This window comes from Streptomyces sp. NPDC030143 (assembly GCF_055573695.1).
On record NZ_JBVIAY010000022.1, the window covers coordinates 1 to 57,671 of the forward strand.

General features: G+C 71.5%; 40 protein-coding genes and 1 pseudogene (1 of these 41 running past the window's edge). 14 read left to right on the top strand and 27 right to left on the bottom strand.

Annotated features, from left to right (window positions below; genetic code table 11):
• Nucleotides 1–91: 91 nt before the first annotated feature.
• Entirely contained in the window at nt 92–1,165 is a 1,074-nt protein-coding gene (locus ACZ4YY_RS29875; protein ID WP_468297212.1) for a CobW family GTP-binding protein, read from the bottom strand.
• A gap of 317 nt (nt 1,166–1,482) precedes the next feature.
• Here ACZ4YY_RS29875 and ACZ4YY_RS29880 point away from each other — a divergent pair, with 317 nt between their 5' ends.
• From ACZ4YY_RS29880 to ACZ4YY_RS29900, 5 genes are all read left to right on the top strand, one after another.
• Nucleotides 1,483–2,040, top strand: a complete 558-nt coding sequence (locus tag ACZ4YY_RS29880) for a DUF6082 family protein (RefSeq protein WP_468297215.1) — start codon at nt 1,483–1,485, stop codon at nt 2,038–2,040.
• Nucleotides 2,041–2,248: 208 nt separating this feature from the next.
• A complete protein-coding gene (locus ACZ4YY_RS29885) occupies nt 2,249–2,488 on the top strand; it encodes a hypothetical protein (RefSeq protein ID WP_468297218.1) in 240 nt (79 codons plus the stop codon).
• Between the two features lie 694 nt (nt 2,489–3,182).
• Nucleotides 3,183–4,124, top strand: coding sequence for a sucrase ferredoxin (locus ACZ4YY_RS29890; RefSeq protein WP_468297221.1), 942 nt, complete (start codon nt 3,183–3,185; stop codon nt 4,122–4,124).
• A gap of 116 nt (nt 4,125–4,240) precedes the next feature.
• Nucleotides 4,241–5,911 (top strand): ATP-binding protein, encoded by a 1,671-nt coding sequence (locus ACZ4YY_RS29895; protein WP_468297225.1) that lies wholly within the window; start codon nt 4,241–4,243, stop codon nt 5,909–5,911.
• Nucleotides 5,908–6,588, top strand: coding sequence for a response regulator (locus ACZ4YY_RS29900; RefSeq protein WP_468297228.1), 681 nt, complete (start codon nt 5,908–5,910; stop codon nt 6,586–6,588). Before ACZ4YY_RS29895 ends, ACZ4YY_RS29900 begins: the two co-directional genes overlap by 4 nt.
• Nucleotides 6,589–6,719: 131 nt before the next feature.
• Here the strand turns inward: ACZ4YY_RS29900 and ACZ4YY_RS29905 are convergent, their stop codons facing one another.
• The 4 genes and pseudogenes from ACZ4YY_RS29905 to ACZ4YY_RS29920 form a co-directional block, all read right to left on the bottom strand.
• A complete protein-coding gene (locus ACZ4YY_RS29905) occupies nt 6,720–8,312 on the bottom strand; it encodes a solute symporter family protein (protein WP_468297230.1) in 1,593 nt (530 codons plus the stop codon).
• Nucleotides 8,309–8,869, bottom strand: a complete 561-nt coding sequence (locus tag ACZ4YY_RS29910; protein ID WP_468297233.1) for a DUF485 domain-containing protein — start codon at nt 8,867–8,869, stop codon at nt 8,309–8,311. Before ACZ4YY_RS29910 ends, ACZ4YY_RS29905 begins: the two co-directional genes overlap by 4 nt.
• 169 nt (nt 8,870–9,038) lie before the next feature.
• Nucleotides 9,039–9,500 (bottom strand): annotated as a pseudogene (locus ACZ4YY_RS29915) (sensor histidine kinase); the annotation flags it as partial.
• A gap of 413 nt (nt 9,501–9,913) precedes the next feature.
• Nucleotides 9,914–12,037, bottom strand: a complete 2,124-nt coding sequence (locus ACZ4YY_RS29920; RefSeq protein ID WP_468297237.1) for a DNA gyrase/topoisomerase IV subunit B — start codon at nt 12,035–12,037, stop codon at nt 9,914–9,916.
• A gap of 443 nt (nt 12,038–12,480) precedes the next feature.
• On the opposite strand from ACZ4YY_RS29920, the gene ACZ4YY_RS29925 reads away from it, so the two are divergent.
• Complete coding sequence (locus ACZ4YY_RS29925; RefSeq protein WP_404194436.1) at nt 12,481–12,711, top strand: DUF7455 domain-containing protein; 231 nt, start codon at nt 12,481–12,483, stop codon at nt 12,709–12,711.
• Nucleotides 12,712–12,856: 145 nt separating this feature from the next.
• Here ACZ4YY_RS29925 and ACZ4YY_RS29930 read toward each other — a convergent pair whose 3' ends face one another.
• The 7 genes from ACZ4YY_RS29930 to ACZ4YY_RS29960 all read right to left on the bottom strand — a co-directional run bounded on the left by ACZ4YY_RS29930 (nt 12,857) and on the right by ACZ4YY_RS29960 (nt 25,284).
• On the bottom strand, nt 12,857–13,708 hold the full coding sequence (locus tag ACZ4YY_RS29930; RefSeq protein ID WP_468297244.1) for a serine protease: 852 nt from the start codon (nt 13,706–13,708) through the stop codon (nt 12,857–12,859).
• 149 nt (nt 13,709–13,857) lie between these two features.
• Nucleotides 13,858–15,402 (bottom strand): RNA polymerase sigma factor, encoded by a 1,545-nt coding sequence (locus ACZ4YY_RS29935; RefSeq protein ID WP_468297249.1) that lies wholly within the window; start codon nt 15,400–15,402, stop codon nt 13,858–13,860.
• Nucleotides 15,403–15,970: 568 nt separating this feature from the next.
• On the bottom strand, nt 15,971–16,858 hold the full coding sequence (locus ACZ4YY_RS29940; protein ID WP_468297252.1) for a FadR/GntR family transcriptional regulator: 888 nt from the start codon (nt 16,856–16,858) through the stop codon (nt 15,971–15,973).
• Nucleotides 16,859–17,021: 163 nt separating this feature from the next.
• Nucleotides 17,022–19,382: an ABC transporter ATP-binding protein gene (locus ACZ4YY_RS29945; RefSeq protein ID WP_468297255.1), complete on the bottom strand. Its 2,361-nt coding sequence runs from the start codon at nt 19,380–19,382 to the stop codon at nt 17,022–17,024.
• A 386-nt stretch (nt 19,383–19,768) separates the two neighbouring features.
• Entirely contained in the window at nt 19,769–20,527 is a 759-nt protein-coding gene (locus tag ACZ4YY_RS29950) for an NUDIX hydrolase (protein ID WP_468297258.1), read from the bottom strand.
• A gap of 130 nt (nt 20,528–20,657) precedes the next feature.
• Entirely contained in the window at nt 20,658–22,577 is a 1,920-nt protein-coding gene (locus tag ACZ4YY_RS29955) for a glycogen debranching N-terminal domain-containing protein (protein ID WP_468297451.1), read from the bottom strand.
• A gap of 772 nt (nt 22,578–23,349) precedes the next feature.
• Nucleotides 23,350–25,284, bottom strand: coding sequence for a DUF4192 domain-containing protein (locus tag ACZ4YY_RS29960; protein ID WP_468297261.1), 1,935 nt, complete (start codon nt 25,282–25,284; stop codon nt 23,350–23,352).
• Between the two features lie 141 nt (nt 25,285–25,425).
• Between ACZ4YY_RS29960 and ACZ4YY_RS29965 the strand changes: the two genes are divergently transcribed.
• Both ACZ4YY_RS29965 and ACZ4YY_RS29970 read left to right on the top strand, forming a co-directional pair.
• The gene (locus ACZ4YY_RS29965; RefSeq protein WP_468297264.1) at nt 25,426–27,591 is read left to right on the top strand and encodes a RecQ family ATP-dependent DNA helicase; all 2,166 of its coding nucleotides are present in this window, start codon (nt 25,426–25,428) and stop codon (nt 27,589–27,591) included.
• 368 nt (nt 27,592–27,959) lie between these two features.
• Nucleotides 27,960–28,580 (top strand): hypothetical protein, encoded by a 621-nt coding sequence (locus ACZ4YY_RS29970; RefSeq protein WP_468297267.1) that lies wholly within the window; start codon nt 27,960–27,962, stop codon nt 28,578–28,580.
• Nucleotides 28,581–28,867: 287 nt separating this feature from the next.
• Here the strand turns inward: ACZ4YY_RS29970 and ACZ4YY_RS29975 are convergent, their stop codons facing one another.
• Entirely contained in the window at nt 28,868–29,953 is a 1,086-nt protein-coding gene (locus tag ACZ4YY_RS29975; protein WP_468297270.1) for a DUF5937 family protein, read from the bottom strand.
• A gap of 100 nt (nt 29,954–30,053) precedes the next feature.
• Between ACZ4YY_RS29975 and ACZ4YY_RS29980 the strand changes: the two genes are divergently transcribed.
• On the top strand, nt 30,054–31,238 hold the full coding sequence (locus ACZ4YY_RS29980; protein WP_468297274.1) for an MFS transporter: 1,185 nt from the start codon (nt 30,054–30,056) through the stop codon (nt 31,236–31,238).
• Nucleotides 31,239–31,718: 480 nt separating this feature from the next.
• On the opposite strand, the gene ACZ4YY_RS29985 is transcribed toward ACZ4YY_RS29980, so the two are convergent.
• The 3 genes from ACZ4YY_RS29985 to ACZ4YY_RS29995 form a co-directional block, all read right to left on the bottom strand.
• The gene (locus ACZ4YY_RS29985; protein WP_468297277.1) at nt 31,719–32,357 is read right to left on the bottom strand and encodes a hypothetical protein; all 639 of its coding nucleotides are present in this window, start codon (nt 32,355–32,357) and stop codon (nt 31,719–31,721) included.
• 68 nt (nt 32,358–32,425) lie between these two features.
• Nucleotides 32,426–33,127, bottom strand: coding sequence for a ribonuclease HII (locus tag ACZ4YY_RS29990; RefSeq protein ID WP_468297280.1), 702 nt, complete (start codon nt 33,125–33,127; stop codon nt 32,426–32,428).
• A 93-nt stretch (nt 33,128–33,220) separates the two neighbouring features.
• Nucleotides 33,221–33,844, bottom strand: a complete 624-nt coding sequence (locus ACZ4YY_RS29995) for a TetR/AcrR family transcriptional regulator (protein WP_468297283.1) — start codon at nt 33,842–33,844, stop codon at nt 33,221–33,223.
• Nucleotides 33,845–34,038: 194 nt separating this feature from the next.
• Between ACZ4YY_RS29995 and ACZ4YY_RS30000 the strand changes: the two genes are divergently transcribed.
• Entirely contained in the window at nt 34,039–35,586 is a 1,548-nt protein-coding gene (locus ACZ4YY_RS30000; RefSeq protein ID WP_468297285.1) for an MFS transporter, read from the top strand.
• Nucleotides 35,587–35,936: 350 nt separating this feature from the next.
• Here the strand turns inward: ACZ4YY_RS30000 and ACZ4YY_RS30005 are convergent, their stop codons facing one another.
• From ACZ4YY_RS30005 to ACZ4YY_RS30015, 3 genes are all read right to left on the bottom strand, one after another.
• The gene (locus tag ACZ4YY_RS30005) at nt 35,937–36,842 is read right to left on the bottom strand and encodes an ADP-ribosylglycohydrolase family protein (protein ID WP_468297287.1); all 906 of its coding nucleotides are present in this window, start codon (nt 36,840–36,842) and stop codon (nt 35,937–35,939) included.
• Nucleotides 36,843–36,854: 12 nt separating this feature from the next.
• Nucleotides 36,855–37,514, bottom strand: coding sequence for a histidine phosphatase family protein (locus ACZ4YY_RS30010; protein WP_468297290.1), 660 nt, complete (start codon nt 37,512–37,514; stop codon nt 36,855–36,857).
• A 117-nt stretch (nt 37,515–37,631) separates the two neighbouring features.
• The gene (locus tag ACZ4YY_RS30015; RefSeq protein WP_468297292.1) at nt 37,632–38,237 is read right to left on the bottom strand and encodes a YdbC family protein; all 606 of its coding nucleotides are present in this window, start codon (nt 38,235–38,237) and stop codon (nt 37,632–37,634) included.
• A gap of 153 nt (nt 38,238–38,390) precedes the next feature.
• Here ACZ4YY_RS30015 and ACZ4YY_RS30020 point away from each other — a divergent pair, with 153 nt between their 5' ends.
• Nucleotides 38,391–38,924, top strand: coding sequence for a TerD family protein (locus ACZ4YY_RS30020; RefSeq protein WP_468297295.1), 534 nt, complete (start codon nt 38,391–38,393; stop codon nt 38,922–38,924).
• A gap of 274 nt (nt 38,925–39,198) precedes the next feature.
• Here the strand turns inward: ACZ4YY_RS30020 and ACZ4YY_RS30025 are convergent, their stop codons facing one another.
• Nucleotides 39,199–42,093, bottom strand: a complete 2,895-nt coding sequence (locus ACZ4YY_RS30025) for a vitamin B12-dependent ribonucleotide reductase (RefSeq protein WP_468297298.1) — start codon at nt 42,091–42,093, stop codon at nt 39,199–39,201.
• A gap of 163 nt (nt 42,094–42,256) precedes the next feature.
• The gene (gene nrdR / locus ACZ4YY_RS30030; RefSeq protein WP_468297303.1) at nt 42,257–42,835 is read right to left on the bottom strand and encodes a transcriptional regulator NrdR; all 579 of its coding nucleotides are present in this window, start codon (nt 42,833–42,835) and stop codon (nt 42,257–42,259) included.
• 671 nt (nt 42,836–43,506) lie between these two features.
• On the opposite strand from nrdR, the gene lexA reads away from it, so the two are divergent.
• Nucleotides 43,507–44,286, top strand: coding sequence for a transcriptional repressor LexA (gene lexA, locus ACZ4YY_RS30035; RefSeq protein ID WP_468297306.1), 780 nt, complete (start codon nt 43,507–43,509; stop codon nt 44,284–44,286).
• Nucleotides 44,287–44,542: 256 nt separating this feature from the next.
• On the opposite strand, the gene ACZ4YY_RS30040 is transcribed toward lexA, so the two are convergent.
• The 4 genes from ACZ4YY_RS30040 to ACZ4YY_RS30055 form a co-directional block, all read right to left on the bottom strand.
• Complete coding sequence (locus ACZ4YY_RS30040) at nt 44,543–46,519, bottom strand: ATP-dependent DNA helicase (protein ID WP_468297309.1); 1,977 nt, start codon at nt 46,517–46,519, stop codon at nt 44,543–44,545.
• Between the two features lie 238 nt (nt 46,520–46,757).
• Nucleotides 46,758–47,399 carry a GNAT family N-acetyltransferase gene (locus tag ACZ4YY_RS30045; RefSeq protein ID WP_468297313.1) on the bottom strand — a complete coding sequence of 214 codons (642 nt, stop codon included), beginning with the start codon at nt 47,397–47,399 and terminating at the stop codon, nt 46,758–46,760.
• Nucleotides 47,400–47,471: 72 nt separating this feature from the next.
• Nucleotides 47,472–49,427, bottom strand: coding sequence for an IucA/IucC family protein (locus tag ACZ4YY_RS30050; protein WP_468297454.1), 1,956 nt, complete (start codon nt 49,425–49,427; stop codon nt 47,472–47,474).
• Between the two features lie 209 nt (nt 49,428–49,636).
• The gene (locus tag ACZ4YY_RS30055; RefSeq protein ID WP_468297457.1) at nt 49,637–51,259 is read right to left on the bottom strand and encodes a diaminobutyrate--2-oxoglutarate transaminase family protein; all 1,623 of its coding nucleotides are present in this window, start codon (nt 51,257–51,259) and stop codon (nt 49,637–49,639) included.
• A 569-nt stretch (nt 51,260–51,828) separates the two neighbouring features.
• Between ACZ4YY_RS30055 and ACZ4YY_RS30060 the strand changes: the two genes are divergently transcribed.
• Both ACZ4YY_RS30060 and ACZ4YY_RS30065 read left to right on the top strand, forming a co-directional pair.
• On the top strand, nt 51,829–53,052 hold the full coding sequence (locus ACZ4YY_RS30060) for a trypsin-like serine peptidase (protein ID WP_468297315.1): 1,224 nt from the start codon (nt 51,829–51,831) through the stop codon (nt 53,050–53,052).
• 178 nt (nt 53,053–53,230) lie between these two features.
• Entirely contained in the window at nt 53,231–54,439 is a 1,209-nt protein-coding gene (locus ACZ4YY_RS30065) for a trypsin-like serine peptidase (protein WP_468297318.1), read from the top strand.
• A gap of 205 nt (nt 54,440–54,644) precedes the next feature.
• On the opposite strand, the gene hflX is transcribed toward ACZ4YY_RS30065, so the two are convergent.
• The gene (gene hflX, locus ACZ4YY_RS30070; RefSeq protein WP_468297321.1) at nt 54,645–56,138 is read right to left on the bottom strand and encodes a GTPase HflX; all 1,494 of its coding nucleotides are present in this window, start codon (nt 56,136–56,138) and stop codon (nt 54,645–54,647) included.
• A 134-nt stretch (nt 56,139–56,272) separates the two neighbouring features.
• On the bottom strand, nt 56,273–57,671 hold the 3' portion of the coding sequence (locus tag ACZ4YY_RS30075; protein ID WP_468297324.1) for a M1 family metallopeptidase. The gene runs 200 nt beyond the window's last position; the window shows 1,399 of its 1,599 coding nt (coding positions 201–1,599); the start codon falls outside the window, past its right edge — the gene reads right to left on this strand; it ends in the stop codon at nt 56,273–56,275.

The following is a 57,671-nucleotide window of genomic DNA, read 5'->3' on the forward strand; positions in this document are numbered from 1 at the left end:
AGGTGCTGGACCGGTACCTGCACCACCTGCGGACGCCCCCTGCCCAGACCTCGGAGCAGCCGCAGACAGCCCACAACCTAACGAAGCACTACTAGGCCGGCTCCGGATCGCCGACGGCCTCGTCCGGGTCCCGCACGTAGCGCAACACGCCCCACATGCCGTGCTCGTCGGCGTGTGGGGCGTCGCTCCTGCACGCCTCCAGCTCCTTGGCGAGGGCGGGTGCGTCGATGCCGGAGCCGATGAGGACGAGCTGCGTGAGGCGCTGCTCCTCGGCGGGCCCCCACGGTTCGGGGTAGAAGCGGAGGAACCGCCCGACGGCGTGCACCGAGTACCGGTTGACGGGGTCGTGCGGACCGAAGTGGACGTACCCCTTGATCCGGTACAGGCCTTCGGGCCGGCTGTCGAGGAACGCGATCAGACGACGCGGGTCGAGCGGCTCCGCGGAGGTGAAGGACAGGCTGTCGTAGGCGGTGTGCAGATGGCCGCCGTGATCGTCCGCGCCGTCGTCCCGGCGGTGCAGGTCGTCGAACGAGAGCTGCCCGATCCGCTCCTCGCTCGGCCGGCGGTCGAAGAAGAACTCGGGGTCGATCCGGCCGTAGGTGGCGGGGACGACGGCGGCACCCCGGTCGGTGAGGGAGCGGACGAGCCCCAGGACGCGGTCGGCGTCGGGCGCCCGGTCGAGCTTGTTGACCACGACGAGGTCGGCGAGGGCGAGGTGCCGGTCGATCTCGGGGTGCCGTGCACGGGTCTCGTCGAACTCGGCGGCGTCGACGACCTCGACGAGCCCGCCGTACACGATCGCGGGATGCTCGCTGGCCAGCACCATGCGGACCAGCTCCTGCGGCTCCGCGAGCCCGCTGGCCTCGATGACGACGAGGTCGACGCCGACGGCGGGCCGGGCGAGCCGTTCGAGGTACACGTCGAGCTCACCGGCGTCCACGGCACAGCACAGGCAGCCGTTGCCGAGGGAGACGGTGGAGTCGCCGAGCGCGCCCGCCACCGCCATGGCGTCGATCTCTATCGAACCGAAGTCGTTCACGATCGCGCCGATCCGGGTTCCTCCGCTGCGGTGGAGGAGATGGTTGAGCAGGGTGGTCTTGCCGGAGCCGAGGAATCCGGCGAGAACGACGACCGGGATCTGCTGCGAAGTGCGGCTCTGCGTCACGTGCGACCTCTCTGGCACCTGCGCGCGCACCGGCTCACGGCCCGGCGCACGCCCGGGAACGGAATGCCGGGCCAGGATACGAGCCGGAGGAAACCCCGCGAAGTGAACGATTGTTAGCAGCACTTGCTGGGCAGACGTTGGGCAAGGCGCCGTGGCGTGCGACCCTCACTTCCCTCCGTGCGCCTCTTCTCCGCCTCCCCGCCGATCAGAGCCGCTCGGCACTCTGGGAGACGGCAAGCGCCGCCCACCGCCGACCGGTCCCCGTCACCCACCCGCACCCGACGACCGGCAGACGGTCGCCTGATTCGGGGGTTGACATGGCCACACAGAAATTTCGGGTACGCGGGCTGGGTCCCGTCGCCGCGGCGGGCCTCGGCCTGGCGACGGGAGCCCTCGCCGCCCTCGCCGCCCAGCGGCACGTGATGAACTCGCTGTGTGCCCGACTCGACCACCTGGAGTCCGTCGCCCACAGCCAGCGCCACACCAACCTGGCCAACCAGCAGCGACTGCACTGGGAGCTGCTGAGCAAGGCCCTCGACGATCCCGACCTGGCCGAGGTGCTCGACATCTTCGAGGTGCCGACCTCGGCCCAGAGGCGCCGGCAGTACCTGTTCGCCAACGCGCTCTACACGAACGCCCTGTTCTACTACCGCATCGGCAACATCAGCCGGGACGAGTTCTTCGGCTACGTCCGAGGCCTGCTGCAGAACCCCGTCGTGCGGGAGTACTGGTACGCGACGCAGGGCCAGCGGGCGACGCTCGCCGCGGGGTCGGACGAGGCGGAGCTCGGCCGTCTGGTCGACGGCCTCCTGCGGCAACTGGAGGAGGCGGACGGGGACGAGTGGTGGGTGGTCGGAGAGCCCCCGGGCGCGTGATCGGGAATCACACCCTCGGCCCATAACGAACAGGTGAAGTCGTCAGTTGTGACAGACGCCACGGGGTTGACTCGCGCTTGATCGCGCAGAGCGGCTCCACCTGACCGTCGCTCACGCCGCCGGATGACGAGCGCGCCCCACAGGGTTGCCTCCGCTGTGCAGTCGTTGTGCGCGAGCTCTTCGCACGTGAGACCAGAGGAAACCAACAGTGAGTCAGATCATCCGTCGGATCGGTGCATCCCCACGCGCTCGCGGAAGCCTGGGCGGCGGCAACTGCCCCGACATCTTCGAGTTGGCCGACGGGAACTTCGCCGTGATCGGCACGGACGCGACGCAGACGCTCGATCCGGAGCTGCCGTCGGACGCGTCCCGTGCCGACTACGAGCGCATCGTCGTCATCACCCGGGAGACGCTGCTGCGCGCCAAGGCGGACATTCCCGACGCCTGAGGGTGCGCGGGGACCGGTCCGGGACCGTGGAGCTGGTCGGCGTCCGGACGTCGGTCGGCACACGGGTACGGCGTGGTCTCCTGATGCCGACGTGGCCGCTGCGGGGCGGACGTCGCTGCGGCGAGGCAGCCGTTCTGCGGGGGCCGGTCCTGGAGGGCGGCCCACGTCCAGGAGGAGCCGCCGCCGTCGCGTCCCCGTGGCCGGCGCCACGCGGACGGGGCCGGCATCGCATCCGCGGGGCCGGCGTCGCTTGGACGCGTGGGACCAGCGTCGCTTGGGCACGTGGGGCCGGCGTCGCTTGGACGGGTGAGGTCGGCGTCGCTTGGGCGCGTGAGACCGGCGTCGCTCGGACAGGTAGGGTCGGCGTCCCTGCCGCGAGGCCGCGGTCACGAACCTGCCGGGTCCGGCACCTCATCGGTGCCGGACCTTCCGTGTTCCCACCCCGGTCCCGCGCAGGGAGGAGTACGCGGAACGCCCCCTGCGTATGCGTCCGAGCGGACTCTACGTGGACCCAAAACCGCCCCCGCCGCTGCCGAAGCAGCCCGGAACGAGCCGCCCGGCCCTTCTGGCCAGGGACAACGCGACGAGCGGCGAATGCCGGGGCACTCCGGGCCACACCCGTGCCCGGGCGAAGCGGCCGGACACGAGCGGGCCGGGAAGCCACCCCGCGTCAAGTCAGGTTAGGCTCACCTCTGTGAGTACGTGCACGGACGTCTCGCGGGACCTGGACGAGCCCATGTCCGGGACCGCGCCCACGGCGAGGACCTGGCTCCTGGTGGAGCAGCCCGGCCCCTGGGGGGCCAATGCGCTCGTCTCGAGCCGCCTGGACCCCGTACTCGGCCGCGCGCTCGAGGCGGCCGCCCAGGGCACCGGTGTCCGCGTGGCACTCATCCGGCGGCCGGGACGCCACGCGGACTTCGGCCCGCCGCCCCTGCGCCGGGTGTTCGCGGCCCACACCGTTCCCGGCCGGGTGTGGCTGCGCAGCGCCACGACCAGTGACCCGGGCCGGCTGCTGGACCTCGACTTCGCCGCACTCGGCCGCGGCGACCACCATACGTTCGACGCCGCGCTCCGGGGCGGCCCCCACACCGGTGCCCCACTCGCCCTCGTCTGCACCAACGGCAGGCGCGACCGCTGCTGCGCGCTCCTCGGCCGCCCCCTCGCCGCCGAACTCGCCGCCGCGGACGTGGACGGCGTCTGGGAGGTCACCCACCTGGGCGGCCACCGCTTCTCCCCCACCGTGCTCGTCCTGCCGTACGGCTACGCGTACGGCCGCGCGGAGGCGCGCACCGTCAGGGAGGCGCTGCACGGCGTCGAGGAGGGGCGGATCGTGACGCAGGGGTGCCGGGGGAACTCCGCCTGGGGGCGGCCGGGCCAGGCGGCGGAACTGGCGGTGCGCGCGGCGACCGGCGAGGACGCGGCTCAGGCGCTCAGCGTCGTGCGCACGGACGGCGGCGCACCGCGCTGGGAGGTCACCGTGGCGCACATGGACGGACGTCACTGGCGGGTCGTCGTGGCCCAGGGCGCGTCCCAGCCGCCCCGCCCGGAGAGCTGCGGGGCGTCGGTCCTGGGTTCCCCCGCGCGGATGGACGTGGTCTCGGTGCGTGAACTGGCGACGGCCGCCCTGGTGGGTTGACGCGCTCCGAACCGGCTCGCTCATGCTGATCAGGGTCGAGTGCTCTCGGGTCGATCGGGAGATCCACACCACACACCCCTACGGATGGACCGGCCCGCCCACGTACCGTCTCGGGTATGAGCCCCACTCCCCCCGTCCGCCGCCTGCGCCTCGGGATGCCCCGGCGCGTGTTCTCGCAGGTTCTGCTGATGCAGCTGGCGATCGCCGCGGGGGTCGTGGTGCTGGCGACCGGGCTGTTCCTCGCTCCGCTCAGCGCTCAGCTGGACGACCAGGCGATGCGCCGGGCGCTCGCCATCGCACAGACCACCGCGGCGGTGCCACAGATCGCCGAGGACCTCCAGAACACTCGGCCGACGGTCGACGGGCCGGTGCAGCGGGAGGCGGAGCGGATCCGCGCGGCGAGCGGCGCCGAGTACGTCGTCGTGATGGATCTGCACGGCGTGCGCTGGTCGCACCCCGACCACCGGGAGGTCGGCGGCCATGTCTCGACGGATCCCAGTGAGGCGCTGGCCGGACGGGACGTCATGGAGATCGACAGCGGCACCCTCGGCCGCTCGGCCCGCGGCAAGGTGCCTTTGCGCGACGACGACGGCCGCATCATCGGCGCGGTCTCGGTCGGCATCGAGTACGACAGCGTGCGCGCCCGGCTGATCCACGCGATCCCGGGGCTCTTCGCGTACGCGGGCGGCGCGCTCGCCGTGGGGGCGCTGGCCGCCTGGCTGATCTCCAGGCGGGTCCAGCGGCAGACCCGCGACCTCGCCTTCTCGGACATCTCGGCGCTGCTCGCGGAGCGCGAGGCGATGCTGCACGGCATCCGGGAGGGCGTCGTCGCCCTGGACCGCGCCGGGCGTGTCCGCCTGCTCAACGACGAGGCACAGCGTCTGCTGGGCATCGGGGACGAGGCGGTGGGCCGCTCCCCCGACGAGGCGCTCGGCGAGGGCCGAACGGCCGACGTCCTGGCCGGCCGGGTGACCGGCACGGATCTGCTCACCGTGCGCGGCCAGCGCGTCCTGGTCGCCAACCGCATGCCCACCGACGACGGCGGCGCCGTGGCCACCCTGCGCGACCGCACCGAACTGGAGCAGCTCGGCCGCGAACTCGACTCCACTCACGGGCTGATCGACGCCCTGCGCGCCCAGGACCACGAACACGCCAACCGCATGCACACGCTCCTCGGACTGCTCGAACTGGAGATGTACGACGACGCCGTGGAGTTCGTCGGCGAGGTCGTGGGCGACCACCGGGCGACCGCCGAGCAGGTGACCGAGCGGATCGAGGACCCGCTGCTCGCCGCCCTGCTCATGGGCAAGGCGACCGTCGCCGCCGAGCGCGGGGTGACGCTGTGGGTCTCGGACCGCACCCGCCTCCCCGACCGGCTGGTCGATCCGCGCGGGCTGGTGACCGTCGTGGGCAACCTGGTGGACAACGCGCTCGACGCCGTGGCGGGCACCCCGCACGCGCGCGTGGAGGTCGAACTGCGCGCCGAGGGTCGTACCGCCGTCCTGCGGGTACGGGACACCGGACCCGGTGTCCCGGCCGAGCAGCGCGAGGCGGTCTTCACCGAGGGCTGGTCCACGAAGAAGCCGCCGGCCCACGGCAAGCGCGGCATCGGGCTCTCCCTGGTGCGCCGGCTCGCCGAACGTCAGGGCGGCAGCGCGTCGGTCGGCGAGGCGCACGGCGGCGGCGCCGAGTTCACCGTCGTCCTGCCCGAGGCGCTCGCCGTGCCCGACCTCGAACCGGCCCCGGCCGCAACCGCTCAGACCACAGCCGAGGAGGAGTCCCGATGATCGAGGTCCTGGTCGTGGACGACGACACCAGGGTCGCCCAGGTCAACGCCGCCTACGTCGAGAAGGTGCCGGGCTTCCACGTCGCCGGGGAGGCGCACAGCGCGGCCGAGGCGTTGAGTCAGCTGGAACTCCTGCCCCGTCTGGACCTGGTCCTCCTGGACCACTACCTGCCCGACGAGACCGGCCTGGAGGTCGTCCAGGAGATGCGCCGACGCGGCCACCAGACGGACGTGATCATGGTGACGGCCGCCCGGGACGTCTCCACCGTGCAGGCGGCGATGCGCCAGGGCGCCCTGCAGTACCTGGTCAAGCCGTTCGCCTTCGCGGGCCTGCGCGCCAAGCTCGAGGCGTACGCGGAGCTGCGCCGCACGCTCGACGGCGGCGGCGAGGCCGAACAGGCGGACGTGGACCGCATCTTCGGCGCGCTGTCCACGCCGTCGGAGCCGGGGCTGCCCAAGGGGCACTCCCCGACCACCGCGGAACTCGTCCGCCAGTCCCTGATGAGCGCCGAGGGCCCGCTGTCGGCCCAGGAGATCGCCGACCGGACCGGGGTGAGCCGCCAGACCGCCCAACGCTACCTGAAGCTCCTGGAGCGCACCGGCAGGGCCCGGCTGACCCTCAAGTACGGCGACGCGGGCCGCCCGGAACACCGTTACGTGTGGGCGACCCGCGCCTGAGGCACGGCCCGAGGGCGGGGGGAAGGACCGTGCCCCCTGGAATACGTACGTGACCCGCACCTTGCTCGACGCGGTCCTCGCCGCCGGCCGCGGTCGAGCGTGCTGTGCGTCTCTTCCGGTCCGGCGGGTGCTCAGACGGCGCCCGCCCCCGTCAGCGCCCGCACCTCGGCCTCCGCGTGCTTGGCCTCGTCCGCGACCTCCGCCGAGGTGACGGTACCGAGCCAGCCCGCGAGGAAGCCCAGCGGGATCGAGACCAGACCGGGATTCTGCAGGGGGAAGAACCGGAAGTCCACGCCGGGGAAGAGCGACTGCGGGCTGCCCGACACCACCGGCGACAGCAGGACCAGCACCACGGCCGGGACCAGCCCGCCGTACACCGACCAGACGGCCCCCCGCGTGGTGAACTTCCGCCAGAACAGCGAGTACAGCAGCACCGGCAGGTTGGCGGACGCGGCGACGGCGAAGGCGAGACCCACCAGGAACGCGACATTGAGGTCACGGGCCAGCAGGCCGAGTCCGATCGCCGCCACACCGATGCCGACGGCTGCGGTCCGCGCCACCGCCACCTCGCTGCGCGGCTTGCCGTGCCGACGCCGCAGCGAGGCGTACAGGTCGTGGGCCACGGACGCCGAGGAGGCGAGCGTGATCCCGGCGACCACGGCCAGGATCGTGGCGAACGCGACGGCCGCCACCACCGCGAACAGCACCGTTCCCCCCGTGGATCCGGCACCGCCGCCCAGGTCGAGGGCGAGCAGCGGAACCGCAGTGTTGCCCGCCGCGTTCGACGCGCGCACGGCGTCCGGGCCGACGATCGCCGCCGCACCGAAGCCGAGCACGATCGTCATCAGGTAGAAACCGCCGATCAGACCGATGGACCAGACGACGGACCGTCGGGCGGCCCGCGCGGTCGGCACGGTGTAGAAGCGGGACAGGATGTGCGGCAGCCCCGCGGTGCCCAGCACCAGGGCGAGCCCGAGGCTCATGAAGTCGAAACGGGCGGTCCAGTCCCCGCCGTACTTCAGCCCCGGTGCCAGGAACGCCGCGCCGTGGCCGCTGCGCTCGGCCGCCGTGAGCAGCAGGCGGTCGAAGTCACCGTGGAAGCGCACGAGGACGAGCACGGTGAGCACGACGGTCCCGCCGAGCAACAGCACCGCCTTGACGATCTGGATCCAGGTGGTGGCCCGCATCCCTCCCAGCGACACGTAGATCACCATGAGTGCACCGACCCCGATGACGGTCCACGCCTGTGCCGCCTCGCCGGTTTTGCCGAGGAGCAGCGCGACCAGGCTGCCCGCACCGACCATCTGCGCCACGAGATAGAGAACGGACACGGCGACCGACGAGGTTCCCGCCGCGATCCGCACGGGCCGCTCCCGCATCCGTGCGGCCACCACGTCGGCGAGTGTGAACCGGCCGCAGTTGCGCACCAGTTCGGCGACGAGGAACAGCACCACGAGCCAGGCGACCAGGAAGCCCACCGAGTACAACAGCCCGTCGTAGCCGAAGAGCGCGATGAGGCCGGAGATACCGAGGAAGGAGGCGGCCGACATGTAGTCGCCCGCGATGGCAAAACCATTCTCCATCGGAGAGAACAGCCGCCCCCCGGCGTAGAACTCCTCGGCCGACCCGTGCCGGTTGCGGCTCACCCACGTCGTGATCCCCAGCGTGGCCGCGATGAAGGCACTGAACAGCAACAACGCGAGCGTCTGATGGTTGCCGGTCACGACACACCGCCTCGGGCCTCACGCGCCAGTTCCTGGGTGTCCCAGCGCAGTTCGAGCGCCGGCCGGTCCCGGCGCAGCCGTGCGTGCCGGGAGTAGGCCCAGGTCAACAGGAACGTGCTGAGGAACTGGGCGAGTCCCGCGACCAACGCCACGTTCACGGCACCCACCACGGGCCGGGCCATGAGTCCGGGAGCCGTCGTCGCGGTCACCACGTATCCCACGTACCAGAGGAAGAAGCCGGCGACCGCGGGGACGACGAAGCGCCGGTAGCGGCGGCGCACTTCCTGGAAGGCCTCGCTGCGCTGCACCTCGAGGTAGACCCGGGCCGCCGCCACTGCCTGGGGTTCCCGCTCCCCGCGCGCCCCCGGCACCTCCGCCGCGGGCGTGTACGGACCGCCTGGCTCGCCCCATCCCGAGGCGAGCGCGTCGTACCACGGATCGTCGTACCGCACGTTCACGGACGCCTCGGCGAACGTCGCTCCGTGACCCTGCCGATGATCGTCCGGATTTTCGGAACCGGCCCCGCTGCCGCAGGTACGGCCGTTGCTTGGCTGCATGCCCAAGTGTGGACAGAACGGAAAGATCCCCGGATCTTCTTCCCCCTGCTCTTCACCCCATCAGGTGACCACGGGCCCCCTCACGCCACCGGCGGGCGCACCAGCCCCCTTTCGGAACGCGTAGCGCACCGCCTGTGCCCGGTCCTTCGACCCGGTCTTGGCGAACATTGGCCGACTCCGCCTCCGCCGCCCGGGCCGCCCTTTCCTGGGCGAGCAGTCGCTGGGCGCTGCCGCGGGACTCGGCGTCCAGGCGCAGGGTGTAACCGGCGAGGGTCATGCCCCCCGCGGTGACAGCCGTGGTCAGCCACGCGTCATCGTGGACCACGGCGAACGAGGCGAACCCCACCGACGCGAGCGGCAGTGCTGCGACCAGCGGCAGCCTCTCCAACGCCGCGATGGCGCACCCGCACCACAGCACGGTGGCGGGAGAACGGAAGCCCCCGCTCTGGGCGACGACCGCCAGTCCCAGCAGCAGGACCATCGGCACCAGTGACGGGCAGAGTCGGTGCTCGAGCGTGGTTCGGAGGAAGGCCCAGGCCGGCCCGCCGGCCACCAGTGCCCCGCCGACCCCGGCGAGCGCGACCCGGCCGTGGGCCCCGCTGTCGTGGAAGGCGCTCCCGGCACCGCAGATCGGAGCTGGGGTGGATCATGGGTGGATCTCCGGACACCCGGCTCTCCACCCACCTGGGCACCCTCACGGCATGGCTGGTCACGCGATGTGCGATGCGGCACCTGAGACCCGGGGGGCGAGGCCCGGGATCCGCGATCGCACAGCCGGGGCCGGGGGCGTCGGCGCGCTGCCCCCTCCTCAAGACCAGCACCGATCGCGGCACCGACACCAGCCCCGCCCCGTGCGTCAGCACCCACATCGGCACCGTGGGCCGGGAATACCGCACGCACCGCACGCACCGCACGCACCGGCGCAGGCGACCGCTCACGCCGCCGAAAACGCAACGGCCGAGGCCGACGCCGACCGACCATCGACTCCGGCCGCCGAACACACCGCGGGCCAGCCGCCCCGCGCGCCCCGCCCGCGCGCAGCGCCTAGGCGTCGATCCGTGACCGGTCCAGCGTCGCCGCAGAACTGGAGATGAACTCCTTGCGCGGCGCCACGTCGTTGCCCATGAGCAGGTCGAACACCTGCTCCGCCGCTTCGAGGTCGGAGAGGTTGATGCGGCGCAGCGTGCGGTGGCGCGGGTCCATCGTCGTCTCGGCCAGCTGGTCGGCGTCCATCTCGCCGAGGCCCTTGTAGCGCTGGATGGAGTCCTTGTACCGGATGCCCTTGCTCTGGAATTCCATGAGCTTGTCGCGCAGCTCGCGGTCCGAGTACGTGTAGACGTACTTGTCCTGGCCCTTCTTGGGCTGGATGAGCTCGATGCGGTGCAGGGGCGGTACGGCGGCGAAGACACGGCCGGCCTCGACCATGGGACGCATGTAGCGCTGGAAGAGGGTCAGCAGCAGGCACCGGATGTGGGAGCCGTCCACATCGGCGTCGGTCATCATGATGATCTTGCCGTAGCGGGCCGCGTCGATGTCGAAGGTCCGTCCCGAGCCCGCCCCTATGACCTGGATGATCGCGCCGCACTCGGCGTTCTTGAGCATGTCGGTCACGGACGACTTCTGGACGTTGAGGATCTTGCCCCGGATCGGCAGCAGCGCCTGGAACTCCGAGTTCCGGGCAAGCTTCGCGGTACCGAGCGCCGAGTCTCCCTCGACGATGAACAGCTCGCTGCGGTCGACGTCGTCACTGCGGCAGTCGGCCAGCTTGGCGGGCAGCGACGAGGACTCCAGAGCCGTCTTCCGGCGCTGCGCGTCCTTGTGCTGCCGGGCGGCGATGCGCGTGCGTGCCGCGGCGACCGCCTTCTCCATGACGACGCGCGCCTGGGCGGCGGCGTCCCGCTTCGTGGAGGTCAGGAACGCCTTGAGCTCCTTGGAGACCACGGTGCTCACGATCCGGCGGGCCGCCGAGGTGCCCAGCACCTCCTTGGTCTGGCCCTCGAACTGCGGCTCGGCAAGGCGGACCGTGACGACGGCGGTCAGGCCCTCGAGCGCGTCGTCCTTCACGATGTCGTCCTCGGCGACACGCAGCAGCTTCTTGGCGCGCAGCACCTCGTTCATCGTCCTGGCGACGGCCTGCTCGAAGCCGGCCACATGGGTTCCGCCCTTGGGCGTGGCGATGATGTTGACGAACGAGCGGAGCGTGGTGTCGTAGCCGGTTCCCCAGCGCAGCGCCACGTCGACGCCCAGTTCGCGGGTGACCTCCGTCGGGGTCATCTGGCCGTGCTCGTCCAGGACCGGGACGGTCTCCTTGAAGGTGCCCTGCCCTGAGAAGCGGAGGACGTCGCAGACGGGCTTGTCAGTGGCCAGGTACTCGCAGAACTCGCTGATGCCGCCGTCGAAGCGGAAGGACTCCTCACCCTTGCTGCCGCCCTCGCCGAGGCCGTATTCGTCGCGGACGACGATCGTCAGGCCGGGCACCAGGAACGCGGTCTGGCGGGCACGCTGGTGGAGGTTCTCCAGCGAGAGCTTGGCGTCCTTCAGGAAGATCTGGCGGTCGGCCCAGTACCGCACGCGCGTGCCGGTGCGGGCCCTGGCGATCTTCCTGGTCTTGCGCAGGCCGCCCTTGGCCTCGAATCCGGCGTCCGGCCCGTCCGCCGCGAAGGCTCCGGGGACACCGCGGCGGAAGCTGATCGCGTGCGTGTGCCCGCTGCGGTCGACCTCGACGTCCAGGCGGGCGGACAGGGCGTTCACCACGGAGGCGCCGACGCCGTGCAGACCGCCGGAGGCGGCGTACGAGCCGCCGCCGAACTTTCCGCCGGCGTGCAGCTTGGTCATGACCACCTCGACACCGGACAGGCCGGTCTTGGGCTCGACGTCGACGGGGATGCCCCGGCCGTTGTCGCGCACCTCCACCGAGGCGTCGTCGTGGAGGATCACCTCGATGTGGTCGCAGTAGCCGCCGAGTGCTTCGTCGACGGAGTTGTCGATGATCTCCCACAGGCAGTGCATCAGGCCACGGCTGTCGGTCGATCCGATGTACATACCCGGGCGCTTGCGCACGGCCTCGAGGCCCTCGAGGACGAGCAGGTGCCGCGCGGTGTAGTTGGAACCGTCCCGGTCTGCTCCTGCCAGCAGCGCTGTGGACGGCACGGACGTCTCGGCGGTCACGCGGTTCGCTCCTCGCTGAATTTCAGGGTGGGCCCTTCTGGGTAAGGGCGCGGCTTCGTTCGCCGCCATGAGGGTACCGAGGCCTGGTAGAGCCGTTGTAACGCCACCCTCGTCTGAACTCACAGTAGTCCAGGGTCGCATGCGTGTTCGATCCCTCGATGGAGTGAAGTACATATCACGTTCCCTTCGAGGCATGAACCATTTAGGCTCCGGGCACGTCCTCATGAACAAACCGGCAATCCAGCCGGGAGGACGCAGCCATGACCGACAGCGCGAACCCGTACGACACAACAGACCTGTAATACGGCACATTCGCCGCCAAACCGGCAGCAGACGGCCGCCTCGAAGATTTTTTTCGAGGACAAGCCACGAGCGGGAACGTTTTGGGGCTGGTTGGATGTTGACCCTGGTACGACAGCTCGTCGAGCTAGAGAAGAGGCGACGTGACTACTGTTCTGACCCCCGCGAGCCCGATGACGGCCGCTGACCGCTGCGACCGCTGCGGCGCACAGGCGTACGTGCGCGTCGTCCTGCTCAGCGGCGGAGAACTGCTCTTCTGCGCCCACCACGGCCGCAAGTTCGAGCCGGAACTCAAGAAGATCGCCGCTGAGATACAGGACGAGACGGAGCGGCTGACGACCGTTCCCGCATCCGCCTCCGAAGAAGAGCGCTGACCGTTCGCGTTCACGACGAGCCAGAGCCGGCTAGGCCGGTCTGCGGGCGGCCGCCCCTGTGACCAAGGGTGGCCGCCCGCACTCGTGGGGCGACAGGGCTCCTCCCGGGCCGGCCAGTCCCTGTCAGGCCCTGTTCATCCCCGCGTCAGGCGGGGCCCCGAGCCGCTTTCGCGGTCGTGTCCCAGCCCAGCACTCGCACCACCTCCGACACACGCGTGTAGACGCCCGGGCTCCCAGGCCGCCCGCAGCCGCTGCCCCAGGAGACGAGCCCGACCAGTCGGCCCCCTGCGACCAGCGGGCCGCCACTGTCCCCCTGGCAGGCGTCGCGGCCGCCTCGCGCCTCTCCGGCGCACATCATCGTCCGCGCCGAGTAGGTGCCGTGGGACGAGCCCGGGTATGCGATCTTGCACACACTGTCGGACAGCACGTGGACTCGTGCGGCCCGCAACGTGTGGGCGTACGCGCCGAACCCGCTCGTGTCGCCCCAGCCGTAGACCACGGCCTCCGTCCCGGGCCGGTAAGCCGCGTCACCCGCCGCGGCCATGCTGATGAGCGCGGCCCTGGGAAGGGACTCGGCGAGTTTGAGCACGGCGAAGTCCCCGGAGTTGCTTGCGCTGTCGTAGGCGGGATTCACCCAGGCCTCCCGTACGGCGATCTCCCGTCCCTCGTCCGTGAAAAGGTCCGTGCGGCCGGCGATGACCTTCAGGTCACGCACCGGCAGTGGTCCGAGCACTTCCTCGCTCAGGCAGTGGGCGGCGGTGAGCACGGTCGTCGGACCGACCGCCACGCCCCCGCAGAAATGGCCCGCCCGCGTACCTCCGAACCGGTCACGGCTGGACAGTCCGACGGTCCAGGGGCTCTGGGAGACGTCGACCGGGAAGCCACCCACGACCACACCGTCGGAGGCCGCCGGGGCGGCGGACACCAGCGGTATGGCGACCGCTGCGGCGGCCAGAACGAGCGGCCGGGTCAAGGCCCGGACAAAGGGACGAAGCATGCACGCTCCTCACTCTGGAGTGACCGGTGGACACTCAGGGTGAGCCAGTGTGCTCCGGCGCGCACCCGCGCACACGCCCGAAGGCCCGGCTCCCCGAGGGGAACCGGGCCTTCGACGTCGTTGGAACGACCTGGCCGCGCGGGCCTTGCCTAGTCGAGGTAGTCGCGCAGTACCTGCGAACGCGACGGGTGACGCAGCTTCGACATGGTCTTGGACTCGATCTGGCGGATGCGCTCACGCGTGACGCCGTACACCTTGCCGATCTCGTCGAGGGTCTTCGGCTGACCGTCGGTGAGACCGAACCGCATGGAGACGACGCCCGCCTCGCGCTCGGAGAGCGTGTCGAGGACGGAGTGCAGCTGCTCCTGCAGGAGCGTGAAGCTGACGGCGTCGGCCGGGACGACGGCCTCGGAGTCCTCGATGAGGTCACCGAACTCACTGTCGCCGTCCTCACCCAGCGGGGTGTGCAGCGAGATGGGCTCGCGGCCGTACTTCTGGACCTCGATGACCTTCTCCGGGGTCATGTCGAGCTCCTTGGCCAGCTCCTCCGGGGTGGGCTCACGGCCCAGGTCCTGGAGCATCTGGCGCTGCACGCGCGCGAGCTTGTTGATGACCTCGACCATGTGCACCGGGATACGGATGGTGCGGGCCTGGTCGGCCATCGCGCGGGTGATCGCCTGACGGATCCACCAGGTGGCGTACGTGGAGAACTTGTAGCCCTTGGTGTAGTCGAACTTCTCGACCGCGCGGATCAGACCGAGGTTGCCCTCCTGGATGAGGTCCAGGAAGAGCATGCCGCGGCCGGTGTAGCGCTTGGCCAGGGAGACCACCAGACGGAGGTTGGCCTCCAGGAGGTGGTTCTTGGCGCGGCGGCCGTCCTCGGCGATGATCTCCAGCTCGCGCTTGAGCTTGGGGGCGAGCTTGTCGGCGTTGGCCAGCTTGTCCTCGGCGAACAGACCGGCCTCGATGCGCTTGGCGAGCTCGACCTCCTGCTCGGCGTTGAGCAGCGGGACCTTGCCGATCTGCTTGAGGTAGTCCTTGACCGGGTCGGCGGTGGCGCCGGCGGCCGCCACCTGCTGCGCGGGCGCGTCGTCCTCGTCCTCGTCGGAGAGGACGAAGCCGGCGCTCTCGGTGCCCTCAGGCTCGTCGCCCGTCTTGGGCGCCTCCTCCAGGACCTCTTCCTCGAGGAGTTCGACGTCGTCCTTCTTGGCGGTGGTCTTCTTGGCCGCCGTCTTCTTGGCAGGGGCGGCCTTCTTCGCGACCGCCTTCTTGGCGGGGGCGGTCTTCTTGGCAGCCGCCTTCTTGGCGGAGGCGGCTTCCTCGGCGGGGTCGTCGACAGCGGGCGCGGCCGGGGCGGGCGCGGGGGCGGCGGTGGCCTTCCTGGTGGTCACCGTCTTCGCCGCGACCGTCTTGGTGGCGGTGCGCTTGGCCGGACTCTTCGCTGCGACGCTCTTTCGGGTGCGCTTGGGCTCCGCGGCACTGACCATCAGCGTCACACCCTCTTCCTCGAGGATCTGGTTGAGGCTGCGCAGTACGTTCTTCCACTGAGTGGCCGGAATCTGGTCAGCTTCGAAGGCCCGACGCACATCGTCGCCGGCGATCTGCCCCTCAGCCTTTCCCCGCTCAATGAGCGCCATGACAGAGACGGACTCGGCGATCTCCGGCGGGAGCGTACGGGATGTGCTGGCCGACACGAACAACCTCTCGGAACGTTGGAAAACGGCTTCCGGCCCCGTCCTACTGCGGACAGGAGCCGACCACCGGCCTGGGGGTGGGCCGACGGCGCGGGCGGGGGCCGGGAAGAGGCACAGCGCCTTGTATGGCGTCCGTATTCCCTCCGCGGCTGTCACCTCTTAGGTCATCGCGTTGTTTCCACGAGCGTTACGCCCAATCTTCGTGGCCCGAGTCACACCGCGTAAGTGTTCAAAAACAGTCAGACACGGGCATAGAAGGTCACTCGGAGCGGCTACCCAGGGCCGCCAGGGCCTAATCACCTCGGTCTGCCGCCGGACCCCGCAGACCCGGGTCGGGTCATGCGGGGTCCGAGGGGAGGGCGGGGGTACCGGTCGGGAGATGGCACGGGAGGAGGAGTTCGCCCGGGGGCGTGGCCCCGCCCGCGCGATGACGTCGGTGCCTGCGCGATGTCGTCAGCGCTCGCGCGGTGTGATCGGCGCTCGCACGGGGCCGGACCTGATCAAGGCGCGCACGGCCCGGGGCGGGGGCGGGGGCGGGGGCGGGGGTCGAGCGTCGCGGACCGGGCGGTCAGTGCTCGCGCGGCGCCGGGACGACGCGCTCCACCTCGGGGTGGACGGTGAGCAGCTGCCGCATGGCCGCTTCGGCCCCACCGCCGTCACCCGCGGCGAGCGCGTCGACGATCCTGCCGTGGTGGACGAGCGACGCCTCGGTCGGCCGGTCACAACCCGTGACCGGGCCGCCGGACACCTGGAGGGCCGCCGACACGATCCCGGAGAGGTGCTCCAGCATGCGGTTGCCCGCGATCTGGATGAGCAGCGAGTGGAACTCGGCGTCGGCCCGGGAGTAGGTCAGCGCATCCCCCTGCCCCATGGCATGTCCCATGATCTCCACCATGTCACCGAGGCGCTGCTGGATGTCCTCGCGCCCGTGGCCCGCGGCGAGCCGGGCGGCGAGCGGCTCGATCGTCCAGCGCAGCTCGCTCAGCTCGCGCCGCTGGTCGTCGCGCTGCGGACCGAAGGCCCGCCACTCGATGATGTCCGGGTCGAGGAGGTTCCAGTCGCTCACGGGACGCACGCGCGTGCCCACGTTCGGTCGGGCGCTGACCAGACCCTTGGCCTCCAGGACGCGGAGCGACTCGCGGACGACGGTGCGGGAGACCTCGAAGCGCTGTCCGATCTCCTCCGGCACGAGCGGACGGTCGGCGCCCAGATCACCCGAGACGATCATCTGGCCCAGCTGCTGGACGAGTTGGCCGTGCAGCCCGCGCCCACGGCTGCCCCCCGCGCGTCGGCCCACACGGCCCAGCTCGGGGTCCGCGCCCTCCCAGACGGGAGCGCCGACGCGGTCGGCGGCAGGGGCCTCGGCGTAGGGGTAGCGGTCGAGGTCGCCCGGGCCGGCCAGACCGGAGTCGGCGGAGCGGGCGGCGGTCATCATGGAGTGCGCAAGGGTAGTCACGCATCCTTTGTCGGCGTCGCCTCCAACTCCCTTGAGGGCTTTGGTGAAAAGCACACGAAAGGGTGATCGCTCACCCCGTCGCAATTGACGCCTTATCGGAAAGAAATGGGCTTTCTCCGGGGAGTTGTGTACATGTCGGTGCGCGAGGAGCGCCCGACGGTTGTCATCGCACCCTGCTCCGCAGGGTCGTGACCACGTACGCGCACATCAGGACGGTGAGCGACAACGCCATCGCTCCGCCGACGGGTTGCACGATCACGCGTACCACGCCCGAGAGATAGCGCTCTCCCCCGAAGGGCCACTGCACCAGGACCGTCTCACGCAACCGCATCGAGAATCCGGCCGCCGACCGTACGGATGCGCTCTCCACGACCTTCTGTACGAGGGGCACGACGGCGACGGGCACGGCGACCACCGCCGCAAGGCCGGCCGTGGTGGAGCGGAAGACGCCCGCCGCCAGGACACCCGCCCAGGCACAGCCGACCATCAGTCCGACCCAACTCGCACTCAACGGGAGCCAGTCCGCGGGCACCTTGGCGAACTCCCGACCGTAGACGAGATAGAGCACTTCGGCGTCGCAGCCCACGGTGAGGAAGGCCAGCATCAGCGCGGTGAGCGTGGCGACGAGGAGCTTGGCGGTGAGCAGGCCCAGCCTCCGGGGCACGGTCCCGCGGTCCACGGCCAGAGCGGGGTGGCGGAACTCGTCACCGAAGGCGAGCGCCCCGAGCAGCCCCGCTCCGAGGGCCGCGGGCGGAAGCGGCAGCTCCGCGGGCCACGCCGCCAGCAGTCGCGCATGCGGGGTGTGCCCGATGCGGGCCAGGAGGAGAGCGGTGACGGCGGAGATCAGCAGGACGGCGATGCCGGTGAGCGTGCCGGTGCTGATGCCGGTGGCACGGCGGAGTTCGTAACGGAGGGGACGGAGGGGGCTGGGGGCGGGGCGGACGGAGATGGGCGGCGGAAGGGCGGAGAGCGTGTCGAGGACGCTGGGGGCGGGGAGCCGCGTGTCCTCGGCGGGGTGATGAGCGACCTGGACGGAATCGGCGTCCTCTGACGGATCGGGCGCGTCCCCGGGGACGACGACACCCCCGGCCGGGTCAGCCCCCTCCACAGGGACGGCGGTGGACGGGGCGGGCTCTGGGGCCGGCGGGGGCTGGACGGCGGCTGCCGGGTGCGCCTCGTCGGCGACGGGGCGAGCGGCGTGAGGGATGAGGGGGGTCGGCGGGGCGACGGGACTGCCGTCCGGGGACCGATCACCTCCGGGCGTGGCGGGGTCCGCGTGCTCCTCGTCCTGCGCGGCCTCGGCCGGCGCCTGCCCCTCGGGCAAGGGTTCCCGTGTACCTCCGGCGGTGTGCGGCTCGTCGGCGGGGGCGGTCGCACGAGTGGCGGGCCCAGAGGTCGTGCTCTCGTGAGCGGTCGCGCTCGCCGTGTGGGGGCCGCTTGGGTGGTGCATGCTCACGGAGGCCGGTGCGCCGGGGCCCTGTGCGTGTGCGGCTCTCTGCCCTGAGTGAGCCTGGGCTCGGGCGGTGCGTGCTTCCTCGGGGGGTTGCGAGGCCGCGGACAGCAGTGCACGGGCGGCCCGCTGCTCGTCGTCCAGACGGCCGGCACCCTTCTCGTCGAGTGTCCAGTCCACGCCCCCCTCGTCGGCCCCTGGACCCATGTCACCCACCTCATCGGCGAGTTGGTGGACGAGGATGCCGTTCCGGAACGCCGTCTCGCCGACCTGGGCGCAGGTAGTGCCGTACACCGAGAGCCGGTTGCCGCCCTCCTGGACGACCTCGACGGAACGCCGCGTCGTGCGGGCCTCCTTGGCCAGCAGAGCGGCGAGCCGGGCGGCGTGCGGGCTGCGGACGGCGACCCGGGGGCGCAGGCGGGTGCGGGCGAACTGACCGGCATCCTGGTCGGCCACGAGTCTGCCCCGCTCCAGGGTGACGACCCGGTCGGCGGTGCGGGCTGCCTCCTTGGGGTCGGCCGTGGTCGACAGGACCGTGCCGCCCTGTGCCGCGTGCGCACGCAGCATGCTGTGCAGCCAACGGCCCTCTCGGACGGAGACTCCGTCGGCCGGGTCGTCGAGCACGAGGGTGTGCGGGTCGGCGAGGAGGGCGCAGGCCAGGCCGAGGCGACGGTCCATCCCACGGGAGAGCGTGCCGAGGCGCTCCTCGCCCAGGCTGATCAGGCCCACCACCTCGAGGACCTCGTCGGCCCTGCGGACCGGGACACCGGCGGCCGCGCAGAGCATGCGCAGGTGCCCGCGGACGGTACGGGCCGGATGCCCCGGCACGTCGCCGAGGAGGACACCCACTTCACGAGAGGGATGAGCGATGCGATGCAGGGGTCGCCCCCTGAAGTAGGTGATGCCACGGCCCTGTTGGAGTTCGAGCATCAGTCGCAGAGCCGTGGTCTTGCCCGCGCCGGCCGCTCCCAGCAGAACGGTGACGTGACCCGCTCGCGCCTCGAAGGTGACGTCGTCGAGGGCGGGCGGAAACCCCTTGCGGGAGTGGCTGGTCAGTCCGAATGCCTGGATCACCCGTAGCAAGATAGCGCGCTATGTCCGGTTTTCTGCGGATAGCGCGGCTGGCTGCCCGGTCCTGATCGAGGCCGCGGCGGACAGATGAATTCCAGTGGGACCCGAACGACTCCGACGCTGCCGTCAGTGCGACTCGTGACGCCGGCGCCGGAGCGACGCACGACAGCGGCAGGCGGCAGGCGGCAGGCGGCAGGCGGCAGGGGTGCTGTGCCGGTCATGTCAGCGCAGCGGCGGCCGGGTTGCCGCTCCGGGCCCGCCGCAGGGCTGAATGAGCCGGAGGGACCCGCGGGCGCGTGATCAGCAGGTGCCCCGTGGCAGCCACTGCCGCCGCAGCGTCGACGTCGGCATGCCCGCGCCCCACCCCACGTCTCCGGCCGCGCCCCTCCTCACACCTCCGGCCGCAGCATCGGCGGGTTGAGCAGGGTCGCGCCGCCGGCGCGGAAGAGCTGCGCAGGCCGTCCGCCCTGCCGTGTCGTGGTGCCGCCCGTGGGCACCAGGAAGCCGGGGGTGCCGGTCACCTTGCGGTGGAAGTTGCGCGGGTCCAGTGCCACCCCCCACACCGCCTCGTAGACGCGACGCAGCTCCCCGACAGTGAACTCCGTCGGGCAGAACGCGGTCGCCAGAGACGAGTACTCGATCTTGGAACGGGCCCGCTCCACGCCGTCCGCGAGGATCTGGGCGTGATCGAAGGCGAGTGGCGCGACCGGCTCGTCGTCCCTGCCGTACCCGCCCTGCGCCAGAAGTTCCTCGACCGGCGCCCAACGGGCGTTGCTGGCGTCGCCACCGGCGCGCGGCGCGGGCAGATCCGGGGCGAGCGCGAGGTGGGCGACGCTGACGACGCGCATTCTCGGGTCACGGTCGGGGTTGCCGTACGTCGCGAGTTGTTCCAGGTGGGCGCCATTGTCCTGCGCCGGGGCGGAGGGGTCGTGGGCCGTCAGGCCGGTCTCCTCGGCAAGCTCGCGCGCCGCGGCCTGCGACAGATCCTCGTCGTCCCTCACGAACCCGCCCGGGAGCGCCCACCGCCCCTGGAAAGGCGGCTCACCCCTGCGCACCGCCAGCGCGCACAGGGCATGACGGCGCACGGTCAGCACGACCAGGTCCACGGTGACGGCGAAGGGCGGAAAGGCTGACGGGTCGTAGGGCATGCGGCGATCATAGTCGTCTTCCTGACGATAAACACTCTCTTCGTCCACCGCCGCACTGCTGATCCACTTCGGTTCGGCCCTGCTGTCACCGTTCGTCCTCCGGTGCCGGTCGTTCCCTTGTCCGTCGAGGTCACGCTCGCAATTGCAGGCCGTCGGCCGCTTCCTCGACCATGGCGAGTCCGAGGCGGCTGACCCGTACGGCAAAGGGGGTGCCCGCGACTCTCAGTCCGGTCAGACCGATCTCGCCCAGGGGGGCGCTGCGAAGGGGGCGCAGCGTGACGGTGCCGGCCGGGACGTCGGGGCGGATGCCCGCCAGGGTGGTCAGCAGGAGGATTCCGGCGCCGGCCGCGGTGGCTGCCGGTCGGCAGGCGGCCGGATGAGGAACGGGGGCACTCCCCTCGGTGCGCTGCTCGCCGGCGTACATCTCGGGCAGGCGGTGTCCGAAGGCCTCTGCCGCCGCGAGCACCCCCCTCAGCAGCGAACCCGCCTCCTTCTCGTAGCCTGCTGCGGCCAGGCCCGCGGTCGCCACCGCCGTCTCCTGGACGCGCACGGCGCCGCTGCGATGGCCGAACGGGTTGTAGCCCGCCTCCTTCGCGCCCAGCCCGCGCAGTCCCCAGCCGGAGTCCATGACCGGGCTGCCGAGGAGCCGGGCGAGTTGTTCGGTCTGCACTTGGTCGAGCAGACCGGGGGCGTGCTCGCCGCCGCCCAGCAGACCGGGGTCGAGGAGGTGGGCCGCGGCCGCGCCGAGGCACGGCACCGGTCGTCCGTCGGGGGTGCGGGCCGCGGCGGGCCGACCGCCGCCCGGATCGTCGATCCAGAAGTCCTGCCGGAAGGCGAACCGCGCCGTCCGCGCCCACTCCCGCAACTCGTCTCCGTTCGGTCTGCCGAAGGCGTCGAGGAGATCCGCGCCGAGGAGTGCCGCACGGTGGGCGTGGGCCTGGGTCTCACAGCGGACAGGCCCTCCGGGCCGGGGGTCGGGCAGGTAGGGACCCTCCCCCACGGCGGTCCGCAGCCAGGCCAGGCAGCGCTCGGCCGTGGGCAGCAGTTCCTCCGTCTCGTGTTCGGGCAGCCCCCATCTGCGGGCCTCGGCGAGCAGAACGGGGAAGAGGAGTGTCGCTTCCGTGCCGGTGCAGCCCGGGGGGAGGTGCGTGCCCGCGTCCCGCCGCGGACCGGGGATCATGCCGGCCCGTGGGCCTCCGACCGCGACCTGGGTGCGGGCGAGAGTGCGCAGCGTTCCCGCGGCGAGCCGGGTGCCGAGGGGCAGCGCCATGCGGGCGGCGGCGAGCGCCTCGGCCGGGGCGAGGCCGCAGCGCCATGGCACGCCCGCCGCGAGGTGCGTGTCCGAGGGATGCAGCGGGTCGCGTAGCAGCAGGGCTCGCAAGTCCTCGACGCTCGTGGCCATGAACGCCTGGACGCGGGGGTCGTCCCCCGTCGCTCGTGCCGGCGCCAGGAAACTCGTCGCTGCGCGGCCCACCGCGCGGGTCGGACCGGCCCCGTCCAGGCGGATTCTCAGCTCCACGGACGTACTGCCCCCCGGAGCCACGTCCAGCTCCCACCGCAGGAGTCCTGCGGAGGCCAGCGCGTCGGCGGGCGGCGGGTCGGCCGTGACCGACGCGGCCCCCGAGGGGGCCGACCAGCGCAGACCCGCGTCACGGACGCCGGCCGGCAGTTCCGGTCCGGGGCGCCCGGCGGCGATCGCCGCCAGGTCCGCCAGGTCGGTGCCGAGCGCCACCTCCAGCTGCAGGCGCAGCGGCCGGGCGGCGGCACTGCGGAGCGTGATGCGTTCCGTGCCGTTCGCGGTGCGGGTCCGCTCGACGACGACCTCCGGGTCCGGGCCGCCGTGGGAAGCGGTTCGCAGAGTGCCGACGAATCGGGCCCGGTCTGCCGAGGCCATGCGAGCCTGAACCGCGAGGGGCTCCCGGCCGGCCACCCGCACCTGGCAACGGGCCAGGATGCGCCGCCCGGCCCGGTAGAAGCCCTCCAGTCCGCGGCCGGTCAACTGTCCCTGGTCGGTGGAGATGGCCAGACCCGGCAGGTCCACGCAGATCATCACGGTGTGCGCGGGAGGCAGGTCGGAGGACGGGCCTGCGGTCGACGGCGGAGCCGGAGCGGCCGAGGCGCCTCGCGACGCATGAGCCGAGGCAGCGCCGGATGGTGCGGGAGGGGTTGCGGCTGCGGCACCACGCGGTGCGGGAGCGGCGAGGCGGCGTGCCATGTCGGCGGGCGGCGAGGCACCGTCGTCGGAGATGCCGTTTCCCCGCTCCCAGAGGGACTGGGGAACGGCATCCCGGGCGACGGGAGACGCTGCGCGCCGAACGCCGCTGCCAGGGCCGGTTCCAGGGCCGGTTCCAGGGCCAGGGCCGACTTCAGGGCCAGCGCCTCTGGGAAGCTCGGTCCCGTGGGGGCCGGGCACGGCCGTGGAGTCATGGCTGTTCGGCCTGCCGGGAGGCACAGAGCTGCCGGGGGCCACAGGCCTGCCGGAGGGCACAGGCCTGTCGGAGGGCGCTGGCGCGTCGGGGGACACACGTCTGCCGGAGGACACGAACCTGTCGGGCGCCACGAGCCTGTCGAGAGCCGACCGTTCGTCGGCGGCGGAGGGCGGAGTCGGCTGGTGCATACGGTGCCTTCATTCTGCTCTCGGTGCGCCTCTGGCACGGTTGACGCCGGTGGGAACTCCGGCAGGGCGGTGCGCAGTAGCAGCACGCCCCGCGCGGGCGTTCCGCCACTCAGGTGAACGGAGTGGGTCTCTCCCAGGTCACGCCCGAGAGCACGGGGCCCGCCGGTCGGCGGCGGGGCGGGCGGCGCACCGGGACGCCCGGCGCTCACCTCTCCCCGTGGCTCTCGTCACCGTCGGACCGGACCGCGTCCGAGCAGGTGTCACGACGGCGCGTGGTGGCCCTCCCGGAGGCACGCGCGGCTGGACGCGATCCACCCCTTCCGGGAGCGGGCGGGCGCGTGACCCCGTTCTCCGGCGTGCGAGGACGGGCGGGGTCCGTTCCCGACCCGTGATCCTCCCCTGCCGCAACCTGCGGGGTGCCGGCTGCGAGGCCGGCCGAACGGGTGCGGCGGCGCCGACGGCCTGCCAGCCGAGCGGGGGTCGGCTCGGTCCCTGGTGCCGCTTCGGCCGGTGATCCGGATGCCGGGTCGCCCGGCGCGATGCCCGGGTCGTCGGCCTCCACAGTGCCGTCGGCCGTTCCGACGACGTCCCTCGTGCCGTTGCCGGTCCGCGCGCCTTCCGTATCCACCGACACCTGACGACGCGCGGCCTGTGCCACCGGCACGGCCGTGTCCCGCGACCTGCTTCCGCGGCCCTGCCGCTCGGTGCGAAGGCACCGTCGGACCGACTCGGGGTCGAGCCCTTCGTTGCAGGCCTGGTGCAGGAGGCGGGCGAAGAGATAACCGGGATCCGCGCCGAGGGCCATGGCGAGGGCTTCCCTGGCCTCGAGCTCGTCGCCGCTGGACCAGGCGACCCAGCCGGCCAGGGTCAGCGGCGCGGCAGCATGTTCGCCGTAGGGTCCCACGCAGCGCCGGGCCAGGGCGCGCCAGAGCCGCAGGGCGGGAGCGGCCTCGTCGCCCTCCATCCACTCGGCGGCGCGGTCGCGAGTCACACGATCCTGCAGCCCGAGGATCAGAGCGGCTGCTTCGTCCGGGGCGAGCAGCTCGTCGTCACGGTGGTCGGCCAGGAGGGCGCCGGTCGCCGGGGGAGCTTCGGCGAAGCGCCGGACGATCCGTCCGGCCAGTTCAACAGTCTCCTGCCCCACGGCCGCGCGGCTCTCGTCGTCGACGATCCTGGGGACCAGCGCCCTGCTCGCGGTGTCGAGAGCGAGTTCCTGCTCCACCGCGGCGCCGGTTTCCAAAGGGAGCAGCCGAGCCCTCAGCTCGCGCAGCGTGCCCCGGATCTGGATCCCCGCGTAGGTGGCCGCAGCGGCCACCACGGACGTGCCGGGCAACCCCATGGGAGCGCCCTCGGCCGGGCAGCAGCCCTCACCCGCGCAGCAGTACGACCAGAAGCGTCCGTCGGAGATGCAGAGCGCCTCGATCACGGGCACGTCGAGCCGGCCGCATTCGACGCGCAGTTTCTGGGCCAGTGGTCGCAGTCGCTCCATGACCTGGCGGCCGGTCTCGCCTCCGGTGGGTTCCTGGCAGAGGTAGGCGACCATCTGCGCGGGGCGAGCGCCCCTGCGCTCGCTGCCGGTCACCAGGCCTTGCGCGAGCTGTCCCGCCACGGCGCCCCAGTCGTCCGGGTTCGCGGGAATGCCCAGGCGCGCCCGGCCGCCGAACCTGCCGCGGCCTCCCCGGTCGTGCAGGGCGACGAGGACGATGCTGTCCTCGGGCCGGTATCCCAGCAGGTAGGGCAGCGCGTCGGCCAGTTCGGCCGGCGTGCGCAGGGTGACTTGGTGGACACCGGCGCCCTTGTCGTACGGCGAGGGCCCGTCGTACGGGAGGTCACCTTCGTAGGACGGCTGCTCATCGCCTTCGGCGGGTCCAGCACGTCCGTCACGCCACCCCCGACCACCACGCCGGGCGCCGCCGTCACTCGCGGCGCGTCCATCCCCTCGGGGCCTCCCATGCCGTCCGTTCCGCCTGCCGGCCCCGCCACGACCCTCCTCCTGCCCCGCACGACTGCTCTGCCCGGCACGGCGGTGCTGACCGTCACGACCGCCCTGCCCGGCACGACCGTCCACCCCGGCAGGCCCGTCCTGCCCGGTGATGTCGCCGTTGTCGAAGGATCCCGTCGCTTCGCTGTTATTCGTCATGCGGAGACGATCTCGCGGACCGCGAGATTCCGCTTGAGCCTGTGGATAAGTCCGAGCAGGGACACGTCACGATGGTCGAACCGAGGTCCTCCTGTGGACGGCGAGGGCCGGTCTGTCAGTGCCGTCCTGTTGTATGGACGCATGGAGCACACGAGCAACGCGGATCTTCGTGCGGATGCGGACACCGTCCTCGCCCGTCTCGTCGGTGACGCCACCGGCACGGCCCGGCTGCGCGAGGACCAGTGGCGGGCGATCGAGGCGTTGGTGGCCGACCGGCGCCGCGCCCTGGTCGTCCAGCGCACGGGCTGGGGCAAGTCCGCGGTGTACTTCGTGGCGACCTCGCTGCTCCGGGCGCGCGGGGCCGGGCCCACGGTGATCGTGTCCCCGCTGCTCGCCCTGATGCGCAACCAGGTCGATGCGGCGGCGCGGGCCGGCATCCGCGCCCGGACGATCAATTCCTCGAACACCGAGGAGTGGGGGACCGTCCGCACGGAGATCGCCGCGGGGAGGGTCGACGTCCTGCTGGTCAGTCCGGAGCGGCTCAACAACCCGGACTTCCGCGACCAGGTGCTGCCCGAACTGGCCGCCACGACCGGGTTGCTCGTCGTCGACGAAGCCCACTGCATCTCCGACTGGGGCCACGACTTCCGCCCCGACTACCGACGACTGAGGACCATGCTCGCCGACCTCCCGCCGGGCGTCCCGGTGCTGGCGACGACCGCGACCGCCAACGCCCGCGTGACCGCCGACGTCGCCGAGCAGCTCGGCACCGGCGGCAGCTCCGACGCCTTGGTGCTGCGCGGCCCGCTGGACCGCGAGAGCCTCACGCTGAGCGTGCTGCGGCTGCCGGACGCGGCGCACCGGATGGCCTGGCTCGCCGACCACCTCGACGAGCTGCCGGGCTCCGGGATCATCTACACCCTCACCGTGGCCGCAGCCGAGGAGGTCACCGGTTTCCTGCGGCAGCGCGGCCACACCGTCGCCTCGTACACGGGCCGGACGGAGAACGCCGACCGCCAGCAGGCCGAGGACGACCTTCTCGCCAACAAGGTCAAGGCCCTGGTCGCCACGTCCGCCCTGGGGATGGGTTTCGACAAGCCCGACCTGGGATTCGTCGTCCATCTCGGCTCACCCTCCTCCCCCATCGCCTACTACCAGCAGGTGGGTCGCGCCGGACGAGGTGTCGAGCACGCGGAGGTGCTTCTGCTGCCGGGCAAGGAGGACGAGGCGATCTGGGAGTACTTCGCCTCCCTCGCGTTCCCCCCGGAGTCCCTGGTGCGCCGCACCCTTGACGTCCTCGGGCGCGCGGACGGCCCGCTGTCGCTGCCCGCCCTGGAGCCGTTGGTGGAGCTGCGCCGCTCCCGCCTGGAGACCATGCTGAAGGTCCTCGACGTCGACGGGGCCGTCAAGCGGGTCAAGGGCGGCTGGATCGCGACCGGACAACCGTGGACCTACGAGTCGGAGCGTTACGACTGGGTGGCCAGGCAGCGCAGGGCCGAGCAGGAGGCGATGCGCCGGTACGCGTCGACGACCGAGTGCCGGATGGAGTTCCTGCAGCGCCAGCTCGACGACGACGGCGCCAAGCCCTGCGGACGCTGCGACAACTGTGCGGGCGCACGCCACACCGCCGAGACGTCCCCGACCGCCCTCGACGCCGCGCGCGACGACCTGGGCCGCGCGGGGGTCGAGGTGGAGCCCCGGCGGATGTGGCCGACAGGTCTGCCGGCCATCGGCGTGGAGCTGAAGGGGCGCATCCCGGCAGGCGAACAGGCGGCTGCCGGGCGGGCGTTGGGCCGTCTGTCGGACATCGGCTGGGGCAACCGGCTGCGTCCGATGCTGACCGCGCAGGCCCCCGACGGGCCCGTGCCGGACGACGTGGCGAAGGCCGTGGTGGGTGTACTCGCCGACTGGGCCAGAGGGCCCGGCGGTTGGGCCTCCGGAGCCACCGACGCGCCACCGCGTCCCGTCGGCGTGGTGACCATCGCCTCGCGCACCCGGCCCCGGCTCATCCACTCGCTGGGCACGCACATCTCGGAAGTCGGCCGGCTGCCGCTGCTGGGAGCCGTGGAGTACACCGGTGACTCCTCACCGGTCCCCCGGAGCAACAGCGCCCAACGCCTCAAGGCACTCACCGGCATGCTGGACGTACCGCCGGAGCTCGCCTCCGCGCTGGCTGAGGCGAGCGGTCCGGTCCTCCTGGTGGACGACTACACCGAAACCGGCTGGACCCTCGCGGTCGCGGCCCGGATGCTCCGACGGGCGGGAGCACAGGGGGTGTTGCCCCTGGTGCTGGCGGTACAGGGCTGACAGCGAGCACGCGGGAAAGGGGCCACACACCGTCACCTGTTCCGCACCGCGCGCGAGGATCCACCTGGGCGCAGTGCGCGGTGAATGGAGCCGCGCTCCAGGAGAACGTCACGACCACAGTGAGTGAACCTGCCGTGTACGGCGGGCACACGTGTCACGCCACGCATCCATGGGTAGGGATATATGACACGCAGCACCACATAAGGGTCGGTGGCCCCAATTGCTCGTTGCCGCATCCAAGTTCGACAGGAAGAATTGAGTTCCGCTCCCCGCACGGCTCCTCCGTTGTCCGGTAGGGCTCTGCTGCGGTGCGCGCTCCCCCCGAACCCGACCCGCCCGCAGTGTGGGCCGTAGCCGAAGGGAGGCTCGTGACCTTCGGATTCGCTCCGTCCTCGGCGGCATCGTTGTCGACGTCCGCGTCCGCCGCTTCCGCCAACCGCTTGCTCGAGCCTGCCGAGTGGGCCGCGGCCGGCATACCCCTGCTGCGCAATCCGCGGGAGGTCGTCGGCGGGTTGCACGCGCGGCACCGGCCCAGACCGGCCACCGCGATCGTCGCCGTCCTCGACCCCGACGAGCGGGTGCGCGCCAGTGCTTCGTTCACGCGCCGTCAGGCCTCCGCCGACGGTTGGATGTTCCGCAACGCACTGCTCGCTCAGCTCCGCCGGGTCATCCCGCACGACCTGCGGCGCCGTACCCCCGTGCGCACGGCGGTGCTGCTCTACTGCCGTGACGGCGACGCCCGCTGGACGGAGGAGGACGGCGCCTGGATGTGGGGGCTGCGGGACGCCTGCACCCTGCACGGACTGCGCTGCGGGGCGTACATCACGCTGACCCGGGACGGCTGGCAGGTCCTCGGCGAGGGCCGAGGCGGCCGCCGCCCCAACGCGGATTCGGATCCCGAGCCCTTCGGCTTGTCCGAGGCACCGCCGCCGCTGCCGCGAACCGGCGGTGCCGCCTCGGAGGTTCTGCGCCGCGCGGCTGCCCGCTGACACGTGACCGCCGTCTTCGCTATGACGAAAGCGACGGGCGGTCGGGACGGCGCGGCAGCACACGGGAGAGCCACGGAGTGACTCGGAGGACCGTCCGGCGGCGCAGCCGGTGGCGCCGCTCGGCTGCCCGAGGGCACCAGGCGGTCGCGCCGGTACTGCCAGTCGGCTTGCCACGGATCGACCCCGTACTGCCAGGCAACTGCCGAAAGTCGACGGTGCCGTGCTGGGCGGCGGTCACCCCTGCTCCGGCAGACTAGCCGCTCAGCGCAGCACGGCCGCGTAGCCGCTCAGCGCAGTACGGCCGTCAGCAGGTCGGTGCCCAGTGCCGTCAGATCCGGCAGATTCAGGGTGTGACGGACGTAGCGACCGTGCCGCCGGGCCGTGAGCAGGCCGGCGCGGCGCAGGACGGCGAGGTGGCGGGAGACCTCCGGGGGTGAGAGCTCCCAGGCGTGGGCCAGCTCACCGGTGGTGTGCGGGCCGCGGGCCAGCGTGCGCAGAAGCCGCAGCCGCACCGGATGGGCGAGTGCCTCAAGCCGAAGGGTGACCGTCTCCAGCGATACCGGCTCCGCCGGAGTCGGCTCGGCCACCGGGTACTGAACCACCGGCTGCCATCCGGGCGCGTGAACCGCCACCAGGTGCGGGCGGCCGAAGACACTGGGGATGAAGGTGACCCCGGTGTCGTGGGCGGCGGTCGCCTTGTCCTGCAGTTTGTCCACGATGATGCAGTCGCCGTCCGGTGCCAGCGTGACTGCGCCGGACACCGATGCAAGTGCCGGTCCGAGGCCCTGACGCCTCAGCAGGTCGTTCTTCAGGCGCAGGTCGGTGGCGAGTTGCACGGCGACGCCCGCCCAGGCGGCGTCGAAGAAGGCCTCTCCGCACTGTTCGAGGGTGTGGCGCACCCGCGCCCGCACCGCGGCGGGATCAGCGAGCAGCCGTTCCGCGAAGGCTTCCTGCCGCGCGCCGCGAGCCTGGGCCAGGTCCAGGGCCCGCTCACGCGCAGTCGCGTCGGTGAGCGGCGACGGCGCTCCGGCATGGACCCGGTTGCCGCCGCAGGTGGTGACGAGCGCGGCGGTCACATATGTTTCGTCATCGATCCGGTCCACGTCGTCCAACTCCTCGGCGAGAGTCGGCCGAGGTCGGGCGGGGATCAGGAAGTCGGCCTGTGAGGAACGCCAGAGGAACTCCGCCTCCCGCAGCCGCTCGGCCGGCTCCGGCGGCAGTCCGGCCCAGACATCCCCGGCCCAGCCGGCGAACTGCGGGTGATGCCCGGGTTCCGCCAGCACGTGCAGCATCGCGGTCAGCTCGGCCAGCGGCGAGGCGGCGAACCGGAGTCGCTCGGCCGGCAGGCCGCTGATGTCGATCCTCAACGTCATCCGCGCATCATCACCGACCGGTTGGCCGGTGACGGCATCGGTTGACGGTGTCCGTCAACCGACGAGCCCTCCCCGGCGGCCGGGCGCACCGTTTGACGCCATGGCAACCACCACCAAGATCCAGCCGCGTGCCCTCGTCCGTGCCTCCGGAGGCCCCCGCTACGCCGTCGCCCTGGCCGTGGACGCGCTCGGCACCGGCCTGTTGCGGCCCTTTCTGCTGCTGTACGGGGTGACGGTGCTGAGGCTCTCCGCGCCGGTCACCGGCACCGCCATGACGGTCGCCGTCGTCGCGGGTCTGGTGTGCATGCCCGCGGTGGGCCGATGGCTGGACCGGGGCGCCCGCAGCACGGTCGTGGCAGCGTCGATGCTGGTGCGGGTGCTGGGCGTGGCAGTGCTGCTGGCCACCCCGGCGGAGCACGTCTGGCTGTTCGCGACGGCGGCGCTGTTCCTCGGCATCGGCAACCAGGCGTGGCCTGCCGCCCACGCGGCTCTCGTGGCCACGGTCGCCCACGGCCGCGAACGCGACGCCGCCCTCGCGGGAGGGCGCGCCCTGCGCAACGCCGGCCTGGGGGCGGGCGCGCTCATCGCCACCGTGTGCCTGGCGGGCGGCACCACCGCGTTGCAGGCGCTGGCAGTCGTCACCGGACTCGCCTATCTCGCTGCGGCGACCTTGGCGTGGTCGGTCCACCTTCACGCGCGTCCGGCCGCTCCCCCGGCCGGGGGCGGGATCGACGGGCCTGCACCCCGGATGCGCGCGCTGCTGGCGGCCAACGTGGTCTACGCCTTCTGCCTCAACGTCCCCGAAATCGCGCTCCCCCTGGTCCTGGTGACACAGTTGCACGCATCCCCGGTGTGGTCGGCGGCCATCTTCGTGCTCAACACGGTGCTGGTGGTCACGCTGCAGGTTCCGGTCACGGTCCTGATGTCCCGCTTCTCCCGGCGGGCCGTGCTGGCTCTCGCCGGCGTGGTGCTCACCGCGTCCTACCTCGGTTTCCTCGCGGCCACCTCACTGGGACACGGATGGGGCGCCCCGGCCGTCGCCACGGTGTCCGTGGTGTGCACCCTCGGCGAGATCATCTACGCCGGCAGTGCCACCGCGCTCGTCACCCACCTCGCCCCCGCCCATGCCCTGGGACGCGCCCTCGCCCGCCTCGAACTCTCCACGGGCTTCGGCCTGGCCGTCTCCCCGGCGGTCATCACCACTCTGACACCTCACGGCTCGGCAGCCCTCTGGGGCAGCCTCGCCGCCGCGACGCTCCTCTCCGCCTCCGCCGTCGCCCACTGAGCCCGGCCCGCCGTGCGGAGCACGACGCACCAGCTGTTGCCCCTCGGGAAGGGGAGTCGGCGAGGAGCGACGGTACGCGCACGGTTCCCAGCCCCCAAGGGGTGGTGTTCTGCCGGCGTCGTAGGGCCGACATCGCCGGCCGCTTCACCCGGGCCGGGACCGCCAGGCCTTCGAGCCGCGGTCCCGGTACCGGGCAGTCCGGTCGGCAGCCGCACAGCGGGAACTCCAGGTGTTCACCGCCCCGGCGCCCACGGCAGTTCACGAGCCAAACCGCTCTCGTCGTCCGCCACCGTCGCCGACAGCCGGACCTCACCTGGTCGCTCTGCGGTCTCACCCACTCCGGTCCCGTGGGTCCGGAACCCGGGGCATGCCGAAACTCGCGCCGAGACATCCGTCAGCCGCGCATGCGAAGGCGACCCGGGAGGTGCCGCGGCGGCGACGCCTCCCGCGCCGGGCTGTCCGCCGGGCGAGCGAGCCGGCTCAGACGTCGGCGCCGAGCACCACGTTGATCTGCTGCGGGTCACCGCAGACGATCAGCAGGGCACCGGCCCGGGCACGAGCCAGGGGCAGGACGGTGGCGGCAGCGCTCTCCGGACCGCCGTTCACGGCGACCACGACGACGGGACGTGTGCCCACCCGGTTCGTGGCGGCCGCGTCGGCGTAGAAGACGTCCTCCCCCGTGTCGTGCTGCGCCCAGTAGGACGTCTCACCGAAGGACAGCTCGTGGGCGGCCCAGGGGTGCTGCTCGCCGGTGGTGATCACCAGCACGTCACCCGGGGCGCGGCCCGAGTCCAGGAGGAGGTCCACGGCCTCCTCGGCGGCGTCCAGCGCACCCTCGACCGAGGCGGGGATCAGCTGGACCTGGGGCGTCGCCGAGGCGGGTGCGGAAGCGGGAGGGGCGGCCGGGGCCGGGGGCCCGGGCCTGACGGCGACGTCGCGCGGTGTGCGCTGCACCGGCGGCGTGGGCCGGAGGGGACCAGGACGGCCGGGTCGCGACGGAGCCGCGGGACGGGGACCGGGTACGGGTCGAGGGGTCGGCGCGGTACGGCCGCTGGCCGGAGTGGCGCGGGGACCCTGGGCACTCTCGTGAATCTGAGGCTCCTCGGGAATGAGAGGCATGGGTTGTTGTTTATCAAACGGTGGTGCGGCTCGCGCCAGCGGGTGGCACATCAGTGCGAGCGGAATCGTCAGAAATCGAAACCGAGCTGACCCTCGATTTCCGGAACGCTTCCGTCCGCCCAGCTGCGGGCCTTCTTGAGGTGCCGCCACTGGGGCAGCGCATCAAGATACGCCCATGACAACCGGTGGTACGGGGTGGGACCCCGCTCCGCCAGTGCGGCCTTGTGCACGGGTGATGGGTACCCGGCGTTGTCCGCGAAACCGAAGTCTGCATGGTCGCTGCCCAGTTCGGCCATCATTTTGTCGCGCTGCACCTTGGCGATCACCGAGGCCGCCGCGACAGCCACGCACGACCGGTCACCCTTGATCACCGTGCGGACCCTCCAGGGGGCGCCGAGGTAGTCGTGCTTCCCGTCGAGTATCACCGCGTCGGGGCGGACGGGCAGGGCGTCCAGCGCACGGACGGCGGCGAGCCGCAGCGCGGCCGTCATCCCCAGATCGTCGATCTCCTCCGGGGAGGCATGACCCAGGGCGTACGACGTGACCCACTTCTCCAGGTGCACCGCGAGCTCGTTACGACGCTTGACGGAGAGGAGTTTGGAGTCGGTGAGGCCTACGGGGGGCCGGCGCAGTCCGGTGACCGCCGCGCAGACGGTGACGGGACCGGCCCACGCACCGCGGCCCACCTCGTCGACACCGGCAATGATCTTCGCTCCGGTCGTGGCGCGAAGGGAGCGCTCGACGGTGTGAGTCGGTGGTTCGTACGGCATGGCGCCCTTAGGGTACGCCGCCGGGATCCTGTCGCGACACCCCGGTCTCCCGTGACGCCCCCACGGCCCACGGCCACCGCCCCCGAAGGCCTCTCAGCGCGCGGCCGGTCGCAGCAGGGGCAGCATGAACTGGTCGATCATCTCCTCCAGATCCGGGTCACCCCATTCGCTGGTGCACATCTTTGAGCGGTACATCATCATGGCCGGGATGGCGTCGAAGACGTAGCCGTTCGCCGCATCGGAGCGCACCTCCCCTCGCTCAATCCCCCGACTGATCACCTGATGGAGCAGCCTGACGGTCGGTTCGACCACGCCTTCGAAAATCAGGGCATGAAACCGCTCCACCTGAGCCGTGTCGCACTCGTGAATGATCGACCGCAGAGCGTAGCCGGGTCGGGAGAACATTGCGTCGCGCGCCTCGCGACACAGCGCCACCAGATCCTCCCGGATGCCGCCGAGATCCGGCGCCGCCTCGAACCTGGGCAGCCCGGCACGAAGGGCGTCGGCGACGAGATCCTCCTTCGAGGGCCACCGGCGGTAGACGGCCGCCTTGCCGGTCTGAGCTCCGGCCGCGACGCCCTCCATCGTGAGGCCGTTCCAGCCGACGGTGCCGAGTTGCTCCAGGGCGGCATCGAGGATCGCGCGTTCGAGTACGGCGCCGCGCCGGCGTGAGGAGGCCGCCTGAGCGGGGGCGGCCGTCCAGCGCGCAGTAACCATCTGAGTGTCTCCAGCGAGCAGAGGAGTGGGGAGTTGCGGGGAGCGGGGAGCGGGGCGGCGTCGCGCGACAGCGAGGGGTGCGCCACCGGACGGCGACACCGCGAGTGAACGCTTGCGTTCACTACTGGGGACTCACTACGGTTGACGCGACAGTGAACGCGATCGTTCACTAAGGCATTTGTGGGGGACCCATAGTGACGACCTCTCAGTTGATCCAGGACCAGAAACCGGGCGCGGCCCGCCGGCAGGGGCATCCCGGCATCGCGCTCACCGTCATCGCGGCGTGCCAACTCATGGTGGTACTCGACGCGACGATTGTGAACATCGCCCTCCCGCACATTCAAGACGCTCTCGAGTTCAGCACCACTGACCTCACCTGGGTGGTCAGCGCCTACACGCTCACCTTCGGCGGTCTGCTGCTGCTCGGCGCCCGAGCCGGCGACATCCTCGGCCGGCGTCGGGTGTTCATGGCAGGCATCCTGCTCTTCACCTTCGCCTCGCTGCTGGGCGGACTGGCCCAGGAGCCCTGGCAACTGCTGGCCGCGCGCGCCCTGCAGGGTGTGGGCGGCGCCATCGCGTCGCCGACCTCGCTGGCGCTGATCACCACCACGTTCCCGGAGGGACCGGAACGGAACCGGGCCTTCGGCGTCTTCGCCGCCGTGTCGGCCGGTGGCGGCGCCATCGGCCTCCTCGCGGGCGGCATGCTCACCGAGTGGCTCGACTGGCGCTGGGTGTTGTTCGTCAACGTCCCCATCGGCGTCCTCATCGCCGCCCTCGCCCCGCTGTACATCAACGAGTCCGAGCGGCACCCCGGACGGTTCGACATAGCGGGAGCGCTGACCTCGACGGTGGGGATGGCCTCGCTGGTGTACGCCTTCATCCGCGCGGCGGAGGAAGGCTGGCGGGACAGTCTGACCCAGGGGGCCTTCGGCGTCGCCCTGGTCCTGCTGGTCGCCTTCGTGTTCACGGAGATGCGGGCGAAGGAACCGATCACTCCGTTGAGGATGTTCGCCGACCGCAACCGCTCGGGCACGTACCTGATCATGCTGAGCCTCGCGGCGGCCATGTTCGGCATGTTCTTCTACATCGTGCTGTTCGTGCAGAACGTGCTGGGATACAGCCCGATCAAGGCGGGACTCGCCTTCCTTCCGGTCACGGTGGCCATCGCGATCGGTGCGGGTCTGTCGCAACGGTTCCTGCCGGTCCTGGGCCCCAAGCCGTTCATGCTCGGCGGCTCCACGCTCGTGGTGATCGGCCTCGTGTGGCAGGCCTTCATCACTCCCGACAGCTCCTACGCCGGCGGCGTGCTGGGGCCGATGCTGATCTTCGGCTTCGGCATGGGACTGAACTTCGTGACGGCGACGGTGACCGCGGTGTCCGGCGTGGCCCCGCACGAGGCCGGTGCCGCCTCCGGCCTGCTCAACGTCACTCAGCAGGTCGGCGGTTCGCTGGGTCTGGCCATCCTGACGACCGTCTTCGGATCGGCGAGCAAGGACGAGGCGGAGAAGCAGGTGCCGAGCTTCCTCGCCGACGCATCCGCCGAGCAGAAGGCCGAGTTCGCCAAGACGCACCAGTTGCCCGCCCCGTGGGGCCACGAGGTACTCGCGCAGGGCATCTCGACGGCCTTCGTCCCCGCTGCCGCCATGGCCGCCCTCGCCCTGCTGACGGCCTGGCTGGTCATCCGGGTCCGCAAGAGCGACCTGGAGGCGCTGTCGGGTACGCCGACCCATCTGGGCGGCTGAGGCGAAGGCTGCACCTTCCGGCCGCGGACGGCCGCCGACGATCTTCGTGGGCGCCCGTCCGCGGCCACCGGACGGCTGTCCCGCACTCTCGTACAGCCGCGCCGCGACCCCGCACGGCCCGGTCGCGCCGCCCCTCGGAGGGGCCACCACGGCCACCGGCAACATCATCACGAACAGCAGGAACCGCACACCCCGCACCCCTTAACACCTCCCGCTCGCCCGAGTCCGTCACTCACCCTGTGCGCATCCACGTCGCACAGCCGATGCCCGAACAACGGGCGGCCGGTCACGCAGAGTTCCCGGCCGACACGGAGAGTTCCTGAAGTCAGGAGCGGAGCCGCGCGCTCCGGTCATGCGGACGAAGGCATCCACTCCGGGAACGCCTCCACCTGAGCCCACCACGCCGCGGGAGGCGCGCCCGCCTTCCCCGCGGCAAGCACTCCGCCCACGATGGCACAGGTCGTGTCCACGTCCCCGCCGGCCTGCGCGGTCGTCCAGAACGCCTCCTCGTAGGCGCCGAGGGAGCGAGCGGCGGACCAGAGCGCGAACGGCACCGTGTCATGGGCCGTCGTACGCCGTCCGCAGCCCAGCACGGCGGCGACGGTGGTGGCGTCGCCGTAGTCGAGCATGTCCCGGGCCCGGCGCAGGCCCGCCCGGACGGCGCTCTTGGGGACGAGGTCGATGACGCCGTCCAGGAGCGCCTCGGGCCTGGGCGGGCCGCCGGGTGCGCCCGCCAGCGCTGCGGCCGCGGCGACGGCCATGGCCCCCACCACCGCCTCACGGTGTTGGTGGGTGGGATAGGCCGAGATCTCCGCCTGGTGGGTCGCCTGCTCAGGATCGTCGGCGTACCAGGCTCCGAGGGGCGCGATCCGCATGGCGGCACCGTTGCCCCACGAGCCCTGCCCGTTGAACAGGGCGGCGGCCAGTTCACGCCAGTCGCCGCCCTCCCGGACCAGCCGCAGCAGTCGGTTGACCGCGGGCCCGTAGCCGCGGTCGAAGTCGTGGTGCTCCGCGAAGGAGCGGGCCAGGGCGTCCTGGTCGATGCGGTGGTGGGCGGCCAGGACGGCGACCACGGAACAGGCCATCTCGGTGTCGTCGGTCCACTGCCAGGGGCCGGGCGGCAGGGCGCGGCGCTTGAGCAGCGGGTAGTTCACCGGCACGAAGAACTGTGAGCCCAGCGCGTCTCCCACCGCGAGTCCGCGCAGGCTGGCGAGGGCGCGCTCCAGGCGCCCGTCAGAAGAGGAGTCAGAGGTCATCGCTCTGCCACCTTATCCGGAGATCCCATACGGTTCCGGGTCTCGCCACCGGTCGAACGGCCGGTCCAGGGTGTACTTGCCGTCCTCCCCCAGAACGAGCATCCGCATCTCGGCGTTCCCCGGGTTGGACAGCGACTCGAACTCCGCGACCGTCCAGTGGAACCAGCGCATGCAGAACAGGCGCATGGCGAGACCGTGGGTCACGATGAGCACGTTCGGGGGGTGGTCAGGGGCCTCGAAGCTGCGGAAGAGGCTCTCCAGGAAACCGCCGACCCGGTCGTACACGTCAGCTCCGCTCTCCCCCTGGGCGAAGCGGTAGAAGAAGTGCCCGTAGGCGTCGCGGTAGGCCTTCTGCAGGCGGACGTCGTCGCGGTCCTGCCAGTTCCCCCAGTCCTGCTCCCGCAGTCGGGGCTCTTCCCGCACGCGTATGAGCTCGGGATCGAGGTGGAAGGCGCGGAGCGTCTCGTGCGTGCGCCGGTAGGGCGACACGTAGACGCTGACCCGCTCCTGGCCGAACACCTCCCGCAGGGTCTTCCCCGTCTCCTCCGCCTGCCGCCGACCGCGATCGGTCAGGGCCAGCGCGTGGTCGGGTTCACGCTCGTAGACGGTGTCATCAACATTGCCCGTTGACTCCCCGTGTCGGACAAGGACGATTCGCCGTGGTCGTGCCATGCCAAGACCCTAGATCGAGTGAGACCCGATCGAGCACTCGGGCGCCCTCCATACGGCACAGGTCACACGAATCCCGCACCGGAAGCCCGTAGGGCTGGTGATGAGCAGGTCCGGACCTCACACCGTCCAGGTCGGCTCGAGCTCCACGATGTCCCCGGTGAGGGAGGCGACGTCCGCTTCCGTCTGGGCGCGCAGAGCGAGCCGTTCCACCCGCTCCGTGCGGTACTTCCCGTGCTCGGCCTCCGAACGCCACATCGACAGCACCAGGAACTCGTGGCCCGGCGCCTCGGCGAACAGCCCGCGGATCATGCCCGGGGAGCCGGCCATGGCCGGGTTCCACACCTTCTCCTGCATCAGGGTGAAGTGCTCGGCACGCTCCTCGTGGACGCGGCACAGGGCCACGCGCAGCAGGTCGGAGTCGGTGAAACGGGGCTCGAAGCCGGTCTTCACGTCGAACCGGTAGTCGAACAGCCGGACCTGAGCGTCCTTGAACGTGCCCGCCTGGGCGGTCGCGAGCCGGTCGTGGGAGCGCGCCATGAAGGAGTCGTAGAAGGCACGGCTCTCCCAGAAGGCGAAGACATGCGCGACGGAGGGCCGTCCCCTGCTCCAGCCCCCGCCCTGCCCCCGGAACCCCGGCTCCCCCAGAAGCCCCGCCCACTTCCGCTGCCCCCGCTCGAAACCGCGGCGGTCCACCACGGTGCAGCGAATCCACTTGACCAGCACCGCGCCATGGTAAGGCCAGCGGGCGTGGCGTCGGTCACTCCCGGCCGCGGTGCAACCCTGCGGGCGTCCACGCGCGCGTGGCAGGATGGACAACCGGCCCTGATGATCGGCCAGTTCAGGGTGAGGACAGACGGAACGGGGAGGGGAAGTCCGGTGAAGGGCCTCAACAAGGGAATCCGGAAGGTCCAGGTCGCGCTCAGATGGGATCCGAGTCCCGCGGGGCAGCCGCCCACCGATCTGGACATCGTGGCCGCGACCTACCTGACGGACGACCCGCACGGTGATCCGGCCTATGTGGTGCACTTCGACAGCCGCTCACCCGACGGCACCATCTATCTCGACCGTGACAGCCCGGACGGCAAGGGCTTCGGCTGGGACGAGGTCATGACGGTGGAGCTCGAGCGGCTGGACGCCCGCTACGCGCGCGTGGTCGTCGGGGTCGTCATACAGCAGCGCCAGGAGCACCGGACCTTCGTCAGCGTGGTAAACCCCGCCGTCCGGATCCGCGAGGGGTACACCGACCTGGCCGAGGACGACTTCGGTGGCGTGCTCGGTTCGACGGCGGCGACGGTCGCGGAATTCGTCCGCGAGCCGTCCGACGGGTGGACGTTCCACCCCGGGGTGCAGGGCTTCGAGGACGACCCGGCCACGTTCACCGGCATCATGGGCCGGCTGCGCCGCTCCTGACCCCGCCGGGCACCGCGCGAGGAGCCGGACGTCGGGGGAGGCGTGCGCCTGACCCGCGAGGAGTCCGCGCGGCGCGCGGGGAGTGACCCGCGAGGAGTCCGCATGGCGCCCGGGGATGCGGACGGCGCAGGCACCGGCGCACCCCCGCCCGAGCGGAGTGGCGCCCGGATCGCCCGAAGCGCACGCACCCCCCACCACCAAGCAGAGGGCGGTGGAGCCACACCGGCTCCACCGCCCTGCGCCAGGTCATTCAGCCCTGGCCGCTACCGCTCGGTCAGCTGCAACCGCTCGTCGAGCCGCAACCCTCGCAGATGTAGCAGGAACCGGCCCGCTGCATCTTCGTACCGCAGGAGAAGCACAGCGGGGCGTCGGCCTGGATGCCCAGCTGCATCTCCACCAGTTCGGCGCTGGTGTGGGCCTGCTGCGGAGCGGGCTTGGCCGCCTCGGCCTCGGCCTTGGGGGTGGCGACGGCCTTCAGGTCGGTCTGACGCGGAGCCGACTGGGCCAGACCCTCGACGTCGACGTCCTCCTCGGCCGGCTCGTACGAACCGGTCTCCAGGTGGCGCTGACGCTCCTCGGCGGAGTGGATACCGAGCGCGGAGCGCGTCTCGAAGGGCAGGAAGTCGAGCGCCAGGCGGCGGAAGATGTAGTCGACGATCGACTGCGCCATCCGCACGTCCGGGTCGTCCGTCATACCGGCCGGCTCGAAGCGCATGTTGGTGAACTTCGAGACGTAGGTCTCCAGCGGCACGCCGTACTGGAGGCCGACGGAGACCGCGATGGAGAAGGCGTCCATCATGCCCGCCAGGGTGGAGCCCTGCTTGGACATCTTCAGGAAGACCTCGCCGAGACCGTCGTCGGGGTAGGAGTTGGCGGTCATGTAGCCCTCGGCGCCGCCGACCGTGAAGGAGGTCGTGATGCCGGGACGACCCTTGGGCAGGCGCTTGCGGACCGGACGGTACTCGACGACCTTCTCGACCGCGGTACGGATCGTCTCCTCGGCCTTCTCCGTGATCTCGGCCTTCTCCTTCTCCTTGGTCTTCGCGGAGAGCGGCTGGCCGACCTTGCAGTTGTCACGGTAGATCGCGAGGGCCTTGACGCCGAGCTTCCAGGCCTCGAAGTAGATCTCCTCGACCTCCTCGACGGTCGCCGTCTCCGGCATGTTGACCGTCTTGGAGATGGCGCCGGAGATCCAGGGCTGGATCGCGGCCATCATGCGGACGTGACCCATCGGGGAGATGGCGCGCTCGCCCATGGCGCAGTCGAACACCTCGTAGTGCTCCTGCTTCAGGCCGGGCGCGTCGATCACGTTGCCGTTGTCGGCGATGTGGGCGACGATCGCCTCGATCTGCTCCTCCTGGTAGCCCAGGCGGCGCAGGGCCTGCGGGACGGTGCCGTTGACGATCTGCATCGAGCCGCCGCCGACCAGCTTCTTGAACTTGACCAGGGCGAGGTCGGGTTCGACACCGGTGGTGTCGCAGGACATCGCCAGGCCGATGGTGCCGGTGGGGGCGAGCACGGACGCCTGGGAGTTACGGAAACCGTTCTTCTCGCCGAGACGCAGCACGTCCTGCCAGGCCTCCGTGGCGGCGGCCCAGACCGGGGTGTCCAGGTCATCCATGCGGACGGCCGACCCGTTGGCGTCGGAGTGCTGCTTCATGACGCGGTTGTGGGCGTCGGCGTTGCGGGCGTAGCCGTCGTACGGACCGACGACCGCGGCCAGTTCGGCGGAGCGGCGGTAGGCCGTGCCGGTCATCAGGGAGGTGATGGCGCCGGCCAGGGCGCGGCCGCCGTCGGAGTCGTACGCGTGGCCGGTGGCCATCAGCAGGGCGCCGAGGTTGGCGTACCCGATGCCGAGCTGACGGAACGCGCGCGTGTTCTCACCGATCTTCTCGGTCGGGAAGTCGGCGAAGCAGATGGAGATGTCCATCGCGGTGATGACGAGTTCGACGACCTTCTGGAAGCGCTCGGCCTCGAAGGACTGGTTGCCCCGGCTGTCGTCCTTCAGGAACTTCATCAGGTTCAGCGAGGCCAGGTTGCAGGACGTGTTGTCCAGGTGCATGTACTCGCTGCACGGGTTCGACGCGGTGATCCGGCCGGACTCGGGGCAGGTGTGCCAGTTGTTGATGACGCCGTCGTACTGGATGCCGGGGTCGGCGCAGGCCCAGGCGGCTTCGGCGATCTTGCGGAAGAGCGCCTTGGCGTCGACCTTCTCGATCACCTCGCCGGTCATCCGGGCGCGCAGGCCGAACTGGCCGCCCTGCTCGACGGCCTGCATGAACTCGTCGTTCACACGGACCGAGTTGTTGGCGTTCTGGTACTGGACGGACGTGATGTCGTCGCCGCCCAGGTCCATGTCGAAGCCCGCGTCGCGCAGGACGCGGATCTTCTCCTCTTCCTTGACCTTGGTCTCGATGAAGTCCTCGATGTCCGGGTGGTCCACGTCGAGGACGACCATCTTGGCGGCGCGGCGAGTGGCGCCACCCGACTTGATGGTGCCGGCGGAGGCGTCGGCGCCGCGCATGAAGGAGACCGGGCCGGAGGCGTTGCCACCGGAGGACAGCAGCTCCTTGGAGGAGCGGATCCGGGAGAGGTTCAGGCCGGCACCGGAGCCGCCCTTGAAGATCATGCCCTCTTCCTTGTACCAGTCGAGGATCGACTCCATGGAGTCGTCGACGGCCAGGATGAAGCAGGCGGAGACCTGCTGCGGCTGCGGGGTGCCGACGTTGAACCAGACGGGGCTGTTGAAGCTGAAGATCTGGTGCAGGAGGGCGTACGCCAGCTCGTGCTCGAAGATCTCGGCGTCGGCGGGCGACGCGAAGTACCTGTGGTCCTCGCCGGCCTTCCGGTAGGTCTTCACGATGCGGTCGATCAGCTGCTTGAGGCTGACCTCGCGCTGGGGGGTGCCGACGGCACCGCGGAAGTACTTGCTGGTGACGATGTTGACCGCGTTCACCGACCAGAAGTCGGGGAACTCGACGCCACGCTGCTCGAAATTGACCGAGCCGTCGCGCCAGTTGGTCATGACGACGTCACGGCGCTCCCAGGCCACCTCGTCGTACGGGTGCACGCCGGGGGTGGTGTGGATGCGCTCGATACGCAGCCCCTTGGTGGCCTTGGTGCCCTTGGCGCGGGAACCTCGTGCCGGACCGCTCGCCGTCTCTGTCATGCCGCCTCCCTGATACGGGCAAAACGCCCTGAAATGCCACGATGTTCCCGTGGCACATGTTCTGTCTTGTGCTGCGGGCACCCACTCGCTACCGCCCACAACAGGTCTTCGTCCGCCGCTGCCCGGCCGGACCCGGCGCTGCCGTCCGGTTCCGGCCCGCCGGTCAGTCGGCGGCGCGGGCGGGCTCGGGAACCTGCACGGTCCCTCCGCGCCCGCCGTCGTCTTCCCGGCTCCCCGCGACAGCGCCTTCGGCGTCTGCGGCGCCTCCACGGTCGTCGTCGTCCGCGGCGGGGTGTCCCCTCTGGTCCCTGAGTTCCGCGATCGCCGCCTCGAAGTCCTCGAGCGAGTCGAAGGCCCGATAGACGGAGGCGAACCGCAGATAGGCGACGAGGTCGAGCTCCTGCAACGGGCCGAGTATGGCCAGCCCCACGTCGTGGGTGGTCAGCTCGGCGCTCCCGGTGGCCCGCACCGCCTCCTCGACCCGCTGACCCAACTGGGCGAGCGCGTCCTCGGTGACAGGCCGCCCCTGGCACGCCTTGCGCACGCCGTTGATGACCTTGGTGCGACTGAAGGGCTCGGTGACTCCGGACCGCTTGACCACCATGAGCGAGCACGTCTCCACGGTCGTGAAACGACGGGAGCAGTCAGGACACTGGCGGCGCCTGCGGATCGACGTGCCGTCGTCGGTCGTACGGCTGTCGACGACGCGGCTGTCGGGGTGCCTGCAGAAGGGGCAGTGCATGTACTCCCAACCCTCCTCACAGCAGACTCAATAGCCTCGCGGACCTCATGGGCCCCTCGAAGCAGCCCCAAGCATAGGCGATCCGGGAGTGTCCTCAGACACCGGGGACCACAACTTCTGGGCCGCTGGCGCCATCCAACCACTAGATATGGGACTTGGCTCATTCACCCAGGCCACATCGCGTGTCGCGTCGGACACTCTCACCCCACGCGATTCCGCGGTCACAGGCAGCACGCGGAAGCTGCCTCGCACACGGCGGTTTCCCCGCCTGCGCACGGGCAACCGCGCGCGCACGCCCGGGTGGCCCACGGGCGGCGCCACGCCCGCGGGAGTGTCACCTCACCGGCCGCCGTGTCATCTCACCGGGCGCTTACGGGGATACCGTGAGCGCCGCAGGGAGGAGAGGTGCGACTCTCGCACAGAGCGGCCCCCGGTCCCCGATCGACGGGGCGGCGGATGGCAGACTGGGGCGGCACCCCACAGGGTGCTCGATCCCGGCGGTGAAGAGTACACAAAGCGCTCTTACGCGGACTGGGCAACGCGTCAGCCAATACACCCACACTCATGATCAAGTCAGGCGATCCACGCTTTTTCACTCGAACGTGTGTTTGGCGCAACCTTTCGAAAGCAACTACCGTTGTCCAGCAGGGAGACAATCGAGAGGGGCCGACGTGACCACCACCGCAGACAGTGCCATCATCACCGCCCAGGACCGCTCCCAGGGCCGACTCGAGCCGGTGCATGCGATGAACGAAGCCACGAATACCGAGGGGCACAAGCGTTCCCTGCCGGGCCGACCTCCAGGCATCCGGGCGGACAGCTCGGGGCTCACCGACCGGCAGCGACGGGTGATCGAGGTCATCCGGGACTCCGTGCAGCGGCGTGGCTACCCGCCGTCGATGCGGGAGATCGGCCAGGCGGTCGGCCTGTCCAGCACCTCCTCGGTCGCACACCAGCTCATGGCGCTGGAGCGCAAGGGCTTCCTGCGGCGCGACCCGCACCGCCCCCGCGCGTACGAGGTGCGCGGCTCCGACCAGGCCGCGGCCGTGCAGCCGACGGACACCGCCGGCAAGCCCGCCGCGTCGTACGTCCCGCTGGTCGGCCGGATCGCCGCCGGCGGCCCGATCCTCGCCGAGGAATCGGTCGAGGACGTCTTCCCCCTCCCCCGGCAGCTCGTGGGCGACGGCGAACTGTTCGTGCTGAAGGTCGTGGGCGACTCGATGATCGAGGCCGCGATCTGTGACGGCGACTGGGTCACCGTCCGCCGCCAGCCGGTCGCCGAGAACGGCGACATCGTGGCCGCCATGCTGGACGGCGAGGCCACCGTCAAGCGCTTCAAGCGTGAGGACGGTCATGTGTGGCTGCTCCCGCACAACGCGGCCTACGAGCCGATCCCCGGTGACGACGCGACCATCCTCGGCAAGGTGGTGGCCGTACTGCGCCGCGTCTGAGGCCGGCGGCGGTCGGGCCTCCTCGATCCGCCCCCCTGACTGGGCCCCGGGATCCCTGCGCCGGTTCCGGGGCCCTGTGCTGTGCAGAACCGCTCAGCGGGACTCCCTCAACCGCTCACCCGCATGCACCCCGGGGCCGGGACGGCCCGCCGCCCACCGGCACCGCCGCGCCTCCGACTGTCGGCTGCACGGCGGTTCCGCCTGTGGATACACGACGGTTCCGTCCGCGGTACTCCCCGCGCTCCGTCCCCCGGCCCTACTCCGCTTCCGTCTGCCGGGCCGCCGCGTCGATGGCCGCCAGGGACCTGCGGACCTGGTTGCGGTCCGTCGTGTACCAGAAGTCCGGCATGGACGCCTTCAGGTAGCTCCCGTAGCGGGCCGTCGCCAGCCGCTGATCCAGTACGGCGACCACCCCGCGGTCCCCCGACGCGCGCACGAGCCGGCCCGCGCCCTGGGCCATGAGCAGCGCGGCGTGGGTGGCGGCGACCGCCATGAAACCGTTGCCGCCGGCGTCCTCCACGGCCTTCTGCCGGGCGCTCATCAGCGGATCGTCCGGGCGCGGGAACGGGATCTTGTCCATGACGACCAGCTGACAACTGGGCCCGGGCACGTCGACGCCCTGCCACAGCGACAGGGTGCCGAAGAGACACGTCTTCGGATCCGCCGCGAAGTTCTTGATCAGTTCGCCGAGGGTCTCCTCGCCCTGGAGGAGGATCGGGAACTCGGGGATGCGGCTGCGGAGCTCCTCGGCGGCGAGCTGAGCGGCCCGCATGGAGGAGAAGAGGCCGAGGGTGCGCCCGCCGGCCGCCTGGATCAGATCCGTCAGCTCGTCCAGCATGTCGCCACGGTCGCCGTCGCGAGCGGGACGGGCCAGATGCTTGGCGACGTACAGGATGCCCTGCTTGCGGTAGTCGAAGGGCGAGCCGACGTCGATGCCCTTCCACGGGGGGACGTCCTCGCCCTGGGTGCCCTCCGGGGCCAGGCCCAGGGAAGCGCCCACGCCGTTGAAGTCCCCGCCCAGCTTCAGGGTGGCCGACGCCAGGATCACCGAGCGGTCGGCGAAGAGCTTCTCCCTCAGGAGAGCCGACACGGACATGGGGGCGACGCGCAGGGAGGCGCCGAAGCGCTCGTGCCGCTCGTACCAGACGACGTCGTACTCCGAACCGTTCACGATCCGCTCCGCGACGTCGTGGACGCTCTCCACGGAGGCGAGTGCCTGCTTGCGGATCGCGTCCTCGTCCTGCACCGACTTGTCGCGGGTCGCACCGATCGCGGAGATGACGGTGCGGGCGGCATCGCGCAGTGCCATGAGGGCGTAGCCCAGGTCCTCCGGGATCTCCTCCAGACGGCCCGGCAGCGCGAGCTCCATCAGCCGCTCGAAGCCCTCGGCGGCGGTCTGGAGCTGGTCGGCTGCCTTCTCGTCGACCAGCTTGGCCGCTCGGCGCACCGCGCGGTTGACCTGGCCCGGGGTGAGCTCGCCGGTCGCCACGCCGGTGACCCTCGACACCAGCTCATGGGCCTCGTCGACGATCAGAACCTCGTGCTGCGGCAGGACCGGGGCACCTTCGATGGCGTCGATCGCCAGCAGGGCGTGGTTGGTCACGACCACTTCGGCCAGCTTGGCGCGCTCGCGGGCCATCTCCGCGAAGCACTCGGCGCCGTACGCGCACTTCGAGGCACCCAGGCACTCCCGCGACGACACCGACACCTGTGCCCAGGCGCGATCGGAGACACCCGGTGTCAGGTCGTCCCGATCGCCGTCCTCCGTCTCGTCCGCCCAGTCACGCAGCCGCAGCAGGTCCTGGCCCAGCTTGCTGGTGGGCGCCGCCGCCTCGAACTGGTCGAACAGGCCCTCCTCCTCGTCCTGCGGCATGCCCTCGTGCAGGCGGTGCAGACAGAGGTAGTTCGACCGGCCCTTGAGCATGGCGAACTCCGGGCGGCGGCGCAGCAGCGGATGCAATGCCTCGACCGTGCGCGGCAGGTCCCGCTCCACGAGCTGGCGCTGCAAGGCCAGGGTGGCGGTCGCCACGACGACGCGCTCCCCCTGCGCGAGTGCCGGCACCAGGTAGCCGAGCGACTTGCCGGTGCCGGTGCCGGCCTGGACCAGCAGATGGGATCCGTCGTCGATGGCCTCCGCGACGGCTTCGGCCATGGACACCTGGCCGGGGCGCTCCGTACCGCCGACAGCGGCGACGGCGGCATGCAGGAGTTCGGGGAGAGAGGGCTTCGTCATAGCGCGACCACCCTACGGCGCGGCAGTGACAAACGTGTGGGCAAGGCGGACGGGAGGGGTGGGATCAAGACTCTGAGCTTCCCGGTGGGTGCGGGCGGGCGTGCGGATTTCGGGTCGGGTGTGCGGGAGGGAGGGACGGGGGTGGGAGACGGAAAGGTGATCGTCCGTCTCGAAGCGGGAACCCGCACGACTCGCGCGACGTTACGGAAAATGACGGGGATGCCACGGAGTGTCACCGTCACGGCAGTTCACGTGGGTTCCGGTCTCGGACCATGAGGGCGGCTCGCTTGTCGGGCAGGTCGACCTCGGCGAAGAACCGGAAGCCGGCGTTCAAGAAGGCGGCTACGGAGGGGGTTTTGCGGATGTCGGGTTCAGCGACCAGGCGCGCGCAGACAGGCGAGGCGTCGAGTACGAGCTCTGCGACGGCTCGCAGGAGAAGGCCGCCAAGCCCTCGTCCACGGTCGGCGGCAGCACCGATGAGCAGGTGGAGACCGGTGTCGTGGGGTCGGGCCGGATAGTGGCGGGCCAGAGGATCGAGGTCCGCACGGTAGATCTCCCAGTAGCTCATCGGCCTGCCCTCGAGCACACCGAGGCACGGGACGCTGTGTCCCCGGCCGGTGACCTGACGGCGCAGATGGTCCGCGGTCACGGACGGGGGCCCCGCGAGTTGCCAGAACGCCGCGACCGCGGGGTCGTTCATCCACCGGCTGATGCGCGCCGTGTCCCTCTCGACCCGAACGGGGGCGAGACGGAACGCGCCCACGGCGGTGAGAGTCGGCCCCCAGCCGACCCGCCCCGCTGCACAGCCGACGGCGGGGAAAGTGCCGGCACGGGTGCCAGCGGCAGCGGCAGCGGCAGGGGCAGGGGCAGGGAGCGACACGACCGAGACTCCTCAGTGGTTCACGGATGACGGTTCACGGGGTCAGCAGTCACGGGTCGAGGGACAAGAGCTTCATCGATGCAGGGGGTTGGCGATGGTGACGTACACGGACTGGGTCTCGACCGGGCCGACGAGTTCGTCCAGGCCGTGCAGCCGGGTCAGCAGGTTGGCCTTGCATCGCAGGACCGGCGAGTCGAGCAGCCGGACGGGCAGTGAACTGCGCAGCCGGTGGGGGCCGGCTGCGGCAGCGGTGAGGAATCGCCGGAAGGCGGCGAGCAGCAGACACTCGTCGGCGAGCCGCTGGGAGCCGAACGCGCCGATCAGTCCGAGCACGTTGTTGATCCCGAGGTAGTACGCGAAGCGCTCGTCGGTGACCTCGTCGGAGACGAAGGTGTCGCTGCGCTCGCCGACACCCGGCAACCGGGCTTCGAGTTCCGTGCGGCGGGAGGCACGGAAGTAGTAGCCCTGGTTGTCACGGTAGCGGCCGCCATGGGGCCACCCGGCGGAGTCCAGCAGGAGCAGGGTGTTCTGCTGGTGCGCCTCCAGGGCGATGCCTGCTTCGCCGTCGAGCCACAGCACCGGACGGACGACCTGCTCGAGGTAGCGCAGGAACCACTCGGCGGCGACGGTCTCGCGTCGTCGTCCCGTGCTCTCGGCGAGACGGGTGACGAGTGCGGCCAGCCGGGAGCGCCCGGACGGGGAGGGGTCAGGCTGGGACCGGGGTGCGAGCAGGCCCGCGACGCAGGAGACGTCGTCCGCGGGGGTGAACGGGTTGTGCCGGATCATCACGTCGAGGCCGGTCACCGGAAGGCCGTCCGGCCCGTCGACGGCGAGCCAGGCCGGATCCCGCACGATGTCGAAACGGGGGTGAGCGGCTCGCCACCGGTCGGAGAGGCCGGTGCGCAGCAGCCGGTGCACCTCGACACCACGGTGGAGTTCCTTGCGCAGGTTCTCACGGCAGGAGTTGGTGATGCGCAGCCCGAGCGACAGCTTCAGCATCGCCGGGGCGCCGGAGCGGTAGACGGTTCGGACGGAGGAGGTGGGATGCCAGGCGGGCCCGTGCGGGCCGAGGTCCCGGAGCAGTCCGGCGTCGATCAGCGCCGCGACGTCGGGGCGGTGGTGGACCTCGCGGAGCTGCCAGGGGTGCAGGGGCAGGGCGGCATGGCCGTCGGGCAGTGCCAGACCGGGGCCGGCGAGTCGGGCCGACAACCGGTCAGCGGTGACCGCGCGGCCGCGCTCGGTCCAGGCGGAGTCGGCGGCGAGGAGGGAGGGGTCGACGGCGAGCCAGTGGAGAGGGAAGGAGCCGCGCAGTTCGGGTGAGTACAGGCGGGCTTCGGCGTCGGTGAGCCCCTCACGGCTCTTGGGAGTCGGGTGCAGCGGGTGTCCGAGTGTCAGAGCTTGCTCGGCGGAGAGGAAGAGGTCTCTCTCGGCAGCGGGACGCTCCCGGCGCTCACTGATGAAGCCGGCGGTACGGCGGACGGAGTCGGCGACACGGGCCACCAGGTCCGCGCCATGAGCGGCAGTGTCAGCCGGCACCGGGTCCACGCCGTCACCGGCGGCGGGCGGCACGAGATCCATCCCGTCACCAGTAGGGGACGTCGGCACGAGATCCACCCCGTCATCGGCAGTGGACGTCGGGCAGGGCGTTGGTTCCGCGTCGGCGGTCGTGGCCGTGCGCGGGCTGGACGCACCGACCGCTTCGCGGGCCAGCAGCGCCGCGACCGTGACCGCGTCGACGGGCGGGAACCGGTCGGGGACCCCGGCCAGGCGCGGCCGGCCCAGCCGGTGCCAGCCCGTGGGAGACCAGTAGTGGACCGGGGCGACCAACGCGGTGCCGCTGGCGGGCAGCGGGAGACGCAGGACGCCGTCGCGGGGAGCGGCCGACCCGTTCTCACGCACCCAGCACCGCAGCAGGTTCTCGACCGCGGCGGCCTGTGCTGCCGTGAGCGGGTCGGGATGGTCGAGGGGGTCGTCGGGAGAGCCGTGCGGCGGCCTCGGGACGGCCGGCTGCCCCTGTGGGCGGGGGATGGTGATGGCCGATCTCGTGAAGACCGGCGGTACGGAGGAGGGAGATGTCGATGCGTGGGAGGTGGCTCGCGCGGGGGCCGGGGAGTCGGAGTTCAGGGGGGAGGTGTTCACGGTCGTTCCTCGTCGGGTGGGGGCGCCTCGGTCGGCGGTGCGTCGGGCTGCTGCGGCAGAGGGCGCGCGGGGTCGCCCGGGCGTGGGGGATGCCCCGGTTACGTGCGGCCGGCGGGAGGCCGGCGCCGCGCGGTCTGCCCGGTCGGCTGGGACACCGCCTCGATCGCGTCGGAGAGCCGGTCGAGCACCGCGGCCGCCTGTTCGTCGGTGATCGTCAAGGGCGGCAGGAGACGGACGACGCTGGCGTGGCGGCCGCCGATATCGACGATCAGGCCGCGTCGCAGACACTCCCGCTGGACCGCCGCGGCCAGTTCGGGCGCGGCGGGATGCGGGCCGCGGGCCGGCGCTGTCGTCGTCTCCGCACCGAGGACCGGCGCCGCCGTCGTCTCCGCGGCACCGACCGAACCCGGTGTCGCGCCCGCGGTCCGCGCCGCCGAGGCGGCTCTCGTCTCCATGGCGCGGGCCGGCGCAGCGGTCGGCTCCGGGCCGTGCACCGACCCCGCTGCCGTCCCCCCGCCGAGGGCCGCGAGGTGCGGCTGCGAGAGTTCCCCCGGTGGGACCGAGCCGATCGCCTGGGCCGACCCCCCTCGCCCGCGCTCCCCCTCCGGGTCCACCATCTCGACGCCGATCATGAGCCCCCGCCCCCGGACCTCGCCCATGCACGGGAACCTCTCGGCCAGGCGCCGGAGCTGGGCGAGCATGTGGGTGCCGAGCGTGGCGGCGCGTACGGCGAGGTTGTTGGTGCGGACATAGGCGAGGGTGGCCGTGCCGGCGGCCATGGCGAGTTGGTTGCCACGAAAGGCGCCCGCGTGTGCCCCGGGTTCCCAGGCGTCGAGGTCCTCGTGGTAGACGATGACGGCCAGGGGCAGACTGCCGCCGATGGACTTGGAGAAGACCATCACGTCCGGGACGATCCCGCTGTGCTCCACGGCCCAGAACGCGCCGGTGCGGCCGACGCCCGTCTGGATCTCGTCGGCGATCAGCGGGATCGACCGGTCGGCGGTGATCTGCCGCATGCTCCGCATCCAGGCGTCCGGTGCGGGGATCACACCGCCCTCGCTCTGGACAGGTTCGAGGATCATGCCGGCGGGCGGGCGTACGCCCGACGAGGGGTCGTCGAGGACGGACGCGGTCCAGCGTGCGGCCAGGTCGGCTCCGCGCTCGCCGCCGACACCGAACGGGCAGCGGTAGTCCTGCGGATAGGGCAGCCGCGTCACCGCCCCGTCGAAGGCGTCCCCGGAGCGATCGAGGGCTCCCGCCGTCGTGCCGTGGTGGGCACCGGTGAAGGCCAGGACACCCGTGCGACCGGTGGCGGCCCGCACCAGGTTCAGGGCGGCTTCCACCGCGTCCGTGCCGGCCGGCCCGCAGAACCGCACGCGCGCGTGCTCGGTGAGTCCTGGCGGCAGAGTGCGGAACAGTTCGGCGAGGAAGGCGTCCTTGACCGGGGCTGCGAGGTCGACGACGTGCAGGGGGGCGCCCGAGTCGAGGACCTTGCGGATGGCCTCCAGCACGACGGGGTGGTTGTGACCGAGGGCCAGGGTTCCCGCGCCCGAGAGACAGTCGAGGTAGCGGCGGCCGTCGGCGCCCTCGATGGTCAGTCCCCGTGCCCGGACCGGCACGATCGGAAGGGCACGCGCGTAGGTGCGCGCCGCCGACTCGCGCGCCGGCTGGCCCGGCAGGATCACCTGGTCCGACGGTCCGCTCGCCTGCGCGCCGGCCATGGGGGAGACACCGGCGCCGGCGGTGGTCCCGGCGGCGGGCGCCCCGCTCGCACCTCGCGTGACGCCGCGGGTTTCCGTCCCGGGCTCTCCGACCTCCGGCGCCCCGTCCGACGCCTCCCCGGGTCCAGGTTCGTTCACGGCCACGGCCCTGTGTCCTCCCGTTCTCCAGAGGCGAGTCGGTGTGTCACGGAAGCCGGGGCGGCGCCGGATCCGCCGGCCTCCGGGGGGCTCCGGGGGGCTCCCGGGGGCTCCGGGGGGCTCCGGGCGGCGCCCCTCGCACGCTCGGTCCGCGCCCTCGGTGGAATTCCGCGCGGAGGGCCGGACGCAGACGGCCGGCCCTCACGGCTACCAACCCCGGACCGTCCACCGGGTTACGGGTTGCCTCAAGATCCTTGCCGTGACGGAACCGTTGCCGTTCGATCGGAAGTCCCCCACAGCGAGCGCATATCGTGTGATGCCGTTCCACAGGACCGTCAGACCCGGGTGAACTCGCCGCGAGAGCACGCCGAGCGCCCGGCGGGAGAACGGTCATCGCTCCAAGTTCGTTGACAGCAGGGGGAAATCAGACCATGCGATCCATACGGCCGTCGTTCACCGCTCGTCGAGGGGGGAACGCCCGCCGCAGAACCTCCCCCGCACTGGGCGCCGCCGCCCTCGCCTCGGTGCTCGTTCTCACCGCGACCGCCTGCGAGTCGGGCGACGCCGACGCGACCAGCCAGGTATCCGCGTCCGCCTCGGCGAGCAGCGACGGCAAGATCACGATCCCGGACCACCTCAAGGACAAGCTCAAGGAACACGGGATCGACCTCGACAAGTGGAAGAACGGCGCCTGGAAGAACTGGGACCGGGACGACTGGCTGCGCGAGGCGCAGGACTACGTCAACCCGATCATCGCGGGCCTGTGGGACCCGGACCGGATGCGTGAGGCGGAGGACCCGGACCGGGCCGTCGACGACAGCGACCTCTCCGGCGACCAGGGCGTGACGGACCCGGCGCCGAAGGCGGTGGAGGCGGCGGCCGTGGCGTCGACGTACCACGCCAACGCCCCCGAGGCGGGCAAGGTGTTCTTCGACTCCCCCAAGGGCACGATGGTCTGCTCGGCGACGGTCGTGCAGGACCCTGCCCACCCGGGCAAGTCCAACCTGGTCTGGACGGCGGGTCACTGTGTGCACGCGGGCAAGGAGGGCGGCTGGTACCGCAACATCGCGTTCGTGCCGTCGTACAACGACGCGGGCGAGTCGGTCCAGGAGCTGGAGACGGCCACCAAGGAGGAGGTGGCGCCGTACGGGGTCTGGTGGGGTGAGTGGGCGCAGACCTCGGAGCAGTGGATCGAGCAGGGCGGTCAGACGGGCGGTGACGGCGCCTCGTTCGACTTCGCCGTGATCCATGTGACGCCGGAGGAGGGCGGATCCGGCAAGTCCCTGGAGGAGACGGTCGGTTCGGCGCTGCCGGTGGACTTCACGGCCCCTGCCGTGCCGCAGGTGAAGGGCATCACCGCGACGGGCTACCCGGCGGCGGCGCCGTACGACGGGCAGAAGCTGTACCAGTGCGAGGACAAGCCGGGGCGGCTGTCGCTCAGCGCGTCGGACCCGACGATGTACCGCATCGGCTGCTCGATGACCGGTGGTTCGTCCGGCGGCGGCTGGGTGGCGACGGGGTCGGACGGCAAGCCCGCGCTGGTGTCCAACACGTCGATCGGCCCGGTGGGCGCGGGCTGGCTCGCGGGACCGCGGCTGGGTGAGGCGGCCAAGGGCGTGTACGACGCGGTGAGCGAGAAGTTCGCCGGTCAGTGATCGTCGACGGTGGGGTGTCTCACGGGAATCTTCACCACCCCACCGCCGTTCGTCCCGGTTTCCCCGGGCATAGTGAGGTGTCGTCACGAACGGTCTCCGCAGCAGCGAGCCGCGGCCGGTGACACCTCCATCTGACAAGCACATGACATTCACGCGTTTCAACGGGGGACATCGCAGCATGCGTTCCACACATACGTCCGGCCCGCGCCGCCGCGGGCGGCGCCAGACCTTCCTCGCGGTCACCGGGCTGGTCTCGGCCCTGGCGCTGACCGCGACCGCCTGTGAGGGCTCGGCCGACGACAAGGCCGACGCCTCCGCCACGTCGTCCCAGGCCGCCGCCGACACCGGCGACGGCAAGGTCAAGGTCCCGTCGAACGTCGCCGACAAGCTCAAGCAGCACGGCATCGACGTCGACGACTGGGCGAAGGGCGGCTGGAAGGACTGGGACAGGGACACGTGGCTCCGCGCCGCCAAGGACTTCGTCAACCCGGTGATCGAGGGTCTGTGGAAGCCGGAGCGGATGCAGTCCGCGAAGGAGGCCAACAAGACGGTCACCACGAAGGACACCGCCGCTGACCAGGGCGTCAGCGACCCTGAGCCGGCTCCCGTGGAGGCCGAGGCCGAGAAGACTCCGTACCACGAGAACGCCGCCCCGGTCGGCAAGGTCTTCTTCGACACCCCCGCCGGGACGGCAGTCTGCTCGGGCACCGTCATCTCGGACGTGAACCACCCGGGCAAGTCCAATCTCGTCTGGACGGCGGGTCACTGCGTGCACGCCGGTGGCGCGGGCGGCTGGTACCGCAACATCGTCTTCGTCCCGGCCTACAACGACCTCGGCAAGACCGAAGCGCAGCTGGGCAACGCGACGGCCTCGGAGATCTCGCCGTACGGCAACTGGTGGGCCGACTGGGCCTCCACCTCCAACGAGTGGATCTCGGGCGGCTCGGACACGGGCGGCGCGGGCGCCCCGTACGACTACGCGGTGCTGCACGTGACGCCGGAGCAGGGCTCCAAGTCTCTGGAGGAGACCCTCGGCGCGTCGCTGGACGTCGACTTCTCGGCGCCGGCCACCACCACGGTCGACGCGATGGGCGCCTGGGGCTACCCGGCGGCGCCGCCGTACAACGGGCTGAAGATGTTCAAGTGCATCGACCGTCCCGGGCGGCTGTCGCTGAACCCGACCCTGCCGACGATGTACCGCATCGGCTGCACCATGACCGGTGGTTCGTCCGGTGGCGGCTGGTTCCGGATGGTGGACGGCAAGACCAAGCTGGTCTCGAACACCTCGATCGGCCCGACCGACAACACCTGGCTGGCGGGCCCGCAGCTCGGCGCGGAGGCCAAGGCGATCTACGACAACATGAGCAGGACCTACGGCGGTCGGTGAGCCGTGCACGGCCCGAGGGCCCGGGCCCCCCCCCACCAAAGGGGGAGGACCCCGGCCCTTTTTCCAGCGGGGTCTCGCACTGACGCCTGGAACGCCGAGTGCGACTCCCCCCCCCCCCCCCCCTCCCCCCTCCCCCCCCCCCCCCCCCCCCCCCCCCCCCCCCCCCCCCCCCCCCCCCTTCCCCCCGGGCCGTGTGCCGGACGGGTCAGGCCAGCGGTGCCGGGACGTACGGTGCGAGGTCCGCCGCCAGCTCCTCGTGCACCCGCGCCTTCAGCAGGGTGCCCTCCGCCGTGTGCTCCGCGGAGATCACCTCGCCCTCGGAGTGGGCACGGGCGACCAGCTTGCCGTGCGTGTACGGCACGAGCGCCTCGATCTCGACCGAGGGGCGCGGCAGCGCCTCGTCGATGAGCGCGAGCAGCTCGTCGATGCCCTGACCGGTACGGGCCGAGACCGCGATGGAGCGCTTCTCGATCCGCATCAGCCGCTGCAGCGTCAGCGGGTCGGCCGCGTCGGCCTTGTTGATCACGACGATCTCGGGCACGTCGACCGCGCCGACGTCCCGGATCACCTCGCGCACGGCAGCCAGCTGCTCCTCCGGGTCGGGGTGTGAGCCGTCCACGACGTGCAGGATCAGGTCGGACTCGCCGACCTCCTCCATCGTGGAGCGGAACGCCTCGACCAGGTGGTGGGGCAGATGGCGGACGAACCCGACGGTGTCCGCCAGGGTGTACAACCGGCCGCTCGGCGACTCGGCCCGGCGCACGGTCGGGTCGAGGGTCGCGAACAGGGCGTTCTCGACCAGCACGCCCGCGCCGGTGAGGCGGTTGAGCAGCGAGGACTTGCCGGCGTTGGTGTAGCCCGCGATGGCGACGGACGGCACCCTGTGGCGCTTGCGCTCCTGACGCTTGATCTCGCGGCCGGTCTTCATCTCCGCGATCTCCCGGCGCATCTTCGCCATCTTCTCGCGGATCCGACGCCGGTCGGTCTCGATCTTGGTCTCACCGGGACCACGGGTGGCGAGACCGCCGCCCTTGCCGCCGCCCATCTGACGGGACAGCGACTGACCCCAGCCGCGCAGCCGCGGCAGCATGTACTGCATCTGCGCGAGCGCGACCTGCGCCTTGCCCTCGCGGGACTTGGCGTGCTGGGCGAAGATGTCGAGGATCAGGGCCGTACGGTCGATGACCTTGACCTTGACGACGTCCTCGAGGTGGATCAGCTGGCCCGGGCTCAGCTCACCGTCGCAGATGACGGTGTCCGCGCCCGTCTCGACGACGATGTCGCGCAGCTCGTCGGCCTTGCCGGAACCGATGTAGGTGGCCGCGTCGGGCTTGTCGCGGCGCTGGATCACGCCGTCGAGCACGAGCGCGCCCGCGGTCTCCGCGAGGGCGGCGAGCTCCGCGAGGGAGTTGTCCGCGTCCTGCACGGTCCCCGAGGTCCAGACGCCGACGAGCACGACCCGCTCCAGGCGGAGCTGACGGTACTCGACCTCGGTGACGTCCTCGAGCTCGGTGGAGAGGCCCGCGACGCGGCGCAGGGCCGCGCGCTCGGAGCGGTCGAACTGGTCGCCGTCCCGCTCTCCGTCGATCTCGTGGCTCCAGGCGACGTCCTCTTCCATCAGGGCATCGGCCCGAAGACCTTCGGGGTAGGCGTGCGCGAAGCGCTTGGTGTCCTGGGAAAAGGAAGAAGAGGAGGTCATTGGGTCCTTACGTCGTTGGGGATGCCGGTTCGGCGGTCAATGTGTTCAACGCGCGAGCTCCTCGGGAGATTCCCGTGTCCCGCGACCCGCCGACCCCACGATGGTCGCACGGTACGGCCCGTCTCGTCACCGTGTTATTCCGCGGCCGTCACGGTCGGCGCCGTCGGCTTCCAGTTCGGGTGGCCGGGCATCGGCGGGGTCTTCTCGCCGTACAGCCAGGCATCGAAGAATCCTCCGAGGTCACGCCCGGAGATCCGGGCGGCCAGGTGGGCGAAGTCGGCGGTGGACGCCGTGGCGTCCTGGTGATCGCGCACCCAGGTCCGCTCCAGCCGGTCGAACGCCCGGGCGCCGATCTCCTGGCGCAGGGCGTACAGGACGAGGGCGGCGCCGTCGTAGACGTTCGCGCGGAAGATGCCGATCTTCTGACCGGGGACGGGCGGCTTGGGCGCCCCGGGCGGGCCGCCCGCCGCGCGCCACCGGTCGGAGGCGGCGTACGCGGCCTTCATGCGCGCCTGCAGCGCACGCCCCGCCTTCTCCTCCGCGTACAGGGCCTCGTACCAGGTGGCGTGCCCTTCGTTGAGCCACAGGTCGGACCAGGTGCGCGGGCTGACGCTGTTGCCGAACCACTGGTGTGCCAGTTCGTGCACCATGATCGACTCGATGTACCACTGGGGGTAGGCGGGCTCGGTGAACAGGTCGCGCTCGAAGAGGGAGAGGGTCTGGGTCTCGAGTTCGAATCCGGTGGTCGCGTCGGCCATGAGCAGGCCGTAGGTCTCGAACGGGTAGGGGCCGACCCGCTTCTCCATCCAGGTGATCTGCTCGGGGGTCTTCTTCAGCCAGGGTTCGAGCCGGTCGCGGTCCCGGGTGGGGACGACGTCCCGCACGGGCAGCCCGTGCGGCCCCTCGCGGTGCACGACGGTGGAACGGCCGATGGACACCTGGGCGAGCTCGGTGGCCATGGGGTGCCGGGTGCGGTACGTCCAGGTGGTGGTGGTGCCGGTCTTCACGACGCCGTCCGGCAGCCCGTTGGCGACGGCCGTGTAGCTGTGGGGGGCGGTCACCCGGATGGTGAACAGCGCCTTGTCGGAGGGGTGGTCGTTGCAGGGGAACACCAGGTGGGCGGCGTCGGCCTGGTTGGCCATGGCGAGTCCGTCCGCGGTCCGCACCCAGCCGCCGTCCCGGCCCTCGGCGCTCACCGGGTCGCTGGTGTGGCGCACGGTGACGCGGGTCCGGTGCCCCCGGGGCAGCGGCTCCTCGGGCGTGATCACCAGGTCCTCGCCGGCGCCGGCGAAGCTCGCGGGCTCGCCGTCGACCTCCACGGCCGTGACCTCGCCGTGCGCGAAGTCGAGGTTGAGCCGGTCGAGCGAGGCCGTCGTCCGGCCGTCGATGGTGGTGACGGCCTGGAGGGGCTTGCCGTTGCTGCCGGAGTAGGTGAAGGACAGGTCGTACGACGCCACGTCGTATCCGGGGTTGCCGAGGTGCGGGAAGAGGCGGTCGCCGACGCCGAGCGGGGTCGGCGGCGCGCTGACGGCG

Coding starts and splice junctions, on each gene's coding strand:
- ACZ4YY_RS29895 (WP_468297225.1), top strand. CDS start 4,241: ATGAGCCCCACTCCCCCCGTCCGCCGCCTGCGCCTCGGGATGCCCCGG.
- ACZ4YY_RS29995 (WP_468297283.1), bottom strand. CDS start 33,844: ATGGTTACTGCGCGCTGGACGGCCGCCCCCGCTCAGGCGGCCTCCTCA.
- ACZ4YY_RS30005 (WP_468297287.1), bottom strand. CDS start 36,842: ATGACCTCTGACTCCTCTTCTGACGGGCGCCTGGAGCGCGCCCTCGCC.
- ACZ4YY_RS29950 (WP_468297258.1), bottom strand. CDS start 20,527: ATGCCCTACGACCCGTCAGCCTTTCCGCCCTTCGCCGTCACCGTGGAC.
- ACZ4YY_RS30060 (WP_468297315.1), top strand. CDS start 51,829: ATGCGATCCATACGGCCGTCGTTCACCGCTCGTCGAGGGGGGAACGCC.
- ACZ4YY_RS29975 (WP_468297270.1), bottom strand. CDS start 29,953: ATGACGTTGAGGATCGACATCAGCGGCCTGCCGGCCGAGCGACTCCGG.
- ACZ4YY_RS30025 (WP_468297298.1), bottom strand. CDS start 42,093: ATGACAGAGACGGCGAGCGGTCCGGCACGAGGTTCCCGCGCCAAGGGC.
- ACZ4YY_RS29930 (WP_468297244.1), bottom strand. CDS start 13,708: ATGCTTCGTCCCTTTGTCCGGGCCTTGACCCGGCCGCTCGTTCTGGCC.
- ACZ4YY_RS30065 (WP_468297318.1), top strand. CDS start 53,231: ATGCGTTCCACACATACGTCCGGCCCGCGCCGCCGCGGGCGGCGCCAG.
- ACZ4YY_RS30055 (WP_468297457.1), bottom strand. CDS start 51,259: ATGGCCGGCGCGCAGGCGAGCGGACCGTCGGACCAGGTGATCCTGCCG.
- ACZ4YY_RS29880 (WP_468297215.1), top strand. CDS start 1,483: ATGGCCACACAGAAATTTCGGGTACGCGGGCTGGGTCCCGTCGCCGCG.
- ACZ4YY_RS29965 (WP_468297264.1), top strand. CDS start 25,426: ATGGAGCACACGAGCAACGCGGATCTTCGTGCGGATGCGGACACCGTC.
- ACZ4YY_RS29985 (WP_468297277.1), bottom strand. CDS start 32,357: ATGCCTCTCATTCCCGAGGAGCCTCAGATTCACGAGAGTGCCCAGGGT.
- ACZ4YY_RS30040 (WP_468297309.1), bottom strand. CDS start 46,519: ATGACGAAGCCCTCTCTCCCCGAACTCCTGCATGCCGCCGTCGCCGCT.
- ACZ4YY_RS29900 (WP_468297228.1), top strand. CDS start 5,908: ATGATCGAGGTCCTGGTCGTGGACGACGACACCAGGGTCGCCCAGGTC.
- ACZ4YY_RS29910 (WP_468297233.1), bottom strand. CDS start 8,869: ATGCAGCCAAGCAACGGCCGTACCTGCGGCAGCGGGGCCGGTTCCGAA.
- nrdR (WP_468297303.1), bottom strand. CDS start 42,835: ATGCACTGCCCCTTCTGCAGGCACCCCGACAGCCGCGTCGTCGACAGC.
- ACZ4YY_RS29980 (WP_468297274.1), top strand. CDS start 30,054: ATGGCAACCACCACCAAGATCCAGCCGCGTGCCCTCGTCCGTGCCTCC.
- ACZ4YY_RS29955 (WP_468297451.1), bottom strand. CDS start 22,577: ATGATCTGCGTGGACCTGCCGGGTCTGGCCATCTCCACCGACCAGGGA.
- ACZ4YY_RS30010 (WP_468297290.1), bottom strand. CDS start 37,514: ATGGCACGACCACGGCGAATCGTCCTTGTCCGACACGGGGAGTCAACG.
- ACZ4YY_RS29960 (WP_468297261.1), bottom strand. CDS start 25,284: ATGACGAATAACAGCGAAGCGACGGGATCCTTCGACAACGGCGACATC.
- ACZ4YY_RS29990 (WP_468297280.1), bottom strand. CDS start 33,127: ATGCCGTACGAACCACCGACTCACACCGTCGAGCGCTCCCTTCGCGCC.
- hflX (WP_468297321.1), bottom strand. CDS start 56,138: ATGACCTCCTCTTCTTCCTTTTCCCAGGACACCAAGCGCTTCGCGCAC.